The following is a 43,289-nucleotide window of genomic DNA, read 5'->3' as shown; positions in this document are numbered from 1 at the left end:
CGCCATGATCAGGGACAACCGCCGCTGGAACGATAGTTTTTATGCTTTCACTTGACAGAGAACACGGTTGCTCCGCGCAATCCCTTGATTTCCTTGCCAGGACAAAAAATCCCTCCTTTCCGAATCGGAAACCAGCAGTTTCTCATCCGGAGTTTCCGGATGGAAACTAACTACAAATCACCGCTTGTCACCAGAAGGTTTGCACAATTTCAGTCTTTACGGAGACTTGAATGTGCGGGCACCGCGAAGATCCAGAGGAAGATCGCAAAGAGAGAACAGTGCGCCAAAGTACCTGCGCGGATTCCCACAAGTACCTCTGGGCGCCCGTTTCGGAATGGCCACCGATTGTCCTTAAATGGGATATATCTAAAGAGTCGCAACGTTTCTCCAAAGACGGTCTTTCTCCGGAAGAATTTAACAAATGGTATCCCCAGGGGCTTTGCCTGGGATACGTAGCTCTGCCTGAGTTCGATATGAGGTTGTGTTTTTTCAGCCGACGGAAAGACCGGGAACTCTGGAAAATCGGTGATCCATACAAATTGGCTCATCTCATCGGGTATTTAGCGGAAGGAAGACCGATCTCTCCGCCATTGGCAACACCGATGACTTCTCAAGAGATTGTAATCGACGGGGGACATCACCGCTATGCCATAGCCAAAGCAATCGGTGAGTCTGAAGTACCTGTGTACGTTACCCCGAGACATAAGAGCGATCTTGCCTCCTTGCTACGCGTGCAGTGGATCCCCTCCTAATCTTCCCTTATCGAGCCGACTTCATCCTCTTGGAATGATGGCAATGGGCAAGAAGATTCCGGTCAGCAGAGAATTATGACTTGCAGCAGTCTTTTTCTACGGCCGTATCTCAACAAGCGTCCCATTGCGTGCTACCTTGGCTATCTCCTCTATTTCTTCGTCCGTTACCGCAATACACCCCTGCGTCCAGTCAACCTCGGTGTGACCGTCACCAACCCACGATAAACCGTTCTTGATGCCATGGATCATGATGTTGCCGCCAGGGGAAACCCCCAGTTCCCGGGCCCGCTTTTTGTCCTTCTCGTTTGGATACGAGATGTGAAGAGACAGGTGATAACGGCTGTCCTTATTTCGTGCAGCGATTACGTAGGTTCCCTCGGGGGTTTTGTTGTCCCCCTGTCTCTCCTTGGGACCGATCGGGTTGCCCCCCAGAGCTATGCGGTAGCTCTTGAGCACCTCACCCTTTGAGAGCAGCGTCAACCGCCGTTCCTTCTTCTCTATCAGGATTCTGTCTATCGGTCCCTTCTGGGTGGCAAAGGTAAATACCTTCTGTTCAAGCGCCTTGATTCTAGTGTGCAGCGTAACAATCTCGCTCTGCTTGCCATCCAGGTCGTGCCGGAGAGCATCCAGCTGTTGCTGCTGGGCGGCAATCGTCGCGTCCTTGGCAGCCGCATGACCGAGGTAGATAATCATTCTCTCGCTGTCCTGCCGGTACCCGCTGCCGGGGTATTCCTCGACCAGCTTTTGAAAACAGTCCAGGGCCTTCTGGTAATCCTTCAGGCCGTTTTTGGGGTAGGCGTGGATGATGCCCATCTCGAACAGGGCCCTGTCTCCGGCGGAGGGGTCTTTTTCGATGATCTCCCCATACTTGTCCAGGGAGGCGTTGTAGTTTCCCTGGCTGAAGAGAGCATTGGCTTCCTCGAAGGTTGACCTGCTCTGAAATCCGCTGCAACCGTACAGCAGTATGGTCATGATCATGCAGACACAGAAAAGTCCCCGTTCCCTCATCTCCTCGCTCCTTGGCAGGGCAGTCAAGCGGCAGAGGATTCGAATCCCCTGCCGCTCGGCTCGGCTGCTCAGTTCCGTACGTTTTCGTCCGGCTTTCTCATCACGTTTTTCTACAGCCTGTTACAGGTTCGTTTATTTTTTCATGGATTTCTGGAAAACAGCGTCAGCCCGTGCCGCCTTTTCATCGGCGATCCGTTCCCGTTCTGTTGCCCGCTTTTCAGCCTCGTCAGCGCGGGTCTTGGCCGCATCGGCCGCCGCCTTGGCAGACTGCGCATCCTGCAGCGCCTGATCGGCTTTGGCGTCAATCAGTTTCTGCTGCGCCTGCATCTTCTGGAGGTCACCGGATGTTGCACAACCGGACAGGGTAGCGGCCAGAGCCAGCATCATGGAAATTACTGTCATGCGTATCTTCATTGTTATTCTCCTTTTTCATTCGATGTGATTTTGGGACTCAAAGGGCCTTGCCGTTTGTCACCTCCTTTCCGTCATTGATTCAGTGCTATGGACTCTGTCTTGCTGACCGGGCCCATCACCACGCCATTTATCTCCAGATCGATTTTCAGCCGCCTGGCCGCATCGTTGGCCTCACTGGCATTACTGAAAGGGCCGGCGATGACCCGGTGCCTGTCTTGTTTTGACAGCACCCGGGCCGGGATTGGCGGTCCCTGGTGATTGATGATTGCAGCCAGCCGTTCGGCCTCAACCTCATCAGACAGATCGCCGGCCAGGACATACCAGGCCGCCAGCTTCAGTTCCGGGAGTTCCGGCTTGCCGTACAGCTTGTCCGGGTGCTCCACCTGAACAATTTTTTCAGCCGCCTTGCCTGCTCCTTTTTCCAACTCCAGGATTGGAACAGGAATTCCCCGTGCTTCTGCCTGCACCGTCTTCACCTTTTTCCAGTCAAGCGTGCGCCCCGATTGCTTCTCAAGGCTTCTCAAATGTGCATAGACCTTCTCCAGCTCGATGGCACCGGCATCCGGTTTCTCCAGGGGGGTGTGAGCCTCCATGTACAGCACGCCGTCACGCTGGCCTATAAGATAGGGCTGGTTGACGATGAGGACCGATGTGTTGACCGGCGTTTCGTTAAAAAGTGTCTCCACGTTTTCAGGAAGGAGCCTCACGCAGCCGTTGGAGGCCTTGAGGCCGATGCTGGCCGGTTTGTTGGTGCCATGGATCAGATACCCCGCTTTGCTGAGATAGAGCGCGTATTCGCCCAGTGGGTTCTGGGGCCCGGCTGCAATTTTGGCGGGGAGCGGATCACCCTTTCTGCGGTGATCCTCGGCAATTGAAGCAGGCACGTACCAGGTGGGGCGGGCTGCTTTGCGGGTTACTCGCATCTGACCTGTGGGGGTGGGGCGCTCTTTGGTGCCGATACCGACCGGATAGGTGGACACCACCGCTGATGTACGGTCGTCTTTAAACTGGAAGAGCCTCATGGTGGCCAGATTGATCACGATACCCTTGCGGGGAGCGTCAGGCAGGATAAAGCTGAGCGGCAGTGTGAGCCGCTCTCCTGCCGTGGGCACCCATACATCCACCCCCGGATTTGCGGCGCTGAGAGCGTTGATCCCCACGCCGAAATGCCGTGCGATGTCCGGGAGAGTATCCCCATCTTCAAGCCTGATAACGGCCAGGCGGCCAATGACGTCATCACTTTTTTCCAGCGGAAACCGGTTCCGTGCGACTTCCTTTTCCATGGGGCCGGAGGAAAGCCAGGCGCCTTTCGTAACGGCACAGCCGTTGAGGGCCAGGATGAATACGCCCAGAGCCATGAGGCGAAGCCAGGGGGATACGCGTGTCAGGTCGACGTTTTGGAGCATGGGGAGGTAAGCTACCTTTCTGAAGGTTAAAATAAAAAAGCCGGGGCCGAATATCTGGGTGATATTTCGGCAACCCGGCTGTCTCAGAGAGACCCTGTAGGCTTTCCGCCCCATCCTCGCGGATGGTTGAGTATTATCGTGTATCACAATTTTTTTCTGCAGGTCACTGAGGTCAGACATGTCGGACGGACAATTACTGAGCCTGCTCAGGCAACAAAAAAAGCCGGGTTGCCGAATATGTGTAATATTTCGGCAACCCGGCTGTCTCAGTAAGACCCTGTAGGCTTTCCGCCCCACCCTCGCGAATGGTTGAGTATTGTCGTCTATTGGCTCAAAAAAATTTTGGCATGTCTATCAAGTTAATTGAAGTTTGTCAATATTTTCTGCCCTGCGATCTCTGGTTGGAGTTTCTGATCAGGGGTCAGGCTTGACTTTCTGCTGATTGATGGGTAATTTGCGCCGCTGGGCAGGGCGGCGCCCTGACCCCAGATTACTTGAATTCCCCATGAATAAGGAGCGATGTATGTTCAATGATCTGAAACCGGAAGAGACGGAATTAGTCGGCATGTGGCTTGACCTTGGGATAAAGGTGACCGGAGACGCGGTTGCCGATCGGGTGGAATGGCTGACCTCCACGCGGTTGAAAAAGCTGGCGGAGAATCCGGAGGAGCTGGCGGAACTGTATCTCGATTCGAGGGACAATCGCCTGTGGGAGAAGGTGCTCTTATTCGCAGGCGGGCCGCCGACCTTGCGGTGCATCAGCCAGGCTGATGCCGAGACACGGTTTGGTGTCAGCAAGTACGGCAAATAAGGTGATTAACTTTGAAAAATGATATTTCACGACCCATTTCCCGGTTTCCCTGGCAAGCCGGGACAATCCCGCTGATGCTGGCGCCGATGCAGGGGGTGACCAACCGGGCCCTGCGCGCCTATTTCATAACGCAGGTCCGGCCTGACGTTATCTTCACCGAATTCATGCGGGTCAATTCGGCAACTGCGGCAGCGCGGCTCTCGAATGCGGACTTGCGGGAAATCACCACGGCTGAGGAGAGCGTGCCGCTGGTGGTGCAGCTGGTGGGCCATGGCCGGGAGGCGCTGGTCTCGGCGGCCCGGGCCGCCCAGGAGGCGGGCGCGGCACATATCAATCTCAACATGGGGTGCCCCTATGGCCGGATGGGCAGCGGCCCCACCGGTGGGGGCATGCTCCGTTGCACGGACGATCTTGCTGACGTCATCCCCGCTCTGCGGGATGTGATCAACGGCTCCTTTTCCGTCAAGATCCGTGCCGGTTACGACGATCCGGATCAGATCCTGTCGCTGGTGCCGCTCTTCGAGTCGAGCGGAGTGGATTTTCTGGTGCTTCATCCCCGCACCGTTGTCCAGAAGTATGCCGGTTCCGCCGATCACGAGGTGACTGCCAGTGTAGTGCGGGAGACCCGGCTGCCGGTGATTGCCAACGGAGATATCCGCAGCGCCGGCGATGGCGAACGGGTGCTGCGGCAGACCGGCGCTGCCGGGCTGATGCTGGGGCGGGGGGCGATTGCCGATCCGCGGCTGTTCCACCGCCTGCGGGGGCAATCAAGCCCGGAGCCTGGCCGGGAGGAGCGGCGAGCTGAGCTGGGCTGCTATCTGCGGGAGATGCTGGGGCGCTATGGTGAGCTGTTTTGCGGGGATATGCAGGTGCTGAGCAAGCTGAAGGAAATCGTTTGTCACCTTGATGATCCGGAGCTGGCAAAGCCGCTCAAGGAGCTGAAGCGCGCCAAAAGCCTGCGAATGTTTGAAGCTGGACTGCTCGCGTTTGATTGAACTAGAAATTCCAGGGCAGAATTCATGCTTCTACGACTCCGATAAATAGAAGTGTCATCAGGTCTTTGACATCCGCGGAAAACATTAAATACACTTTGAATCAGGAATAAAAAGGGGGCAGGCGACTTTTCAATAAAGTAACCTGCCCCCGTTGTTATTCCGCTATGTATCGATCCAAGCTACCCTGTTTGGGACAGCCGAAGCCGTATTAATCTTCTCCCTCATCTCCTGCCATCAAATCAGTTCTGTGGCTGCCATGGTGCTCGTACATTGAACCGATCCAGGGCGTGATGACGGCTGCAAGCATTACAAGTACCAATATCGTTGTCATTGTTACCATGATATGCCCCCCTTTCTCTGTTGATCTGCTCTTCTGCATTTATTGTAATCTTATGAGGAGAAGATGGAAAGAAATGTAGAAGAGCAATTCACAGCCCTCACGTGGCAACATTCAGAGATGCCAGCCATTCTTCTGCTTCACCTCTGGTACAATTGATCAGAGGATAAAACAGCCCGTGAGAATATTTTCCCTCTTGCCGAAGTTGCGCAAAGCCCATGAGCTGAGTGGATCGGATCACGGGCGGGGGAAGATCGTTATCAAGGTCAGGTGAGCTGACCCGAATCCCGCTATCTCCCTAAGGGGGATTAAAATGGCTCTGAATATTTCGAAGAGATACTCTTTATGGATCGTACTTCTGGTCAGCGGGATGCTGACATTCGGATGCGCCGGGATTTCAGGCAACAAGAATGATTTACATCGCCTGAGCGATGTCAGGGCGCTGCCGAAGGATGCCCGGATCGGCCTGACCGCTTTCACCTCTTGCGGCGGTAGCTATCTGGATAAACTTGATCCGAAGAAATACAAAGAGGATGCCAAAGCGGTCTTCTATCTCGCCTGCACTGACCTGGGCTACCCTCAAATCTTTTCCAAAAGGTTGCAACAACGACTGGAAGAACGTCTGGGCCGCAAGCTTGTAACGGTCAAGGAGAATAAACCCTTCAAACCAAAGCAGGTGCTGCACCAGGCGGATAAACTGGGGCTGGAGTATGTAATTGCAGGCGACCTGCTCTATATGGGTGCAAAAGAGAATAAAGCCATTGTGTCGTCCTTGTTCTATCTGATTCGCGTGATCGACGCAAAAATTGTGGTCGTGGGGCGTGTCCATAAGTCCGGCCCCATCAGGCGATCTCAAAAGGTTATCGACAATGTGGCCGATGAGCTGTTTGCCAGGTCATTTGAAGAGTAAGCTGAAACGACCGATTGAGTGGAAATTCGGGCTCCAGCTGCTGCATGGCTGCCTTAGTCATATACAATACGGACTTTTCTTTTTGATGAAATGATTTATATTATAAAAACTACATCATCCCAGCTACGGAGCGTTAAAACATGAAACTCGATGAGATCAAGGAAATTGCAAAACAGCACAACATCAAGACTGGAAAAATGAAAAAGTCAGACCTGATACGAGCAATCCAGGAAGCTGAGCATAATGATGCCTGCTTCGACACCGGCAGGGTCGAAGAGTGCGGCCAGCATGTCTGTTTGTGGCGGGAAGACTGCAAATAGATTTGATCAGAAAAAGAAGAGGAGAGCAAAGGCATTCCAGAACATGCCTTTGCTCTTTTTTTATTGAAGCTCAGGCTTTGGCAGCCAACAGAAACTGCCCCAGCTTCTTGTCAACCACCGAAATGTGATTGGTCAGCCATTTAAGCAGCATGCTATTTGTCTCCATTACATGATGCACAGCCACTCTCTCTGACCCTATTTCCCCCTGAAGTGCCTTGAGACGCACAACAAAAGATTCATGCTCCCTCTTATGCTCCTCGTACTCCGGGTATTGATGCAGGCGCTGGATTGCTTCTTCATCGTTGAAATGAGTCCGCACGTACCCGCTGAGAAAATCCAGTAATCCCTTAAGCTCGTCGGTCCCCTTCCCTTCCTTGCATGCGCACAACAGATCGTCAAATCGCTGCAGCAATTCCTTATGCTGATTATCGATTGTTTCCACACCGATGGATAATGATTCTCTCCACTTAATTCCCATAAACGCTCCGTACAAGACTATTAATGTTCAAATGTTGCAATCTGCTTTCTGTGTGAACGCGGTAATTTGCGCTCTGTTTTCTCCGCATGCTTCAGGCTTTCACCTATTGCAGCCAACCGCTCCTCCACCAGATAAAAAATGCTTTCTTTCGGATACCTCCTGTTCGTCCCCCTCTGGCCTGCGACAACGCCGGTAAGTATCTCGATGCCCTGTTCAATGGTTTCGACGCTCCATACATGAAACGTACCCGCCTCAACTGCAGCGACGACTTCATCATTCAACATCAGATGTCTCTCGTTAGCCTTGGGGATCATAACCCCTTGCTGCCCGGTCAATCCCTTGGATTTGCATACGGCATAGAAGCCTTCGATCTTGAAATTGACACCGCCGATCGGTTGGATGATGCCGCGCTGGTTGACACTGCCGGTAACGGCAATACCCTGACGGAGGGGGATTCCGGACAGGGCTGACAGCAGGGCGTACAGCTCCGCAGCCGAGGCACTGTCCCCTTCGATGCCGTCATAGGACTGTTCAAAACAGATGGAAGCCGACAGGGAAAGAGGTTGCTCAATGGCAAAGGTCCCACCGAGGTAACCTGTCAATATCAGCACTCCCTTGTCGTGGATCGGACCGGAGAGCTTTACCTCGCGTTCGATATTGACCATGCCTGCCCGGCCTGCATACACCCGGGCAGTGATACGGGAGGGGCGCCCAAAAGTGTGGTCACCGAGGCCGATAACCGACAAGCCGTTGATCTGGCCCGCCACGGCTCCATCAGTATCAACCATGATGACACCTTCTTCATACAACTCATGAAGACGTTCCTCAATGCGGTTGACACGATAAAGCTTTTCTGCGGCTGCGCGCAGCACGTCATCCCCGGTAACCAGGGCTTGCCCGTCCTTGCGCGCCCAGAAACTCGCCTCACGAATGAAGTCGGCGATTTCCATGAAATGAGCGGAAAACTTGTACTGATCTTCCACCATGCGGGCAGTGTACTCCAAGAGTCGGGCGATGCCGCTACGGTCAAAGTGCAGCAGGTTTTCATTGCGGCAGTGGGTAGCCACGAACAGAGCATAGTCACGCATGATTTCGGGGGTACGGCAGACACGACTGTCAAATTCCGCCTTGACCTTAAAAAACTTGCGATAATCCGGGTCCAGATAAAAAAGCAGATAATAGATGTACGGCGTGCCGATCATGATAATCTTGGTCTGCAGCTGGACAGGTTCGGGCTTTAAGGTGACCATCGTCATAAAACGATACTGTTCCAGAACATCTTCAATACGGATCTCACCAGTACGGATACAGCGCTTGAGCGAGTCCCACACGAACGGGTTGATCAGCACTTCCCGGGCATCGATCACCAGGTAGCCGCCATTGGCCCGGTGCAGCGCGCCGGAGCGGATCATGGTGAAATCGGTCACCGCCACGCCCCCATACTGCATGACATGTTCGATGCGGCCGAACAGGTTGTTATAGGTGGGGTTGGGTTCAAACACCACCGGCGCCCCTTCCGATTCAGCGTTATCCACCAGCACGTTGACTTCATAACGTTCAAAAGTGGGCTCCTGGCGGGGGATCCTGATGCCCGGAATCTGCGGCTGGGGGGCCTGGGGCTTGAAATCGTCCAGGTTGAGAAGGATGTCTTCCTGGACCGCCCCCAGGTAGGTAATCACCTTCTCAAGGCCGGAGTATTTTTCCTTGAGCGGATCAAGACGATGCCCCAGACAGGACATTCCCAGATCGCGATCAGCCTGCTGGAGCGCTTCCTTGGTGGCCTTCTCGCTGTCATGCACCTGACGCAAAACATCATTGAGCTTTTCAGTCAGCTCCTTGCCGGTCTTTTCCAATGCCTCCCGCTCGTTATCGGCAAGGGCCTCGTATTCTTCCTGGGTGTAATTTCTCCCTTCCTTCTGGGGAACGATGACCAGCCCGGAAACTGTACGCTGCAGGGCGAATCCGTGAGCGTCGGTCTCTTTTTCCAGCCCTTGGAAGAGTTCATTGTTGATGTGCTGGTACTTCTCGAGAATCTCAGCCCGCCGGATTTCATATTCCTTGCTTTCCAGGGCCTTGGGAATTTCGCTGCGAAAGGACTCGATCAATTCCTTCATGTCCTTGGCCAACTCCCTGCCAAGGCCTGCCGGGAGTGAGAGTGACACCGCAGAATCGCTGTCCTTGAAATTATTTACATAGACCCAGTCATTGGGCCTGGGTTCGCCCTTTGCCCGCCTTTTAAGAGTACTGCGGATGGTCGAAGTGCGGCTGGTACCGGTCTCTCCGGAAATATAGAGGTTGAAGCCGGTAGCCTCCATATCCAGACCGAATTCAATCGAACGAAGAGCCCGTTTCTGGCCGATGGCATCATCAAGATCAGGCAGCTCAGCGGTAGTCTCGAAATCGAATCCAGCCGGATCACAGCTCCAGCGCAATTTTTCAGCCGGCATTCTGCAGTCATTGCATGTCATGGTATGCTCCTGCCAACCTGGATTTGTGGCTCAACGGCATTTTAATAATGGGGCTGAAAATAGTGACTGTCAAGACGATAGTAGCCGGTCTTCAACGGCGCGAACGATCGGCAACAACCGCGGCTGCCCGTGCCACTGCCGGGCCCAGGACGCGGTCTTCTTCCGCCTCTTCCAAATTGATGGTTGCTGCTAGTTCAGGGATATAGCGACGTTCGTCAAGCAAACGGTAGGAGGTAGCAAAGTTAAGATCATAGGCCCATGAAATCTGCAGCAGCTTGAAATCATTGAGCGACCGGACAGTGGCCAGATCCACCACCCGACCGGCAGCAAGAGCACCAACACAGGCGGTAGTAACTTCCGGAAGATCGGGGAATCCAAGGCCGACTGCGGAAGCACGTTCTTCAAGGGGCTGATGAAAGTGATCGAGAAAGACCCGCCAGATATCCAGTTTGTCTGCATCCCGAATCAATCTAAGATAAAAACCGGCATCGTTTTCCAGGCGGCGGGGAATTTCACGCAGATTATGAAACCGCACCGCTTCTTCGATCAGCAGCCGCTCTGCGGCCGGCAGGTCATCCAGCACACCATGCTCACGCATGACTTCAACCGAGAGGCGGGCGTGGTTGTCGGATTTGCGGTCCAGGAACGTACGCCAGCGCCGGTACTGGGGAAAGCGGCCGACGTCATGCAGTAATGCGATGGCAGCGGCAATACGGGCCGCTTCCGGCGCCACACCTTCTCCGGAGGTCAGCAGTGCCATAACCTCGCATACCTTGCGGGTATGAACCACCTTGAGCTGAATGTTTTTGAGTCCTTCGTGATCGATATCCTGAAAGGTGCCGACATAGCTTTCAAACCAGCCATGCAGGGCATCAAGCCTGAATTGGTCCATAGGGTGTCCGTCTGTGGGATTATTTGAAATTACAAGCATAATACTGTACTCTCTTTTGAAGTCAATTACACGCGGTTGAGGATAAAATGCAGCTCTCGCTTCTTGATAACACCCCCTCCCCAGAAGTCGCCCAACAGCGCATCGATGCACTACGCACCATTTTGGAGTACCACAACCGCCTCTATTATCAGCTTGATACCCCGGAGGTTTCCGACGCTGAGTACGACACACTCTTTCGTGAACTGCAGGAACTTGAAGCAGCGTTCCCTGATCTGATCACACCCGACTCTCCAACCCGGCGTGTCGGCAGCGCTCCCCTGGCTCGATTCGCTGCGGTCACCCACCGAATCCCCATGCTCTCCCTTGAAAATGCCACTAATGAGACAGAAATAGGGGAGTTTGATCAGCGGCTCAAGAAACTGCTCGGCTTGCCCGGCGACCAGAATGTAGACTACATCTGCGAGCCAAAAATGGACGGACTGGCGGTGGAACTGATCTACATCGATGGTTGCCTTACCACCGCCTCAACCCGTGGTGACGGCTTCACCGGAGAGGATGTGACGGGGAACGTCCGTACCATCCGCTCACTTCCCCTGCGCCTGACTGGCCGCGACATCCCCAGACTTCTGGAAGTTCGCGGTGAAGTATTCCTCTCCCTGGATGCATTCCAGCGCATCAACCGCGAGAAAGAGGAGAACGGCGAGCCATCTTTTGCCAACCCGCGCAATGCAGCTGCCGGTTCCCTGCGCCAGCTGGACCCGCGCATCAGCGCCCAACGCCCCCTCTCCATCTTCTGCTATGCTCCCGGAATTGTTGAAGGTACAACATTCCGGAACCAGCGTGATTTCTTTGATCGCATTGCCGGCTGGGGATTGCCTGTCAATCCGCTGGTACATTGCGAGAACGGCATAGCCGGGGCGGCAGCATATTACCGGCAGATGATGGAACAGCGTGAATCGCTTCCTTATGAAATCGATGGAACCGTCATCAAGGTAGATTCCTTTTCCATGCAGGCCGAGTTGGGAGAAAAGAGCCGTTCCCCCCGCTGGGCAATAGCATGCAAGTTTCCACCTCGTCAGGCGGTCACCCGGCTGAATGAGATTATCCTTTCCGTCGGTCGCACCGGCGTCATTACGCCGGTGGCCCAGCTGCAGCCGGTCGAGGTATCGGGTGTGACAGTCTCGCGCGCCACCCTGCATAACTGGGACGAACTGACGCTCAAGGACATTCGTGTCGGGGATACCGTTGTGGTTGAACGCGCCGGTGACGTCATCCCGGCTATCGTCAAGGTGCTGCCCGAAATGCGCAACGGAACCGAGCAGCTGCTTTCCCCGCCGACACACTGTCCTGAATGCGGCTCCGAAATAGTCAGAATTGCGGATGAAGTTGCCGTGCGCTGCATGGGACTTTCCTGTCCGCCCCAGACACGACAGTCCATCATCCACTTTGTTTCGCGAAATGCCATGGATATCGAAGGGCTCGGGGAAAGATTTGTAGAGCAGCTGCTTTCCCTGGGACTGGTGCACAACGTAGCCGACATCTACTACCTTACACCCGAAGATTTCAGACGTTTCGAGCGCATGGGAGACAAACTCGCCGGCAACCTGATGACAGCCATCGAAAAGAGCAGACATCGCGATCTTGGCCGCTTCATCTTTGCTCTCGGAATCCGCCATGTGGGTGAACGCACTGCCAAGGCGCTGGCCCAGGCTTTCGGAAGCCTGGAACACCTTGAGCAGGCTACCCTGGAAGAATTGACCAGCATCAGGGATGTGGGATTGACTGTTGCCCAGAGCGTCCGCACCTTCTTCGACAATCCGGAAAACATAGCGGTCATCAGGCGCATGCTGGAAGCTGGCGTCACGCCGGCAATCGAGCGCAAGCGCATTGGAGGCAGGTTTACCGGCAAAAGCTTTGTCTTTACCGGATCACTGGAGCATTTCACCCGGGAAAAAGCCCGTCAGCTGGTGGAGAATCAGGGTGGCAACGTGATTGGCTCCGTATCAAGAAAGACAGACTTTGTAGTTGCCGGTGAAGATGCCGGCAGCAAACTGACCAAGGCGCATGAATTGGGCATAACAGTATTGAGTGAAGATGCGTTTCTTGCCCTGATGGAAAGTGAAACATGACCAGCAGTTGAAGAGGATTGGGTGTGGAAAAAGCTGCGATGATGGTAAAAGCCCGCCGTCTGGTAAGGAATGTAAGTGACCTTCCCACTATTCCTGCCATGGTCTCCAGGATGATTGCACTGCTGGACAGTAACGAGGCAGATCCAGACGAGATTGCCAATCTGATGCTCTCGGAACCGGTCCTTGCTGCCCGAATTATCCGCATTGTAAATTCACCGCTATACCGTTCCAGCAGCGAGATCACCTCCGTGAGACGCGCCCTGCTCTACATGGGCTTCAGGAGCATGCGCGAAATAATCATGACCAGCTATTTTGTTAATGCCTTCCAGGGTAAGCCCCAGGCCTTTGCCGCCAAGATTTTCTGGACCCACTCCTTCAGTGTCGGTGCCATAGCCCAGCGCATTGCGGCCATGGTGAACTACCCCGATCTTGAGAAAGCAGGGCTCGTGGCCATTGTGCATGACATAGGCAAGGTATTCATGGGACACTACCTGCTGGACGATTACGCCAGGATGCTTGCAGATATCACAGAGACTAACTGCAGCACCTATCAGGCTGAACTGGACCATTTCGGCACGACCCACTGCGAAGTCGGGCTCTGCCTGGCCCAGAGCTGGAACTTCCCTCCTGTATATTGCGACATCATTTCCCACCACCACTCATGCCAGATGGCAACAGAGGATCCGCTACTTGCCGCCATCGTCAGCGTGGCTGATTTTGCCTGCCTGCAGCATGCTGGCAATGGAATAGCACAGCCCGGGCCGCTGAGCACATCTGAAAATCATGCCTGGCATGTCATCAGCCAGCAGCCCGTAAAACTGCCGGAGCAGGATTTTTACAAGTTTATTGAATCTCTGGATACCACCTTTGTCGAAATTGATCGTGAAGTGCGTCACGTGTTGATATCCATGATGGGCAGCTAAGGATAATCTTCACTGACGCAACATCCCAGGAGGCACTATGTCCGACGAAACCCCTGTTTCATGTTCCAAATGCAGCTCCGTCTGGCACAACCGTGGTACGACCAACTGCTGGAGCAATGACCCCGAAACTGCTCCCCCCCGTCCGGGCAACTGCCCATCAGGCAATTACGAAGAAGTCATCAAGGAAAGCCTCAGAGACTATGCAGCGGACAGCGAGGAAGCCCGCATCGCGTTTGTGGCGGCACGGGTGGAAGGGCTCTGCTACCAGCCGGTCCCTGGAAGCGATGCAATCAATGCCCGCTGGACCCGGGTGGAAGACACCATTGCCTTTGCCAAGCTGATGGGCTACCGCAAAATCGGCATGGCCACCTGCATCGGGCTGCTCGATGAATCGGAACGACTGGCAACAATCCTGCGAGCCCAGGGGCTGGAGCCGCTCAGCGTCTGTTGCAAGGCAGGCAGCATTGATAAGCTGCAGCTGGGGCTGGACGAGCAGGATAAGGTGAGGCCAGGCACCTTTGAGCCGGCTTGCAACCCAATTGCCCAGGCAGAGATATGCAACCGGCTGAAGACAGACATGAACATCATCGTTGGCTTGTGCGTGGGACATGACATGCTCTTCAACCGGCATTCAAAAGCACCGGTAACGACACTCATCGTCAAGGACCGGGTTACTGGCCACAATCCCATAGCAGTCTTGTATGGCCAGAATTTTTATTACAAACGGCTGCAGAAACAGCCGGTTCTCAAAGATGAATAACCTTGACAGGAGCAATTGAGGTATTATGTTTCAAGAGAATGTGCTCAATCTGAACGACACAAGGAGGATAGGCTGATGGCACTGGTTAAATACAATCCATTACGAGAACTGCGCAGCATGCAGGAGCAGATGAACAAGCTCCTGAATCTTTCCTGGAATCATGATCTCTCCGGAGAAGACCTCAAGGAGGGGATCTGGCAGCCATCTGTGGACATTTACGAGACAGAAGATTCGATTGTCATCAAAGCAGAGCTGCCGGATGTGGATCAGAAGGATATTGAAGTACGCATAGAAGACAGCACCTTGATTCTTAAAGGCGAGCGCAAACATGAAGGGGATGTAAAGAAGGAAAACTACCACCGCATTGAACGGTATTTTGGCACATTCCAGCGCAGTTTCAGCCTGCCGGCCACTGTTCAGCAGGAAAACGTCAGCGCTACCTGCGAAAGAGGAGTGCTCACAATAACTCTTCCTAAAAAAGAAGATACGAGGCCCAAACAGATCAAAGTTGAAGTAAAGTAATTAAACATGGATTTCTGAAACGAGAAAGAGCCGGGAAAACCGGCTCTTTCTCGTTTCAGCACCATGCATTCAGCCGCATCAGGATTTAACTTCTTCCTTTTTAACAACTGGCTCGGAAACCTGTTCCGAAACCTTTACGCTTGCCTCTTCTGTCACTGCGGTGGACACTTGCTGGGGAGGGGCTGCGGTTTTTTCCTCTTCTTTGCGCGCTTCATCCCGCACAGTGCGCTGGAAGTCATCGGTTGCTTTTTTGAATTCAGCCAGTCCTTTTCCCAAAGATTTAGCAAGTTCCGGCAGCTTGTGCGGACCAATCACCAGTAAGGCGATGACAAGAATAATGATTAGCTCCGGCATCCCTATTCCAAACATTAGCAACCCCTTGTTTTATCGTATATTTTATTTCAGACCCCAAACTTCTTTCATCTATTAAAACCTCAAATAACCCTCTTGGCAATACCTTTTTTCCCAACATTTTCAGCTTGCCATTTTCTTCCCCTGTGTTACCATGCACAAAAATTAGGCAATTACTCGCTTTACTTACTTCTCCTTCCCGTCTGATATCAGTGCAAACAATGCTTAAACCTTTGAAAATCGGAAGACTTGTCCTGGCGCACAATGTCGTGCTTGCCCCCCTGGCTGGAATAACCAATCTACCGTTTCGCATCCTTTGCCGCCGTGAAGGCGCAGCCCTTGCTTTTACTGAAATGGTCAGCGTCAATGGCTTGGTTCGTGAAGGTGCAAATACCCTGGCACTGCTGAAGAGCATCCCGGAAGACCGCCCCCTGGGTATCCAGCTCTTTGGCGACACGCCTCACGATCTGGCGGAAGCGGCCCGCAGGGTAGCAGGATACGGTGACCTGCTGGATATCAATATGGGCTGCCCCGTACGAAAGGTTGTTGGTACCGGTGCCGGCAGTGCCCTGCTCAGGGATCCGCTCAAAATTGCCGCCATTATCCGGGCTGTACGGGCAGCAACTCCCTTGCCGCTGACAGTCAAAATCCGCTCAGGTTGGCACTGCGGGGACAATACCTACCCTGAAATTGCCCGCATAGCCCAGGAAGAAGGATGCGATGCCATTACTCTGCATCCACGCAGCCGCAGCCAGATGTTTTCAGGCATTTCCGACTGGAACCATTTAAAGGTTCTGAAAGAAAATCTGACTATCCCCGTTATTGGCAGCGGTGATCTTTTCACTGCCCGGGACTGCCTCCGCATGCTTGAGGAAACCGGCTGCGACGGCATCATGGTGGCCCGCGGTTCTCTGGGAGCCCCCTGGATCTTCCGGCAGATACGTGAGCTGGCCCTTCACGGCACATTGCCTCTGATCAGTAACAGGGAGCGGGCCCAAGCCATCAGCCGGCACCTGGAACTGTACGTTGCCGGGCATGGAGAAGCAGTGGCCACACGGGAAATCAAAAAACATATCGGCTGGTATGCCAAGGGCTTTCCTGGAGCCGCAGATGTCCGCCGTGATGCCAATGGCGCCCGTTGCATTGAAGACATCCACTCCCTCGCCACAAGAATAGGAGAGATTCCGGATCATGCCGATTGACCAGAATTCCCATAGTCGCAGTGGCCCGGCCGACTACTATGCCACTGTCATAGATAGTGTCGGCGACGGCGTCATTGTTGTTGATCAGGAAAGAGTCATTACTCTTTGCAATCCGGCTGCCGAAGAAATCACCGGCTTTTCCCGTAGACAGGTGGTGGGGATTTCCTTTGAAAAACTTTTTGCGCAAGAAACAACACTGCTTGAGATTCTCACCAAAACCATCCGCACAGGCATCACCATATCCGACAATGATAATGTGATGATACGTACCACCGGGAAGGTAATTCCTGTGGGGGTAACATGTTATCCGCTGACATTGCCGAACGGGGAGAACATCGGTGCCATTCTGACGCTCAAGGATATAACCTACATACGCGAACTTGAAGCAACCATTCGCCAGGCTGACAGGCTCTCCACCCTTGGCACGCTGGCAGCCGGTCTTGCCCACGAAGTCAAGAACCCTTTGGGAGGAATCAAGGGGGCTGCTCAACTTCTGGAGCAAGAGCTAGGGGAAGACAGCGACCAGCGCGAATGTACGGGAGTCATTCTCCGCGAAACTGATCGCATCGACCGCATTATCCGCGAACTGCTTGACCTGGCCTCTCCGCGCCGCCTAAAACTGGCACCGGTCAACCTACACAGAGTCCTTGCGGACATTCTGCAGCTCCAGAAACACTCGGTGATGGACCGGGAGATCAGCATTGTTGCCAATTTTGATCCGAGCATTCCACCACTCATGGCTGATGGAGAAATGCTGACACGACTCTTTCTCAACCTGATCCTGAACAGCATGGAAGCACTGGGGGAATCTGGACGACTCACGGTCACCAGTCGCGTCCTTTCCGACTACCGCATGGCCCAGAACGAACGCCAATCGCGCATGGTTGCTGTCGAAATCAGCGATACCGGTCCTGGAATAGCTCCTGAAGACCTTGAAAATATCTGGACCCCCTTTTTCACTAAAAGAAGCGGAGGCACCGGCCTGGGCCTCACCATCTGTCATAAAATAGTTTCAGAACATCGTGGACAGATCAAGGTGGAATCCAGTCTCAACCATGGCACAAAATTCACCGTTTTACTCCCCTTGGTTCAATAAACCAGGATGCGAAAAACCTGGGCTGATCCAGGCCCATTTCCCGCGTCCCGAAATTGAGGTTCACACATGCCGCTGCAAAAAATTCTGGTAGCCGATGATGAAGAGAGCATGCGCTGGGTGCTGTCCAAAGCACTCAAGCGTAAAGGATTCAATGTTGATCTCGCTGTGGATGGCAGACAGGCCATGTCCATGATCCAGGAAAATGATTACGATCTGGCTATTGTGGACATTCGCATGCCGGGCATCAACGGGCTTGATCTGCTGGACCGCATCCGCGAGTTGAAGAACGATCTGCTGGTCGTGATCATGACCGCAGAAGCCAGCATGAAGAATGCCGTTGAAGCGATGAAACGCGGTGCCTATGACTACATCACCAAGCCCTTTGATCTTGACGTGATCGATGCAATCATCGAAAAAGTCGAGCGGGCACGCGATGTAGCGGGTCAGGTAACAGTCCTGAAACAGGAACTGAAAGACCGCTACCAGATCGAGAAGAATATTATCGGCCACTCGCCTGCCATGCAGGATATCTATAAAACAATTGGAAAAGTAGCCGGCAGCGATGTCACCATCCTTATCCAGGGGGAATCAGGCACTGGCAAGGAACTGGTGGCGCGGGCAATACATTACAATTCCGGCCGCCTCGGTAAACCGTTCGTTGCAATCAACTGCGCCGCCATTCCTCGCGATCTGCTCGAAAGCGAGCTTTTCGGCTCTGAAAAAGGTGCCTACACCGGTGCGGGCGAACGAAAGCTCGGTAAATTCGAGCAGGCCAATCATGGCACCATTTTCCTGGATGAAATTGGCGATATGCCACTGGATCTGCAGGCCAAAATCCTGAGGGTTCTGCAGGAACAGGAGGTCACCAGAATTGGGGGCACTCAAAATATTGCGGTTGATGTGCGCATCGTTGCAGCCACCAACCAGGAACTGCTGGAACGAGTCCGGCAGAGGGAGTTCCGGGAAGACCTCTACTATCGCCTCAACGTCGTGCCGATAACCCTGGTACCACTGCGGGACCGTCGCGAAGACATCCCCGACCTGGCCTACTACTTTCTGGATAGAGCCTGCAGTGAACTCTCAACCAGCCCCAAACAGCTCTCCACCAGTGCGTTGGAGGTTCTTGGTGCCCACTCCTGGCCCGGCAATGTCCGCGAATTGGAAAATACCATCAAACGCGCCGTCATACTTTCCAACGATCCGCTGCTTACACCCGCCGATTTTGAAAGTCTGCGTTCCAAAGCAGATGACGTTGCCGTGAGTACCACGGAAACATCTTTGGAGGCTCTGGTGGATGCCAAATTGCGCACCTGCTTTAACGGCATCGAAAAGCTGGACAAAGGTGATATTCACGCCATGGTACTGGAGCAGGTAGAGCGCCCCCTTATTCGTCATATCCTTGAAAAAACGCGCTGGAATCAGGTCAAGGCTGCCGATATTCTCGGTATCAACCGCAATACCTTACGCAAGAAAATCACCGAATTGGGCATAGAACTGAAGCGAACCTGAGATACTAAATCAGAGGAGGAACTACCATGTCGATAAAAGACACTTTTTTTCTGGAGCAGGACAAGGCGCTGCTGGTGGTAATTGACGTGCAGGAAAAACTGTGTGCTGCCATGGATGAGAAAGTGCTCTCCAGATTATCGAAGAACATCACTATCCTTCTGGAAAGCGCAGCAGAATTACAAATTCCGGTGCTGGTAACAGAGCAGTATGTCAAGGGACTTGGCTCCACACTACCGGCCCTGAAAGAAAAAACAGCACATGCTTCCCGCTGCGAGAAGATGACTTTCAGTTGCTGCGGTTGCAGCGAGTTTATTGAAAGCATCAAAGCCACCGGCCGTAACCAGATCATCATCACCGGTATGGAGACCCATGTCTGTGTGTTGCAGACGGTGATCGAACTGCTTGATGCCGGCTTTGTCGTTCATCTGGTAAGAGATGCCGTCATGAGCCGCAGCAAGCAGAACTGGCAGACCGCTCTGGATGCCATGGCCCAGGCAGGTGCAGTTCCAACATGCACTGAATCTGTGGTGTTTCAACTGCTGAAGGTAGCGGGCACAGAGGAGTTCAAGAAACTTTCCAAATTGGTTCGCTAGCAGGTTTCGAAACAACAAGCCACTTCCATTCCCGGAAATTCCCACCACCCCACAAGAGGCAGGATCGTCAAGATTCTGCCTCTTTTTTTGTGCCTAAGCACCGGCTCGCGCCTTTTGACTTCTACTGTTTCCATAGTATTTTTGAATTAAGCTTTTTAAAACTACGTGGAATTCGGCACAAGGAGGAAAAAGATGACGCCAGGAAAATGGATTGCATGGGCTGCGGCGAGCGGTGCGGCATTGATTTTTTCTTTGCCGCTATTTTCTGTAACGGCAACAGGGGCATCATCAACGTCCAACTCTAAAGATGATGGCAGGGGTACCTGCTACAGCTGTCATGAAGAGGTCAAAGCACTCAAGGAAGGTTCGCCCCATGCACAACTGGCCTGCACAACCTGTCACAGCAAGCTGGATGAGCACCTGAAAAGTTATGAGAATAAACCGGTCACCATCATCGACCAGGCCATGTGCGGATCGTGCCACAAAATGGAATTTTCCAGTTCCATGGCTGTGAACTATGAATCCCCGGCCCACAGTGAAAAAGGGATACCCGGCGGGCGTTCACCTGTCATGGACAAATTGCTGGCCCCCTATGGCTTCACCATTGAACACAATGAACCGCGCAGCCACGCCTTCATGGTGACCGATCAGTTCGTGGTGGATCGTTTCGCAGGAGGCCGCTTCCAGTACAAAAACGGCTGGTACGGAGTGGATGCTGTCGGCAAGACCTGGGACATCCTGGCGGACAAGGGACCTGATTTCAAGATGGCGGAAACCGGCAAGGGGGGCAACCCCACCTGTATTCAGTGCAAGACCTCCGACCATATCCTCAAATGGAAGTTTCTCGGCGACAAGGACCCAAAAGCCACCTGGGACCGCACTTCTGATGTCATCGCGGTTGCCAAGGACACTCACAATCCAGTTGGCTGCATCCACTGCCACGATCCCCACGGAACCCAGCCGCGCATTGTCCGTGATGAACTGATCAACCAGATTGAAAAAGGATCCACCATGTTTGCCGGCAAGGATGGCAAAACAGATCTCAAGGTCATTTCTTTCAGGGACGGGTTCCGCAAGATAGGCATCATGCAGAAGCCCAACGCCACGCTGATGTGCGCCCAGTGCCACGTGGAATATGCCTGCGGCAAGGGCTTCGAGTTTGATAGCGGCAAGCCGGTCGGTTTTGATGACCTTCGCACCAACCACATGCCCCTTACCCAGGTCAAGGAACTCCTGGCACACTACAAGAAGCTCAATTTCTACGATTTCAAACATGCAGTGACCGGTGCGCGGCTGGTCAAGTTGCAGCATCCCGAGGCTGAGACCTATTTTGGCAGTGTCCACCAGCAGGCCGGGGTAACCTGTGCCGACTGTCACATGCCACCCATGAAAGATACGGAAGGAAAAACATACCGCACACATATGATGGTCAGACCGAAGCATCATATCCAGGAATCGTGCTCCAGGTGCCACCCCAAGTGGACAACGGAACAGAAGCTCTACCAACTGAATGCGGCACAAAACTACGTCAGGGGCAAAATACGCAAGTCGGAATACTGGCTGAGCCAGTTGATCGACACCTATGCAATAGCAAAACGCTTCGGCGTGGATGAAGCGACCTTGGCCAAAGCGCGTGAAAAGCATGAAGAAGCACATGTATTGTGGGAGTGGTGGACAGCAGAAAATAGCGATGGATTCCACAATCCCCAGCTGGCCAGGGAGAGCCTGGCAGCATCGATCGTCGCATCCAGAGAAGGCGTAGCGCTGCTCAACAAGGCGCTGGACGAGCGGGGCAAGAAATAGCAGGTTGAGGCTCAGATTAAGGCTAAGGCTAAGATTAAGAGGGGCCATTCACTTACCGGTGAATGGCCCTTGTTGTTACTGATGCGAGCCAACTTTCAGAGGTGGTTGAGTATTTCCGCGTGGTGCTGGATGCGGACCTGGCCGGGCAAGAGAGATTTGTAGGCGACAAAAGGTACTCCTGCACCTGCGGCAGCCTCCATGTCAACAGCACTGTCCCCCACAAAGAGCGCTTCACCCGGCTCGATGCCATAATGATCAAGCACCTTGAGCAGCGGTTCCGGGTGCGGCTTCGGATTGGTCACTTTGGAAGCGGTCATGACACAGGAGAAATAACCGCTCAATCCGAAATCCTCGATGATCATCTCCATCGAAATAGCCCGATTGGTACAAACCGCCAACGAGACATGCCCTTTGAGGAGGTCCAGCGTCTCGATCAAGCCCTCTTCTACATTCATGAAGGGAGACAAGTCACGGTAATGAATTGTCTTGGCGAATTCGATCGCTTCGGCGTGACATTCATCGCCCTCAAAAAAGTAGTCCATCACGTTATTGAAGGAATACGCGTGGAGGACCGAGCGGGCTTTGAGGTCGTTCCGGTCCAGCTCCGGCCGACCCAGGTAATTCATCACCCGGTTATAAAAAATATAGTTGGACTCGAGGGTGTCCAGCATGACCCCATCGCAGTCATAGATGACAGCTTTGTAACGGCTCTTGATCTTGTTCACTCTATTGCTGCTCCTCTTTTCCGCATTGATTCAGATACTCTTCCCACTCCATGGGAAGCAGGTATTTCTTCCTGCTATTGCACTCTTTGCAGGAGGGCACCACGTTGTTGCGGGAGGCCTTGCCACCACGCGACAAAGGAATCACATGATCCATGGTCAGCTCTTCGACCTGAAACCTGCCCCCGCACCAATGACACTCCCCCAGAGCCAGCCGATTCTGCCACCAGCGACTGCGGCGCAGTTCCCTGGACTTGTCCCGCTCACGCTTTATCTCCTGCTCGCTGACTTCAACAATAAAATAATCCATAGTGGGTTCCATTAGCTTTCAAAAGAAGTCGGTTTTCTCCGCGCCTTGGCGTCTTAAGCGAAGCGAGCGAGATAGCAGTTGAAAGACATTTTCTCACGCGAAGCCGCAAAGACGCTAAGAGACATAATTCTTTAAGAAAATTGATACTAACCTCGCAGAGTGACAACTGTCGCTCCATCGCGTCCTTCATGCGCCTCTCCCGGCCGGTACTCTTCCACCAGCGGATGCCGCGCAAGATGCTCCCGGACCGCCTGCCTCAATCTGCCGGATCCGAGGCCGTGGATGATGCGGACCTCCCGCAGGCCACTGAGCGAGGAATGATTGAGAAAAGGTTCGAGCATGTCCAGCGCCTCTTCCACCCGCAGACCGATCAACTTGAGTTCCCGTTCCTCGGTTTCTGCAGAGGCGGCACCCCAGCTCTTTCTATCCGGCTGCCGGGCTTTTTTGCCTCCCTTGGCCAGTGGAGCCGCCAGATCGTTGAGGGGCAGCTCCAACTCCATGCTGCCGGCCCGCACGCGTACCTTGCCCTGTTTGGGAATAACCTGCAGCACCACTGCATCGTGCCCCAAAGAGCGCACGTGGACTGCATCTCCCTCGCTTACATCCTGCAGGGGCTTGTGCTCCTCATCACCGTGGTCCTTTGGCTTAAGCTGTTCGGTAATTTCCCGTTCGCTGTTGCGCAGCTTGTCAATGATCTCCGAGCGGCGCTCCCGCTTGTATTCCTCCAGCAACTCATTCATGCGGCGACGACTGGTTGAGATCAGTTCACGCGCCTCACCCCAGGCCTTCTCACGCGCCTCGCGCCTGGCGGTTTCGATACCGGCGGCGCGGCGCTCAAGCTCTTTTTCCGTAATCTTAACCTGCTCCTGCTGCTGTTCCAGCTGGCGACGGGCCTCCACCAGCTCTTCCCGCTTGCGGTGCAGTTCAGCCAGCAGTGAGGTGAAATCTGCGCCGGCCGTACCGAGCATATCCCGGGCAAACTCGATTACCTTTTCCGGCATGCCGAAGCGACGGGCAATCTCGATGGCATGGGAATGGCCCGGCTCGCCACTGATCAGGCGGTAAAGCGGCGTGTACTTTTCAGCATCATACTCCATGCCGGCATTGATCATTCCTGGCGTGCTGTGAACATACCCGATGATCTCTGACAGGTGGGTGGTGGCAATTACCGTTGCCCCGTTTCCCTGAAGGTCACGCAGCACCCCGCAGGCGATGGCAGCCCCTTGCTGCGGCTCGGTCCCGGCACCCAGTTCGTCCAGCAGAACAAGTGTTCTTGGCCCTGCCTGACCAAGGATGGTCGCTATACGAGCAACGTGAGCCGAAAAAGTGGAGAGACTTTCTTCGATTGACTGCTCGTCGCCAATATCGACCAGCAATGTATCAAGAAGAGGAAAGTCGGAACGTGCGCCGTCGGCCGGCACAGGTATGCCGCACAGGGCCATCAGGGTCAGCACGCCGGCTGTTTTCAGGGCGATCGTCTTGCCCCCTGCATTGGGTCCGGTAATCACCATCACCTGGCCATTGCCATCCAGATGCAGGTCAAGCGGCTCTACCCGCTGAAGTACCCCTTGTTGCTGCAGCATCAACAGCATCGGATGGCGCGCCCCGGCCAGTGTAAGCCCCCCGGAACTGTTCATGCGAGCTACTTCCAGCCCGAACTGGTCGGAGAAGAGCGCTATCCCGTTCAAGCGGTCCATCACCACCAGCGTTCCAAAACAGGCGGCCAGGTCTGCCGCGTCTTCTCTGATCCAGGCCGAAAGCTGGCGCAGGATACGGATCTCTTCTGCTTTCTCCTCTGCCGTCAGGTTCTCCAGTTCATTGACAAAGGGGATGATTTCCAGCGGTTCCATGAAGGCTGTCTCGCCTGAAGAAGAAACATCATGCACCACCCCTTTGACCATTCCCTTTGAATCCATGCGCACCGGGATGACCCAGCGGCCGGATCTCTGGGTGATGAAATCATCCTGAAGAAAGATCTCGATGTTGTTGTCACGGACGATTTCCTCGATCTTCTTGCGAATGCGCGCTGCAAGAGATCTTTTGCCCCGACGTATCTCCTTGAGCTGGGGCGAGGCGCTGTCCATGATGCTGCCATCGTAGTCTATCGAAGCTGCCAGCGGCTCCAGAATATCGGCAAACGGTCTCAGGGAAGGCTCAAGCGATTTCAACAGGGGAATATCGCTGCGGGGTGCAAACTGGCGGGCGATATCACTGAAATTACGCAGCACGGGAATGAACAGCAGCAGGTCCTGTGGTGCCAGAAAACTCCCGACCGGCCTGACCGCATCCAGCAGGGGACGGATGTCTTCGAACTGCGAAATATTCAAACTGATGCCGAGACTGGAGAGCCTGCGGATTTCAGCGACACGGCCGGAGATATCCGCTATGCTGCGGGCATCATTCTGGGGCATGACAGCCAGAACCGTGCTGCGTGTCACATCGCTATGGACGCGAGTGGCTATGTCGGCCAGAATCTTGTCAAATTCCAGCCGCTTCATTGTTTCTGATGTGATCATAATTCCTTCTTGACCGTCCGTCTGCGGCGCCGGTCTTTCTGTTTTCGCAATCGTTCAATGCGCTTCATTTCGGGAGTCAGCACACCGTTCAAGGCTGCGAGACGCTCCAGCAGTTCCCGCCGCGCCAGAAAGCGATTGACTGACTGGCTGCGGTCACGGGATGCGCTGACGCTGATGCCGCTTGGTATATGACGCAGCTGCACACAGGTAGAGGTCTTATTGACATGCTGACCACCATTGCCGGAAGAACGGACAAACTGTTCCTCAAGATCCTCCTCCCGCACCTGCAGCTCGGCCATTTTCTCCTTCAGCCAGCGGTTTTTTTCCTCGCTCACCGCAAAATCAGGCATGACTCTCTCTTCCCCGTTGCAGAAGGTCCCAGCGCATCAATGCCGCCAGCGTTTTAGCATCGTTGATACGGCCATCGGCAGCCATCTGCAGTGCCTCATTCAAAGGCAAATGCACTACTTCGATTTCCTCATCTGCTTCCGGTTGTGCTATTCCCTGGGTGATGCCGGTGGCCGCAAACAGATGGATGACTTCATCAAAAACACCCGGAGAAGAATAGATCGATCCCAGTGGAATGATCTCGTCCGCAATCATACCGGTTTCCTCATGCAGTTCACGTATGGCGCAGTGGAAAGGAAGTTCGGCGATATCAAGACGACCGGCAGGAATTTCCAGCAGCATCGCTTCTACAGCCGGCCGGGCCTGCCGGATCAGTGATATGCTGCCATCGCCATGCACCGGCAGTACCCCGGCGCCACCGGGATGGCGAACAATCTGGTACGTGTGACTCCCGCACCCGCCGATCTCAACCTCCATCTGTTCCATATCGACAAACAGTCCCTTAAAGATTCTCTGCCGGCTGTGGATGATCATGACCTTCTCCTCTCCGGTGACGGATATGAACTAGTTACTATAGCAACTGTCAAAGTGTTTTCCAATGCCATAAACCGTTCACTGTTGCCGAAGAGCGATCGACAGTGCTATAAACAATGGTTCAAAAGAACATCAGCCGCTGCCCCGGCTTTCAAGGATGGTCAGTACGTGAAAATTTCCGCTTTAAGGCGCTTCTGGGTCACCTTTTCCGTGTATGTCGTCGGTTTCTACGCCTCCACACTCAACCGTTTCACAACCAAAGGGGCAGAACATATTCCGGCACACGGCGGCGTGCTAATCGCATCAAATCATATCTCTGCCTATGAAACCATTTTCCTTCCCTGGGCCATAATTCGTCATCACCACTTCCAGATGCTCTGGGCGCCGGCCAAAGAAGAGCTGTTCCGCAAGCCGTTCCAGCGAATCATATATTCATCCTGGGGAGCTTTCCCGGTCAGGCGCGGACGAGATGTAAAAGCGACCCATGTGATTGAGGACCTGCTAAAAACCCAGAAAGTCATGCTGTTTCCCGAAGGCACCCGGCATAGGGACGGGCGGCTTGGCAAAGGCAATCGCGGTGTAGGCAAAATCATCTATGAAACCCGGCCTACCGTCATTCCGACTGCGCTGATCGGACTCAATCACTGGAAGTTTCCCGGCATCGGCCAGCAGGCTACCGCTGTCTTCGGAGAACCGCTGGATTTCAGCGATCTTTATGCAAGGGAGAATTGCAAAGAGACCCATCTGCTGATTGTCGAGCGCGTCATGCAAGGAATTGCCGGGTTGCTCAGGAAGGAGGGCGCCTATGTCGGCGAAGCGTAGCGTTCAAGAGGAACAACAGCCAACCTGCAGCAGCGTGGTGCATATTTTCTGTGACGGCGCCTGCAGCGGCAATCCCGGCCCCGGAGGCTATGGGGCCATCCTGCGCTACAACGGGCATGAGAAGGAGATCAGCGGAGCTGCGGCACATACCACCAATAACCGCATGGAACTGACAGCCGCCATTGAGGCACTGAAGCTCCTCACCCGCCCTTGCAAAGTGATAATCACGACCGATTCCCAGTACCTTGTCAAAGGAATAACCGAATGGATCATCGGCTGGCAGCGCAAGGGGTGGCAGAACAGCAAAAAAGAACCGGTGGTCAACCGTGACCTGTGGGAGGAGCTGCTTGCAGCTGCCCGCGCTCACACCATTACGTGGCAATGGGTGCGTGGCCATGACGGACATATTGAAAATGAGCGTTGCGACTGCCTTGCTCGCGCAGCAATAGTAAATTTATGAACTCAGGGATTATCGTTTTGCAGGGATGACGTCAACAAGGGTGAAGCCGTAGCGGGGATGCATGAAAGCATGCGCGTTAGGGAAGAGTGAAAAAAGCCAGCCATTGAAAATTACTGTAGCACCTTCGCTAATCACAACTTTTGCAGCAGGGTTTTTTAAGGTGTTTGATGTTGAGGTCATTTTGGGCCCTTCCTTGACAAAGGCCGGGAGGAAAGTTTCAACGTGAATGACCATGGATGATGGGGGGAGGGATATTTTTCCGCCAACGGGGACAGTGTGGACGCTGGTCTTGCCGGTGGTTTTATCGGTAACTGCTATTCTGACTGCTTTCCATTGCCCTTTTACTGATTCGGGAACAACAATGACTGATTCTCTAGTGGCTGCATGTGACCGACCAATTTCCAGCTTGGGTGGGACTTGCTGTTCATCCTGTTGACATCCCGCCAGCAGCGTGAGCAGAGCAACGAGAACAAGCAGCACTTTTAGAGAACACACCGTCAACCCCAATAGAGATACCCGAACATAAAAGTGGCGGAGAGAGAGGGATTCGAACCCTCGATACCGGTTTCCCAGTATACTCGCTTAGCAGGCGAGCGCCTTCGACCTACTCGGCCATCTCTCCGCATCTGTTTCCCTGACCTGCACAGGAAAAGGATAGATACCATAATTGATTTGCAAAAACAAGTTAAAACCCAATGATATGACCAACATCTAAAACTTCAGCACTATAAAGCCCTGCAGTGGCAGCGGAAAATCTAGCCTTTATCTTCCCTTTTTAAGATCCATCAGAATCAACTTTGCAACTGCCTTAAGTGTTTCAAAAACACCTTCCCCGGTTGTGGCACAAGCTTCGAAATCAAGGACTCCTGTGGGATTCAGCTCCCTGCGCAACTCTTCAACACTCATTACATGCGGCAAATCCCGCTTGTTGTACTGCACCACATAGGGCAGCTTGTCCAGATCGTACCCTTGCTCGTTAAGATTATAGCGTAGATTTTCAAGTGACTCGATATTGGCATCTATTCGTTCTTCCTGGGAATCGGCAACGAACACAACCCCGTCAACGCCTTTAAGGATCAGCTTGCGGGAAGCATCATAAAAAACCTGGCCCGGGACGGTATACAAATGAAACCTGGTCTTAAAGCCACGTATCTCGCCCAAAGCCAGCGGAAGAAAGTCAAAGAACAGTGTGCGCTCTGTTTCGGTGGCCAGGCTGATCATCTTGCCCTTGGCATCCGGAGCAGTCTTTTGGTAAATGTACTGCAGATTGGTCGTCTTGCCGCACAAGCCAGGCCCGTAATAGACAATCTTACAGTTTATTTCACGTGAGGCATAGTTGATGAAAGACATCGTTACCTCATACCATCAGCTAAAAAGATTATCGATATCATCGTCCGTAATTTCAGCAAAGGGGAAATCCGATACCCCGCGCCTTTCCTTGTCTTCGGCCTTTTTTACCAGTTTGTCGAAGATCGCCGAAAGCTCGTCAGAAGATTTCTTGACCCTCAGACGGACAAGCCCGAGTGATGACCGACAGTCAAACAGCACCACCAGTATGACTCTGCCACCAACAATTGAAATATGCAGGTTGTCCTTTTCTCCCTCATGAAAAAGGATCGAGAACTCTTTCTCTCCTATCAGTTTTGCAAGTCCACCCGTGGCAGCAATATTGCCTGCCGTCAGGGAGGCAAGGGATGTCGTGTCAAAACGCTCTGTTTCTCCCACTCCCGATATCAATTGGCCATTTTTATCAACCAAAAAGATTACTTTGGCATTGGCTTCCTTGAGCAATCGCTCAATAACCAGATTAATCTCCTGAAACTCTTCATCATACATGACCATCTGCGGAGTGGACATGCCTCTCTCCTTGCATGCTGTTTAGCGGATGCCTGCGACTTTTGAAATTCGACTACACCGATCGTGTCTATAGCAGAATTGATATAGCCTTTCAAGCTTATTGCGCATTTTGCATATCCCCCAATCACTGGAAATATCCTTGAGTTTATTACGTCTTTCGCGTAAATTTAGTTACCAGAAGTTCACCGTACCATTCTCAACAGGAGCTTTATGACCCCCGAATTCATTCCTAAATGGGTTGCCTGGGAAACTACGCAAAGATGTAATCTTCGCTGTGTCCATTGTCGCTGTTCTTCCGAAATGACCTCTTCTCAGGGAGATTTCACCACCGAAGAAGGCAAAAAACTTCTTCGCGAAATAGCTGATTTTTCAAAACCGGTCGTGGTTCTCTCCGGCGGGGAACCTTTGATGCGTGCTGATATTTTTGAACTTGCCGCCTATGGAACCTCTCTGGGGTTGCGCATGTGCATGGCCTCCAACGGATCTTTGGTAACTGATGAAGTTTGCAAGAAAATGAAAGAAGCAGACATCAAGATGGTTTCCCTCTCCCTGGATGGAAGCTGCGCCGAAGTGCATGATAATTTCCGACAATGTCCCGGCTCTTTTGATGGCGTTGTTCGGGCAGCGGAAATCTTCCGCCGCAATGGCCAGAAATTCCTGATTAACTCCTCCTTCACCAAACGCAATCAGCACGATATTGCCAGCACCTTCAAGACAGCCAAAGGCTTGGGCGCCACTGCATGGTACATGTTCATGATCGTCCCCACCGGCCGCGGTGAAGAGATCATGAGCGAGCTGATTTCAAAGGAGGATTACGAGGAAATCCTGGATTGGCACTATCAGCAGGAAAAACTCGAAGACGATATCCTCATGCGTCCCACATGTGCACCGCACTACTATCGCATAGTCCCCCAGAAGGCAAAGGAAGAAGGGGTAAAATTCGAACGCCGCTCCCTGACATTCTCCACCGGTGGCGGCAAAGGATGCATCGCCGCCCAAACCATCTGTCTGATCGACTGCTTTGGCAATGTCAAACCCTGCTCCTACTTCCACCGCACTGCCGGCAATGTCAAACAAACTCCCTTCCGCGAAATATGGGAAAACTCGGAAATATTCCAGAACCTGCGCAACTTCAAGGCGTACAAAGGGAAATGCGGCCAGTGCGAATACCTTAATGTATGCGGCGGATGTCGAGCACGGGCCGATGCCGTCCATGGCGATTACATGGAAGAGGAACCTTTCTGCAATTACGTCCCGATCCGTGCCCAGCGAGAAAAAGATAAGAAGTAAATTTTATTTTCAACCAACAAGGTTTTATTGTTGACAGCACCAGCAGCAAAAAGGTATAAGAAAAATCCTTTTGCCCAGGTAGCTCAGTCGGTAGAGCAGAGGACTGAAAATCCTCGTGTCGGCGGTTCGATTCCGTCCCTGGGCACCATAAAAATAAGGGTTACGCTGCATGGCATGACCCTTTTTTAACAAAGTGCGCTTGTAGCTCAGCTGGATAGAGCAACGGACTACGAATCCGTAGGTCGGGAGTTCGAATCTCTCCAAGCGCGCCAAAAAAATCAAGGGGTTACAGCTCAAGCTGTAACCCCTTTTTTGTCGTATCTTGCCACTACGGTTCATTCACGGTCCTACATCCCCCCTCTTAGAGGACCTTGCCTCGCCTGCTCGACCAGGAGTAGTACCAGGGGAGAAGCGGTCAAAGCAATCCTTGCTCCACAAATGATACATACTTTCCATCACCCACAATCAGATGGTCCAACACCCTGATGCCGATCAGTTCTCCCGCTTCAGAGAGGCGCTTGGTAATGGCTCTGTCCTCGGCACTTGGAGATGGATCACCTGTCGGATGATTGTGGACCAGAATCAGGGCTGCTGCCGACGACAAGATAGCGGATTTAAAAACCTCTCTTGGATGAACGATACTTTGATTGAGGCTACCTACCGACACTCTATCGAAACAAACGATCTTGTTCTTTCCGTCAAGATGCAAAGCCAGGAAATGTTCTTTTGTCTCACAGATCAAGTCGCGGAACATTTCAAAGACCTGATGTGGTGAAATGAATCGGTCAGTGCTCAGATAAGAGGGCAAATTCTCGCAGACAATTTCCCTGCTAAAAACTGGCTTGATACAGCGCAATCTAAGTGTCTTCGTTTTAATTTTCATGAACCCTCCCTGTCACCGTGTCCAGACGTTTTTTGAACTCATCGGTCAGTATCCATGACCATGTGTCGATTCCATGCAAACCTGAGCGACTACCTTCCCGATAGCATCATCAGCAAGGACAACTGCACATATATTTTCTTCTTGAGCCGTGTGGCCTCCTCCAGCTCTTTTTCTGCTTTTCCGTGTTGTCAATTTGTCGAGATAATCTGGCTTGCATGTGGCTTTGGCTTTCATGACCGTGTCACCTCAAGATTTTTTGAGATCTCCCAAGAATCAAGGCCAATGTCTATAAATTCCCGTTCGTCCAGGTTGTGCCCTATTGAGGCCTGAACTTCTTCGCGGGCAAGCAGTAGATCATTAGGGGTAAGCATAAGAGCCCCCTCTCCTATTCGTCGAACAATGGCAGCCACAAGGTCTTGCATCGTAATTGCAAAAACCACCTCTGAGGGGTCAGGTAGTGTACCCATTAGGGCGGAAACGATTTCATTTGTTTCCATTTTCTCTCCTCCTGAAAAAGGAAAGGCCCATGCCAGAGCATGGGCCTTTCGAGTACTTAGTTTGTTGTGAATTGCCATTGTTTTGCCTTCCGTTTCACCTCGTCAGTGATGTAACCAAGGAAACGAACGGGGCGGTCAAAGTCACTGGGTCATCACTATGGCCAAAAGGCAGGTAATCTGCAATCGCATCAAACGAGCAGATCAAATAGCCTGGTGCAGCGACAATGAACGACCGGGGTACACTCCTCCGACAGCACTACATATAGCAACAGGCCTACTCCAGCAATCGTCCGACCATTTCTCCGACCTTACGAGATAAAGCTTGCTCTGAGAAATGGGAACAAAAGGGTCCCATAATCATGGTCGCTCCTTTCCACAGAGATTCTCCAAGAGATTTACCCGGAAGGCTGGAGATATCCAGGGCATGTCCGGCACGATGATGCTGTGAGCCAGCTGATTATTTAACAGCACCACTGCTAAGAAGGTTCCAGTTTCCCGATCATAGGTGACTGCCTCCAAGGGAGCATTCGACCACATGTGGCCGAATAATAACAGAGCGTCCTCATCAGTAGTGATCTGTTCCACAAGAACAACACTGCCATCATTTGCCGGATCATAGCGGTCACCGTGGACGTCTAGCATGTTCCGCACGGACCGGGTCACTGCTATGCGAAGATTTGCAGGAAGCCGGGCCTGGTCGACCGCTTCCAATGTTACGAAACACTTCATTTTTTCCTCCTGCGAATGAAATATATAATTCACAGAATTAATATGTGGCCGTAGATGGTTTAGATACGGATCGAATGTAATGTGTATTTCTCCGTCAACATCTTGCATAACGGACACTTCGACCAGATCAGATCAATCTGAAAATATTGTCGAGAGAGCGCAGGAAGCCTGAGCGGTTGTGAACTGGCTGATTGCCAGTATTTCCGAGCTGTCAGTTACAGTGGTGGGGTAAGTGGGGTGATGGTACAAACGAGCTGGCAGAAAAGGAGAGGATTCCCGGTTCCCCTTTTCTGTTGGAGGTAATTGGGGCTGTCATAGATGGAAGATGGCTAATTGAATGCTACTGGAACTTTTAAAGGGTGCGGTCGAAATACACGAAGCTCAAACACAGCACCACAAGATGACTCACATTACTCCAAAATAAACTTGACATAGCCAAGGATGACATGCAATACTCCGAACATGATCAATGTGGCCCGAGAAAAAGCCCGTGTGCTTCAACACACGGGCTCACTCGGTAACTTTAACCGGCAGGCGAACCTGGTCGGGGCCAAAGTCACTTCGTCGGCATACTAAGTGTACTCCAGCCTTCCTCGCCAAGTCAAGCCTGCCACAACCCCCAACAGGGAAAGGAACAGGAAAATGGCAGCTGAAGACAAAGTAACAGTAAAGGGGCAGTCAGGCACACAGTACGAGTTCGAAGTTTATCCATGGGGCACAACGTTTAATCCAGTTGGTGGGTTATATATTGTGCTAAAGAAGCAACCGGGTAACTACGGGATACTGTACATCGGTCAGACGGGCAATTTATCGGAACGCTTCGATAATCATCATCAGTCCGATTCTTTTACGAGGTATGGAAAGACCCATATTGCCGTTCGCGCTGAAAGCTCTGAACAGAAGCGATTCACATTTGAAACTGATCTGATTCGCAACTACAACACATGCTGTAACAAGCAGTAGCGGCCAAAAAGGAGCCGGGTACGCAATGACTATAATGAATGTACGCATACAAGATTGTGCCGACGTGCGGCCCGGCTTTTCTGCAAAAAGCGCTATTGTGAATGACCCTGAAGGAAGTCTTCAGGTAATAACCGCGCAACATGTCACCAAGGGTGAGGCTTATCGCTACAATGCTGAGCACTCACTCCTCATAATCCCCCCAAAGTTCTACGATAAATATCTCGTAACATCAGGGGACATCCTTTTTATGTCTCGTGGTGTCAACAATTATGCTGTTCTAGTGGAATCTGTACCAAATCCGGCAATTGCGCCACTTACGTTCTTCATTATACGGCCAAAACAGAATGTCATGTCTGAATATCTGGTTTGGTGCCTCAATCAGGAGATGGTGAAAGCACAATTGAATGAAATACGCAATTCTGCCGGAACGCCAATGATACCAAGTAACGCGTTTAGGGGAATAACCATTCCGCTTCCACCATTGGCGATACAGAAAATGATTGCCGAGTATGGAAATCTGCAGATGCGAGAGAAAAAGTTGCTGCAAGAACTGGTAGATGAAACAGAGCGGATGCAGCAGGCAATTGGAAAGTCAATACTGTTAAATTTAATAATTAACCATAAGGGGCAACCTAACAATGACAAATAAGATCTCACAGCAAGAAATCAACGACGTTCTCTGGAAAGCTTGCGACAGTTTTCGTGGCACCATAGATGCCGCTGACTACAAGGGCTATCTCCTTACCATGCTATTTGTAAAATACATATCTGACGTCTGGCAGGATCATTATGAAAAGTATCAAAAAGAACTCGGCAATGACCCTGATCGCATTAAACGTAAGATGGAACGTGAGCGTTTTGTCCTTCCTGAAGAAGGTTCCTTCTACTACCTATTCGAAAATCGTGAGGCGTCAAACCTTGGGGAATTGATCAATATTGCTCTGGAAAAAATCGAGATGGCCAACAAAGCCAAACTCACAAACGTTTTCCGTAATATCGATTTTAACTCTGAATCGCTTCTTGGTAATACCCGTAAGCGCAACCACATACTCAAGAACCTCTTGGAGGACTTCGGCGATCCGCGCCTGAACCTGCGGCCAAGTCGAATTGGCAGCCTGGATATAATCGGCGGCGCCTATGAGTATCTGATAGGTCGTTTTGCTGCCGATGCTGGTAAGAAAGCTGGTGAGTTCTATACCCCCCCGGAGGTGTCCTTGCTCCTGTCGAAACTGCTTGACCCCAAGCCAGGAGAAAGAATATGTGACCCGGCTGCCGGATCAGGATCACTACTTCTCAAGTGTGCCGCTCATGTCCGTAAAGTTTACAAAAGTGAAGACTGCGCCATATTCGGGCAGGAAGCTATCAGCAGCACCTGGGCGCTCTGCATGATGAATATGTTCCTGCATAACGAGAACAGCCCGCGTATCGAGTGGGGCGACACTCTAATGGAGCCCAAACTGATTGAAAACGACAAGCTGATGCGATTTGAAGTAGTCGTGGCAAATCCCCCCTTCTCACTGGACAAGTGGGGCGCAGATAAAGCCGGTGAGGAAACCAAGCGTTTTAACCGGTGGCATCGTGGTACCCCCCCAAAGAGTAAAGGGGATTATGCCTTTATTTCCCATATGATTGAAACGACAACGCAAGGAACTGGCCGGGTCGGTGTAGTTGTGCCGCATGGTGTTCTTTTTCGTGGTGGTGCAGAGGGTACAATCCGCAAAGCCTTTATTGAGGAGAACCTTCTTGATGCTGTCATCGGCCTGCCTGCCAACCTTTTCTTCGGAACCGGCATCCCGGCAGCAATACTTATATTCCGTCGGGATCGAGGAGAGCGCACGGATGTTTTATTCATCAATGCAAGCCGTGAATTCGACAATGGTAAAAATCAGAACCTGATGCGAGAGGATGTTGAAGTTGCAAAGATCGTAGAGACATACCGTAACCGGCTGACAGTGGACAAGTATTCATACCTCGCCAGTCGGGATGAAATCAGTGAGAACGATTACAACCTCAATATCCCCCGCTATGTGGATACCTTTGAAGAAGAGGCCGAGGTGGATATTGTCGCAGTTCAGGAACGTATTGTCTGCATAGAGCGTGAATTAGTTGAGGTGCGTGGACAGATGGCGGCTTGCCTGAAGGAGCTGGGGCTATGACAAAGGGCGAATTGATTATCTACACAACCGATGATGGCAACGTTGCCATGCAGCTGCGGGTGGAAGATGGAACCGTATGGATGTCACAGATGGAGATGACAGAGCTTTTCCAAAGCAGCAAACAGAACGTCAGCCTGCACATCAAAAATATCCTCGAAGAGGGAGAATTGAAGGAGGAGGCAACTGTCAAGGAATCCTTGACAGTTCAAATTGAAGGCACCCGAGAGGTGAAACGACAAGTTCAACTTTATAATCTTGACATGATTCTAGCAGTCGGCTACCGAGTTCGCTCCCAGCGAGGGACACAGTTCCGTCAATGGGCCACCAGTACTCTACATGAATACCTAGTAAAAGGTTTCGTGATGGATGACAAGCGGCTTAAAGAACCGGGTGGCTGGGACTATTTCGATGAACTGCTTGAACGCATCCGCGACATCCGTGCATCTGAGAAACGTTTCTACCAGAAAGTCCGGGATATTTTCGCCACCAGTATTGACTACAATCCGAAGAGTGATGATGCACAGCTCTTCTTCAAAAAAGTACAGAATAAGATGCTTTGGGCCATCACGGGGCATACCGCTCCTGAGATCATATCTGGGCGCAGCAATCCAGCACTCCCTAATATGGGGGTAATGTCTTGGGAGGGTGGCAGGGTTCGTAAAAAAGACGTTACCATTGCCAAGAATTATCTCAATCATGATGAAATCGAAGAACTGAATCGGATTGTCACCATGTATCTCGATTATGCTGAGGACCAGGCCAAACGTCGTAAACGAATGACAATGCAGGAGTGGAGCGAACGGCTTGACGCTTTCCTGTCATTTAATGAACGTAACGTACTTACACATGCAGGTCACTTGAAGTCAGTGGTGGCAGAAAAGCTTGTATTAGGGCGATATGAAGAATTTGATGCCAAACGCCGCGAATCCGAACGATTAGCTGCAGACGATCAAGATACAGATGAATTGGAGCAATTAAAAAAAATAACTCTGTCAAGAAAAAAGGAGGCAAATAGTGCATTCGCTTCCTAATGGCTGGCATTATAAAAACCTTGAAGATATTGCGCTTATCAATCCCAAAACGGAAAAACCAAGTCCTGATAGTAACGTTAGTTTTCTAACCATGTCGGATGTTTCTGAAAATGGCGCAATTATTGGTGGATCAGTAAAGCAGATGAAGGATGTAGGAAATGGCTATACTATATTTGCAGAAAAGGACGTTCTTGTAGCTAAAATTAATCCCTGCTTTCAGAACGGTAAAGGTGCATTGGCTGTAAACCTCCAGAGCGGTATCGGTTTTGGAAGTACAGAATTTCATGTGATACGTCCAAGCGATAAAATACTTCCAGATTATCTACTATTCGTAACACAAACTCACTATTTCAGAGTTACTGGTGAGGCGAATATGACTGGCAGCGCCGGACAAAAACGTGTGCCAGCAGACTTTCTTAGATATTTTTCTGTTTTACTTCCACTCATCCAGGACCAAAAAAAAATTATCTCAATAATTCAATCTTGGAAGAATTGCATTGATCTCATTGAACGCCTGATTGCCACCAAACAGGAACGTCGAAAATGGCTAATGCAACAACTATTAACCGGAAAAAAACGTTTGCCGGGATTTGATAATCCGTGGGTATCGGTACATCTCGGAGAGGTCTTTACAAACCGGATCGAAACAAACTTTATCGACCTACCTTTAGTGGCCATCACTGGAAATGGCGGCGTAGTAAGTCGAGAAGATTTGGTACGTCGAGATACTTCCAACGAGGATAAAAGTAAATATCTCCGGATTTGCCCCGGCGATATCGGTTACAACACCATGCGGATGTGGCAAGGTGTATGTGGCTTATCTTCACTTGAAGGTATCGTTAGTCCAGCTTATACAATCGCGACTCCAACGGATGAAGTTGATGGGGAGTACATGTCTCTTCTGTTTAAATTTTCTCAAACTGTATATCAATTTCACCGACATTCACAAGGTCTTGTAGACGATACCCTGAATCTCAAGTGGCGGCATTTTGCAGAGATAAAAGTCACCATTCCAGATAAATCTGAACAAAAGGCCATTGCTGCCATTTTCAGAACAGCCGACCACGAAATCAATCTCCTAAAATCACAACTAGATGCCCTAAGAGAACAAAAGAAGGGGCTGATGCAACAGCTATTGACAGGTAAAAGGCGAGTAAAGGTCTCTATCACATGAATCACAGTGAGGTATGCATGTTTAAACGTAAATTCTATAGCTTATACAACACTGCTATGGAGGTAACATTAGGTTTTATGCCAATGTACGTTTTATTTAGGTTCAGTAATGACATGGTAGAATTCAGACAAAAGGTAGAAAACTATTTTCCTAGTGAAGAAATACAGCTACTTTTTGTCTATTATTTCCTTTTTGGATTTATAATTCTACTTTTGAATTCTAAATTTACTTTTTCTAAACATATACTGGTGCCATCAACTGAGTTTATTTCTGCATTTATTTCTCTAGGACAGGCTTTGACAGGTCTTATTATGTTTATTACTGTGCAGCTTTTTTTGCTGAAAGCTTACAAATACGCGATTGCTGCTTCTGTTACTTATTACGTGTTTCATGTAATTATGGCAAATATGTCTATTTTTCTAAATTATTTGAAACATAAATATCGATGGGGTCTTACGCATGAGTAGACAGAATCGGAGTAATCCATGAATCTCTCATACCTAGAAGATTTCGATTCCGTAATTCCGGCGATACAGGTGCTATATGCTCTAGGGTGGCAGTACCTGAGCCGCGAGGAAGCGTTACGGCTGCGTAATGGCAGACAAGATCAGGTCGTACTGATGGAAGTACTGCGGCCGTGGCTTGAAGCCAATAACCATATCGAGGTAAAGGGGGAAACACACCTGTTCAGCGACGCCAACATCGCTGAAGCGATTCGGCGGCTGACCGATGAGCCGTACGACGGACTTGTGCGAACAAATGAGAAAACTTACCACCAGCTGACCCTGGGAACGAGTCTGGACCAGACAATTAACGGTGATCGTAAGGGGCGATCGCTTCAGTATATAAACTGGCAGAATCCTGAAAAAAACATATTTCATGTAAGCAACGAGTATGCAGTGGAGCGCAGTCGTTCCCATGAGACAGCAAGGCCCGACCTGGTGCTGTTCGTAAACGGCATTCCTTTCGTAGTGATAGAGAGCAAACGGCGGGATAAGGATAAACAGGCAGGGCAGAAACAAATTGAGACAGCCATCGAACAGATGATCCGCAACCAGAAGGACGATTATATTCCGTATCTGTTTCAATTTGCCCAACTACTCATCGGTACCAGTGTCAATGAATCCCGCTATGGAACAGTCGGTACACCGCGTAAATATTGGAGTGTATGGAAAGAAGAAGGTGCGTTCGATCAGGCTGTTCATGCGACCGCCAACACTCGACTGCCTGCGGAAGTAGAAGCAAAACTATTTGCTCCATTGGAAGAGAAGGATGCTGAAGCTTATCGCAACGCCCGTCGATATTTCAATGAGCTTTGGGCGGGAGGGGATCGACTGCCAACTGTTCAGGATAAAACTCTATGGGCACTACTTCGTCCGGAACGTCTGCTTGAGCTTACATATGGCTATGTCGTTTTTGATGCTGGAGTGAGAAAGATCGCGCGTTACCAGCAGTATTACGCTGTAAAACGAACCCTAGAACGAGTTCTTCCATTGAGGGAAGGGGTGCGCCAAGGTGGTGTTATCTGGCATACCACCGGTAGCGGCAAGTCGCTAACAATGGTGATGCTTGCAAAGGCACTGACCTTACATCCCATCATCTCTAATCCCCGAGTGATAATTGTTACCGACCGAGTGGATCTGGACGACCAAATCTGGCGTACCTTTGGTGCTTGCGGAAAAACTGCTGAGAAAGCTAACACCGGCGAGCATTTGGTGCGATTGATTACCGAAGGCAAGGCAAGTGTCATAACCACCATTATTAACAAATTCAGTACCGTCAAAGGGAAGTACGGGATTACCGACACTAACCCTAATATTTTCGTGTTGGTAGACGAAAGTCACCGCACTAACTACGGAACTACAGCGGCTCAGATGAGACGCGTATTTAATAATGCCTGTTACTTGGGCTTTACTGGTACGCCGCTCTTGAAAAAAGAAAAAAGTACGGCTAGCAAGTTTGGCGGATTCATTCATTCCTATACAATGCGTCAAGCGGTAGAGGATGAGGCAGTAGCTCCGCTGCTATATGAAGGGAGGATGGCGCTTCTGGAGCAAAATCAGGATGCCATGCAACGCTGGTTTGACCGGGTAACGGCCTATCTCAGCGATGCCCAAAAAACCGACCTGAAACGGAAAATGGCCACCAAAGAGGCGGTACAGGATGCCGAGCAGCGTCTGCGTATGATCGCTTATGACATAAGTGTTCATTATCGCGACAACTTCAAAGGCACTGGCTTTAAAGCACAATTAGCAGCCCACAACCGTACCACGGCTATCCTTTATCGTAAGTTTTTAAAGGAATACGGCATGGTAGAGGCAGAAGTGATCATGTCTCCTCCTGACACCAGAAAGGAGCATGACTCCATTGAGGAAGAGGACGAGTCAATCGTCAATGCCTTCTGGAAAGAGATGATGCAGCGCTTCGGAAGGGAGGATGAATACGTTAAGCAGCTAATCGCCTCCTTTGGTCGCGCCGATGGAGTTGAGATCATTATTGTAGTGGACAAGCTGCTGACTGGATTTGACGAACCGCGCAATACAGTGCTTTATATCGACAAAAATCTCAAAGAGCACAGCATTCTCCAGGCCATAGCCCGTGTGAACCGAATCTGCACCGGCAAGGAGTTTGGATATGTCGTCGATTATCGCGGCGTACTAGGTGAGCTGAATGATGCTATGGACACATACGATGCCTTAGGAGGTTTTGACCCGGCGGATGTTGATATAACCGGCGCCATTATCGACACCCATGCGGAGGTTAAGACTCTTCCCCAAAAGCACACCAACTTGTGGGATGTGTTTAAAGAAGTCGCCAATAAGCTTGACAATGAGGCGCTGGAACAACACCTTGCGCCGGAGGATCGTCGGCAAGCGTTCTATGAATCACTGACGACATTTCAGCAAACCTTGGCAGTAGCGCTTGCGACGGAGCATTTCTACGAAGATACAACAGCAGAACGAATCCAAACCTATAAAGAAGACCTCAAACGCTTTCGTAGCCTACGCGCTTCTATTCAGCAGCGTTTTGCCGAAGCTATCGACTACAGTCAGTATGAGAAGCAAATCCGCAAGATAATGAATAGTCACATTCAGGCCCCGGACGTGGAGGTCGTGACCAACCTGGTTAATATCTTCGACGTGGATGCGTTCGATGAGGAAGTAGAACGACGCATCGGACCGGCAGCAAAGGCAGATACAATTGCTAATCGATTAGCTAAGACTATCAATGAGAAAATGGACGAGGACCCGATATTCTTTAAAAAGTTCGCCGCTCTGGTCCAGAAGGCCATTGACGATTATCGAAATGAGCGAATCAGCCAAGCTGAATATCTCAGTAGAGTGACAGAATATATGACAACTGTCCGGCAAGGACACGATATTGAGCTGCCGGATCAACTCAGCAGTTACCGAGAAGCACCGGCGTATTACGGCGTCGTTGGCGAGGTATTGGAAAATTACGGTCCAGAACAACCGGAGCGGAATCAGATAGCGGCAGATATGGCAATTGCCATCGAAAAAATTATTGATCCGATGAAGGGCCGCGACTGGACAGTGCGAGATGACATCCAAAAGGATATGGCTAATGCCATTGATGATTTCCTGTTTGAGTCGCGTGAGAGGTATTCCGTGAGTATAAACAGCGCTGACATGGACTCCATAATAGAGCGCTGTCTCTCAATAGCGAAAAAGCTGGCAGGTGGTTAATGGGCCAGAAGGATAGCATCACCTGGGGAACGATAGAAATCCCGTACCGATATTCCCATTCGCGGCGAAAAACTCTCGGCATAAGCGTGCATCCTGACTTGTCGGTAACGGTCAGGGCTCCTAATGGCACCAGTATAGAAACCATAAAAGCATTTGTGCATCGTCGCGGCGGATGGATCAGCAAGGCATGGACGGACTTCGAGCAATACCTGCCAAAACAGCCGGAACGTCGATATATCAGTGGGGAATCTCACCGGTACCTTGGAAGACAATTCCGGTTAAAGATCGAGCAAGGTGAGATTGACACAGTTAAATGCCTGCGAGGATATCTTTGGGTTACGGTTAAAGAAGAGCCGACACCCGAACGGGCGAAGGTGATGCTTGAGGATTGGTATCGTCAACATGCTAAGTATATCTTTAAAGAACGATTGACGGTTTGCCACCAAAGGGTACTGCGGGAGGGTATACCGTTACCGGCAATGCTAATAAAGAAGATGGTAAGTCGATGGGGGAGCTATTCGTCTGCCGGACGGATTACGTTAAACTTGGCACTCATAAAAGCACCCAAAGAGTGTATTGACTATGTCATCACCCATGAGCTTTGCCATCACAAAGTGAGGCACCATGGTCCAAAATTCTGGAAGTTATTGCATCGGCTAATGCCAGATTTTGAGGAGCGACGGAAGAAACTGAAGCTGTATGCGGATTGATTTGGAGAAGAGAAGCAACTCCTACTGGCTTGCTTTGCCAGTTGGTTGTGGACGACAGCTTGCAGGTTCCCGTCCTTCTTCAACGCTTCATCTCAAAGATCAGACAAACAGTATCTTGAAGCATAAACCACAATAAAAACCCCGCCTAAAATGACGGGGTTATCAGCAGTCTGGGTTACGGATATTTCGTACCCCTTTTTTTGTCGTCGCTTGTGCCCTGGTTCCAACTACCGTTCCATTGTGTCACTTCGTTTTGCACAACTTCAGGATTTCAACCCGCCATCGCTTGGGCCTGACCGATCGTCTTTGCCACCACCTCGCTTGCGCTACGGAGCGTGCCCTGCTGGAGGTGCGCATAGGAGCGCTGGGTGACCGCCACCGTGGAGTGCCCCAACAGGTCCTTCACCTGATAGAGGTCCACACCGGCGTTAACTGCCAGCGAGGCGAAAGAACGGCGCATGTCATGGGGCCGGAGGTCCGTGATGCCGGCGCGCTCCATGGCCCGCCACAGCGCTTTGCGCACGTCCACCAAATGGCCGCCACCATTTCGGGCCGGGAAGACCCACGGGCAGCCAGGTGCAGCCTCCTCCTTAATTTTGTGCATCAGGTCCAGGGCTAGGCTGTTCAGGACCACCGTCCTGCCGTGGCCCGACTTCGAGTCTAGCAGACGCACGCTCGCCTTGTCCAACTCCACCTCCGACCACCGCAACTTGAACAGCTCCATCCGCCGCAAACCAGTGAGCAGCAGCATCGTGATGGCATTGGCAGCCGTGCCCCCTGCCTCTGCACTCAGGGCCTCCAGGAATCGGCCGAGTTCGTCGCCGTGACCTTACCCCTACATTAAAACCAGGTTTAACTTAGGTTTTTCGGTCTTTTGTTCTTTTTCAATTATTTTTACAAA

44 protein-coding genes, 3 tRNA genes, 2 pseudogenes and 2 riboswitches are annotated in these 43,289 nt (G+C 51.6%); of the genes and pseudogenes, 27 read left to right on the top strand and 22 right to left on the bottom strand.

What is annotated here, in order from left to right:
• Positions 1 to 230 precede the first annotated feature (230 nt).
• Positions 231 to 752: a ParB N-terminal domain-containing protein gene (locus KJB30_RS17205; RefSeq protein WP_214301606.1), complete on the top strand. Its 522-nt coding sequence runs from the start codon at positions 231 to 233 to the stop codon at positions 750 to 752.
• 96 nt (positions 753 to 848) lie between these two features.
• Here the strand turns inward: KJB30_RS17205 and KJB30_RS17200 are convergent, their stop codons facing one another.
• The 3 genes from KJB30_RS17200 to KJB30_RS17190 all read right to left on the bottom strand — a co-directional run bounded on the left by KJB30_RS17200 (position 849) and on the right by KJB30_RS17190 (position 3,580).
• Positions 849 to 1,760, bottom strand: coding sequence for a L,D-transpeptidase family protein (locus tag KJB30_RS17200; RefSeq protein WP_214301605.1), 912 nt, complete (start codon positions 1,758 to 1,760; stop codon positions 849 to 851).
• A 132-nt stretch (positions 1,761 to 1,892) separates the two neighbouring features.
• The gene (locus KJB30_RS17195; RefSeq protein ID WP_214301604.1) at positions 1,893 to 2,174 is read right to left on the bottom strand and encodes an Lpp/OprI family alanine-zipper lipoprotein; all 282 of its coding nucleotides are present in this window, start codon (positions 2,172 to 2,174) and stop codon (positions 1,893 to 1,895) included.
• Between the two features lie 71 nt (positions 2,175 to 2,245).
• Positions 2,246 to 3,580 (bottom strand): L,D-transpeptidase family protein, encoded by a 1,335-nt coding sequence (locus KJB30_RS17190; RefSeq protein ID WP_214301603.1) that lies wholly within the window; start codon positions 3,578 to 3,580, stop codon positions 2,246 to 2,248.
• A 65-nt stretch (positions 3,581 to 3,645) separates the two neighbouring features.
• Positions 3,646 to 3,722, bottom strand: a riboswitch (cyclic di-GMP riboswitch).
• Between the two features lie 106 nt (positions 3,723 to 3,828).
• A riboswitch (cyclic di-GMP riboswitch) is annotated at positions 3,829 to 3,905 on the bottom strand.
• A gap of 198 nt (positions 3,906 to 4,103) precedes the next feature.
• Here KJB30_RS17190 and KJB30_RS17185 point away from each other — a divergent pair.
• Both KJB30_RS17185 and KJB30_RS17180 read left to right on the top strand, forming a co-directional pair.
• Positions 4,104 to 4,391, top strand: a complete 288-nt coding sequence (locus KJB30_RS17185; protein ID WP_214301602.1) for an Imm27 family immunity protein — start codon at positions 4,104 to 4,106, stop codon at positions 4,389 to 4,391.
• Between the two features lie 74 nt (positions 4,392 to 4,465).
• Positions 4,466 to 5,386: a tRNA dihydrouridine synthase gene (locus tag KJB30_RS17180; protein WP_214301609.1), complete on the top strand. Its 921-nt coding sequence runs from the start codon at positions 4,466 to 4,468 to the stop codon at positions 5,384 to 5,386.
• Positions 5,387 to 5,594: 208 nt separating this feature from the next.
• Here the strand turns inward: KJB30_RS17180 and KJB30_RS18310 are convergent, their stop codons facing one another.
• Positions 5,595 to 5,726, bottom strand: coding sequence for a hypothetical protein (locus KJB30_RS18310; protein ID WP_281415742.1), 132 nt, complete (start codon positions 5,724 to 5,726; stop codon positions 5,595 to 5,597).
• A 310-nt stretch (positions 5,727 to 6,036) separates the two neighbouring features.
• On the opposite strand from KJB30_RS18310, the gene KJB30_RS17175 reads away from it, so the two are divergent.
• Together KJB30_RS17175 and KJB30_RS17170 are read left to right on the top strand one after the other, a co-directional pair.
• Positions 6,037 to 6,633 carry a hypothetical protein gene (locus tag KJB30_RS17175; protein ID WP_214301601.1) on the top strand — a complete coding sequence of 199 codons (597 nt, stop codon included), beginning with the start codon at positions 6,037 to 6,039 and terminating at the stop codon, positions 6,631 to 6,633.
• Between the two features lie 140 nt (positions 6,634 to 6,773).
• Entirely contained in the window at positions 6,774 to 6,953 is a 180-nt protein-coding gene (locus tag KJB30_RS17170; RefSeq protein ID WP_214301600.1) for a Rho termination factor N-terminal domain-containing protein, read from the top strand.
• Between the two features lie 70 nt (positions 6,954 to 7,023).
• On the opposite strand, the gene KJB30_RS17165 is transcribed toward KJB30_RS17170, so the two are convergent.
• The 3 genes from KJB30_RS17165 to KJB30_RS17155 form a co-directional block, all read right to left on the bottom strand.
• Positions 7,024 to 7,431 carry a bacteriohemerythrin gene (locus KJB30_RS17165; protein WP_214301599.1) on the bottom strand — a complete coding sequence of 136 codons (408 nt, stop codon included), beginning with the start codon at positions 7,429 to 7,431 and terminating at the stop codon, positions 7,024 to 7,026.
• A gap of 20 nt (positions 7,432 to 7,451) precedes the next feature.
• On the bottom strand, positions 7,452 to 9,899 hold the full coding sequence (locus KJB30_RS17160; protein WP_214301598.1) for a Lon protease family protein: 2,448 nt from the start codon (positions 9,897 to 9,899) through the stop codon (positions 7,452 to 7,454).
• A gap of 91 nt (positions 9,900 to 9,990) precedes the next feature.
• Positions 9,991 to 10,791 carry an HD domain-containing protein gene (locus KJB30_RS17155; protein WP_214301597.1) on the bottom strand — a complete coding sequence of 267 codons (801 nt, stop codon included), beginning with the start codon at positions 10,789 to 10,791 and terminating at the stop codon, positions 9,991 to 9,993.
• A gap of 86 nt (positions 10,792 to 10,877) precedes the next feature.
• On the opposite strand from KJB30_RS17155, the gene ligA reads away from it, so the two are divergent.
• The 4 genes from ligA (at position 10,878) to KJB30_RS17135 (ending at position 15,125) form a co-directional block, all read left to right on the top strand.
• The gene (gene ligA / locus KJB30_RS17150) at positions 10,878 to 12,920 is read left to right on the top strand and encodes an NAD-dependent DNA ligase LigA (RefSeq protein ID WP_214301596.1); all 2,043 of its coding nucleotides are present in this window, start codon (positions 10,878 to 10,880) and stop codon (positions 12,918 to 12,920) included.
• Between the two features lie 23 nt (positions 12,921 to 12,943).
• Positions 12,944 to 13,843 carry an HDOD domain-containing protein gene (locus tag KJB30_RS17145; protein ID WP_214301595.1) on the top strand — a complete coding sequence of 300 codons (900 nt, stop codon included), beginning with the start codon at positions 12,944 to 12,946 and terminating at the stop codon, positions 13,841 to 13,843.
• A 37-nt stretch (positions 13,844 to 13,880) separates the two neighbouring features.
• The gene (locus tag KJB30_RS17140) at positions 13,881 to 14,603 is read left to right on the top strand and encodes a DUF1847 domain-containing protein (RefSeq protein WP_214301594.1); all 723 of its coding nucleotides are present in this window, start codon (positions 13,881 to 13,883) and stop codon (positions 14,601 to 14,603) included.
• A gap of 75 nt (positions 14,604 to 14,678) precedes the next feature.
• Positions 14,679 to 15,125, top strand: coding sequence for an Hsp20/alpha crystallin family protein (locus KJB30_RS17135; RefSeq protein ID WP_214301593.1), 447 nt, complete (start codon positions 14,679 to 14,681; stop codon positions 15,123 to 15,125).
• Between the two features lie 78 nt (positions 15,126 to 15,203).
• Here KJB30_RS17135 and KJB30_RS17130 read toward each other — a convergent pair whose 3' ends face one another.
• A complete protein-coding gene (locus tag KJB30_RS17130) occupies positions 15,204 to 15,494 on the bottom strand; it encodes a TatA/E family twin arginine-targeting protein translocase (protein ID WP_214301592.1) in 291 nt (96 codons plus the stop codon).
• Positions 15,495 to 15,697: 203 nt separating this feature from the next.
• Between KJB30_RS17130 and dusB the strand changes: the two genes are divergently transcribed.
• The 5 genes from dusB to KJB30_RS17105 all read left to right on the top strand — a co-directional run bounded on the left by dusB (position 15,698) and on the right by KJB30_RS17105 (position 21,679).
• Positions 15,698 to 16,678: a tRNA dihydrouridine synthase DusB gene (gene dusB / locus KJB30_RS17125; protein ID WP_214301591.1), complete on the top strand. Its 981-nt coding sequence runs from the start codon at positions 15,698 to 15,700 to the stop codon at positions 16,676 to 16,678.
• Positions 16,668 to 17,774 carry a two-component system sensor histidine kinase NtrB gene (locus KJB30_RS17120; RefSeq protein WP_214301590.1) on the top strand — a complete coding sequence of 369 codons (1,107 nt, stop codon included), beginning with the start codon at positions 16,668 to 16,670 and terminating at the stop codon, positions 17,772 to 17,774. The genes dusB and KJB30_RS17120 overlap by 11 nt, the downstream gene beginning before the upstream one ends.
• A 66-nt stretch (positions 17,775 to 17,840) precedes the next feature.
• Positions 17,841 to 19,283 carry a sigma-54-dependent transcriptional regulator gene (locus KJB30_RS17115; RefSeq protein ID WP_214301589.1) on the top strand — a complete coding sequence of 481 codons (1,443 nt, stop codon included), beginning with the start codon at positions 17,841 to 17,843 and terminating at the stop codon, positions 19,281 to 19,283.
• A gap of 26 nt (positions 19,284 to 19,309) precedes the next feature.
• Positions 19,310 to 19,876 carry a hydrolase gene (locus KJB30_RS17110; protein WP_214301588.1) on the top strand — a complete coding sequence of 189 codons (567 nt, stop codon included), beginning with the start codon at positions 19,310 to 19,312 and terminating at the stop codon, positions 19,874 to 19,876.
• Positions 19,877 to 20,068: 192 nt separating this feature from the next.
• Positions 20,069 to 21,679 carry an ammonia-forming cytochrome c nitrite reductase subunit c552 gene (locus tag KJB30_RS17105; RefSeq protein WP_214301587.1) on the top strand — a complete coding sequence of 537 codons (1,611 nt, stop codon included), beginning with the start codon at positions 20,069 to 20,071 and terminating at the stop codon, positions 21,677 to 21,679.
• 95 nt (positions 21,680 to 21,774) lie between these two features.
• Here the strand turns inward: KJB30_RS17105 and KJB30_RS17100 are convergent, their stop codons facing one another.
• From KJB30_RS17100 to KJB30_RS17080, 5 genes are all read right to left on the bottom strand, one after another.
• Positions 21,775 to 22,404, bottom strand: coding sequence for an HAD family hydrolase (locus KJB30_RS17100; protein ID WP_437179744.1), 630 nt, complete (start codon positions 22,402 to 22,404; stop codon positions 21,775 to 21,777).
• Position 22,405: 1 nt separating this feature from the next.
• Positions 22,406 to 22,711: an HNH endonuclease gene (locus KJB30_RS17095; RefSeq protein WP_214301586.1), complete on the bottom strand. Its 306-nt coding sequence runs from the start codon at positions 22,709 to 22,711 to the stop codon at positions 22,406 to 22,408.
• Between the two features lie 146 nt (positions 22,712 to 22,857).
• Positions 22,858 to 25,227 (bottom strand): endonuclease MutS2, encoded by a 2,370-nt coding sequence (locus KJB30_RS17090; protein ID WP_214301585.1) that lies wholly within the window; start codon positions 25,225 to 25,227, stop codon positions 22,858 to 22,860.
• Positions 25,224 to 25,577 carry a peptide chain release factor family protein gene (locus tag KJB30_RS17085; RefSeq protein ID WP_214301584.1) on the bottom strand — a complete coding sequence of 118 codons (354 nt, stop codon included), beginning with the start codon at positions 25,575 to 25,577 and terminating at the stop codon, positions 25,224 to 25,226. The genes KJB30_RS17090 and KJB30_RS17085 overlap by 4 nt, the downstream gene beginning before the upstream one ends.
• On the bottom strand, positions 25,570 to 26,109 hold the full coding sequence (locus KJB30_RS17080; RefSeq protein ID WP_214301583.1) for an NUDIX hydrolase: 540 nt from the start codon (positions 26,107 to 26,109) through the stop codon (positions 25,570 to 25,572). The genes KJB30_RS17085 and KJB30_RS17080 overlap by 8 nt, the downstream gene beginning before the upstream one ends.
• A 168-nt stretch (positions 26,110 to 26,277) precedes the next feature.
• On the opposite strand from KJB30_RS17080, the gene KJB30_RS17075 reads away from it, so the two are divergent.
• Both KJB30_RS17075 and rnhA read left to right on the top strand, forming a co-directional pair.
• Entirely contained in the window at positions 26,278 to 26,931 is a 654-nt protein-coding gene (locus KJB30_RS17075; RefSeq protein WP_214301607.1) for a lysophospholipid acyltransferase family protein, read from the top strand.
• Positions 26,915 to 27,391, top strand: a complete 477-nt coding sequence (gene rnhA / locus KJB30_RS17070) for a ribonuclease HI (RefSeq protein WP_214301582.1) — start codon at positions 26,915 to 26,917, stop codon at positions 27,389 to 27,391. The genes KJB30_RS17075 and rnhA overlap by 17 nt, the downstream gene beginning before the upstream one ends.
• A 9-nt stretch (positions 27,392 to 27,400) precedes the next feature.
• On the opposite strand, the gene KJB30_RS17065 is transcribed toward rnhA, so the two are convergent.
• The 4 genes from KJB30_RS17065 to KJB30_RS17050 form a co-directional block, all read right to left on the bottom strand.
• Complete coding sequence (locus KJB30_RS17065) at positions 27,401 to 27,886, bottom strand: DUF2155 domain-containing protein (RefSeq protein WP_214301581.1); 486 nt, start codon at positions 27,884 to 27,886, stop codon at positions 27,401 to 27,403.
• Between the two features lie 34 nt (positions 27,887 to 27,920).
• Positions 27,921 to 28,013, bottom strand: a tRNA-Ser gene (locus KJB30_RS17060).
• A 140-nt stretch (positions 28,014 to 28,153) separates the two neighbouring features.
• On the bottom strand, positions 28,154 to 28,741 hold the full coding sequence (locus KJB30_RS17055; protein ID WP_214301580.1) for a GTP-binding protein: 588 nt from the start codon (positions 28,739 to 28,741) through the stop codon (positions 28,154 to 28,156).
• A 15-nt stretch (positions 28,742 to 28,756) separates the two neighbouring features.
• Positions 28,757 to 29,248, bottom strand: coding sequence for a roadblock/LC7 domain-containing protein (locus tag KJB30_RS17050; protein WP_214301579.1), 492 nt, complete (start codon positions 29,246 to 29,248; stop codon positions 28,757 to 28,759).
• Between the two features lie 210 nt (positions 29,249 to 29,458).
• On the opposite strand from KJB30_RS17050, the gene KJB30_RS17045 reads away from it, so the two are divergent.
• The 3 genes from KJB30_RS17045 (at position 29,459) to KJB30_RS17035 (ending at position 30,810) form a co-directional block, all read left to right on the top strand.
• The gene (locus KJB30_RS17045; protein ID WP_214301578.1) at positions 29,459 to 30,538 is read left to right on the top strand and encodes a radical SAM/SPASM domain-containing protein; all 1,080 of its coding nucleotides are present in this window, start codon (positions 29,459 to 29,461) and stop codon (positions 30,536 to 30,538) included.
• Positions 30,539 to 30,610: 72 nt separating this feature from the next.
• Positions 30,611 to 30,686 (top strand) — tRNA-Phe (locus tag KJB30_RS17040).
• Positions 30,687 to 30,733: 47 nt separating this feature from the next.
• A tRNA-Arg gene (locus tag KJB30_RS17035) sits at positions 30,734 to 30,810 on the top strand.
• Between the two features lie 143 nt (positions 30,811 to 30,953).
• On the opposite strand, the pseudogene radC reads toward KJB30_RS17035, so the two are convergent.
• The 4 genes and pseudogenes from radC to KJB30_RS17015 all read right to left on the bottom strand — a co-directional run.
• Positions 30,954 to 31,334: pseudogene (radC, locus tag KJB30_RS17030) on the bottom strand (RadC family protein); the annotation flags it as partial.
• A 132-nt stretch (positions 31,335 to 31,466) separates the two neighbouring features.
• The gene (locus KJB30_RS17025) at positions 31,467 to 31,655 is read right to left on the bottom strand and encodes a hypothetical protein (protein ID WP_214301576.1); all 189 of its coding nucleotides are present in this window, start codon (positions 31,653 to 31,655) and stop codon (positions 31,467 to 31,469) included.
• The gene (locus KJB30_RS17020) at positions 31,652 to 31,918 is read right to left on the bottom strand and encodes a hypothetical protein (RefSeq protein ID WP_214301575.1); all 267 of its coding nucleotides are present in this window, start codon (positions 31,916 to 31,918) and stop codon (positions 31,652 to 31,654) included. The genes KJB30_RS17025 and KJB30_RS17020 overlap by 4 nt, the downstream gene beginning before the upstream one ends.
• Before the next feature lie 357 nt (positions 31,919 to 32,275).
• Positions 32,276 to 32,647 carry a hypothetical protein gene (locus tag KJB30_RS17015; protein ID WP_214301574.1) on the bottom strand — a complete coding sequence of 124 codons (372 nt, stop codon included), beginning with the start codon at positions 32,645 to 32,647 and terminating at the stop codon, positions 32,276 to 32,278.
• 642 nt (positions 32,648 to 33,289) lie between these two features.
• Between KJB30_RS17015 and KJB30_RS17010 the strand changes: the two genes are divergently transcribed.
• From KJB30_RS17010 to KJB30_RS16975, 8 genes are read left to right on the top strand one after another with little or no spacing between them, the layout of a single operon-like run.
• Positions 33,290 to 33,610: a GIY-YIG nuclease family protein gene (locus KJB30_RS17010; RefSeq protein WP_214301573.1), complete on the top strand. Its 321-nt coding sequence runs from the start codon at positions 33,290 to 33,292 to the stop codon at positions 33,608 to 33,610.
• Positions 33,611 to 33,635: 25 nt separating this feature from the next.
• Positions 33,636 to 34,259, top strand: a complete 624-nt coding sequence (locus KJB30_RS17005; RefSeq protein WP_214301572.1) for a restriction endonuclease subunit S — start codon at positions 33,636 to 33,638, stop codon at positions 34,257 to 34,259.
• On the top strand, positions 34,249 to 35,766 hold the full coding sequence (locus tag KJB30_RS17000) for a type I restriction-modification system subunit M (RefSeq protein ID WP_214301571.1): 1,518 nt from the start codon (positions 34,249 to 34,251) through the stop codon (positions 35,764 to 35,766). Before KJB30_RS17005 ends, KJB30_RS17000 begins: the two co-directional genes overlap by 11 nt.
• Positions 35,763 to 36,797, top strand: coding sequence for a virulence RhuM family protein (locus KJB30_RS16995; RefSeq protein ID WP_214301570.1), 1,035 nt, complete (start codon positions 35,763 to 35,765; stop codon positions 36,795 to 36,797). The genes KJB30_RS17000 and KJB30_RS16995 overlap by 4 nt, the downstream gene beginning before the upstream one ends.
• Entirely contained in the window at positions 36,781 to 37,971 is a 1,191-nt protein-coding gene (locus KJB30_RS16990) for a restriction endonuclease subunit S (protein WP_214301569.1), read from the top strand. The genes KJB30_RS16995 and KJB30_RS16990 overlap by 17 nt, the downstream gene beginning before the upstream one ends.
• A gap of 17 nt (positions 37,972 to 37,988) precedes the next feature.
• Positions 37,989 to 38,438 (top strand): hypothetical protein, encoded by a 450-nt coding sequence (locus tag KJB30_RS16985; protein WP_214301568.1) that lies wholly within the window; start codon positions 37,989 to 37,991, stop codon positions 38,436 to 38,438.
• Between the two features lie 18 nt (positions 38,439 to 38,456).
• The gene (locus KJB30_RS16980; RefSeq protein ID WP_214301567.1) at positions 38,457 to 41,678 is read left to right on the top strand and encodes a type I restriction endonuclease subunit R; all 3,222 of its coding nucleotides are present in this window, start codon (positions 38,457 to 38,459) and stop codon (positions 41,676 to 41,678) included.
• Positions 41,678 to 42,388 carry a M48 family metallopeptidase gene (locus KJB30_RS16975; protein ID WP_214301566.1) on the top strand — a complete coding sequence of 237 codons (711 nt, stop codon included), beginning with the start codon at positions 41,678 to 41,680 and terminating at the stop codon, positions 42,386 to 42,388. The genes KJB30_RS16980 and KJB30_RS16975 overlap by 1 nt, the downstream gene beginning before the upstream one ends.
• A gap of 271 nt (positions 42,389 to 42,659) precedes the next feature.
• Here KJB30_RS16975 and KJB30_RS16970 read toward each other — a convergent pair.
• A pseudogene (locus KJB30_RS16970) lies at positions 42,660 to 43,196 on the bottom strand (site-specific integrase); the annotation flags it as partial.
• Between the last annotated feature and the right edge of the window lie 93 nt (positions 43,197 to 43,289).

Origin of the sequence: Pelotalea chapellei, from assembly GCF_018531195.1 — a bacterium.
In the GTDB taxonomy this organism is placed as follows: domain Bacteria; phylum Desulfobacterota; class Desulfuromonadia; order Geobacterales; family Pseudopelobacteraceae; genus Pelotalea; species Pelotalea chapellei.
The sequence above is the reverse complement of the archived record's forward strand: the minus strand, read 5'-3'. Positions and strand labels throughout refer to the sequence as shown.

What these genes read in the sequence shown, in the direction of transcription:
- KJB30_RS17205 (WP_214301606.1), top strand. Translation starts at nt 231, where the DNA reads ATGTGCGGGCACCGCGAAGATCCAGAGGAAGATCGCAAAGAGAGAACA.
- KJB30_RS17200 (WP_214301605.1), bottom strand. Translation starts at nt 1,760, where the DNA reads ATGAGGGAACGGGGACTTTTCTGTGTCTGCATGATCATGACCATACTG.
- KJB30_RS17195 (WP_214301604.1), bottom strand. Translation starts at nt 2,174, where the DNA reads ATGAAGATACGCATGACAGTAATTTCCATGATGCTGGCTCTGGCCGCT.
- KJB30_RS17190 (WP_214301603.1), bottom strand. Translation starts at nt 3,580, where the DNA reads ATGCTCCAAAACGTCGACCTGACACGCGTATCCCCCTGGCTTCGCCTC.
- KJB30_RS17185 (WP_214301602.1), top strand. Translation starts at nt 4,104, where the DNA reads ATGTTCAATGATCTGAAACCGGAAGAGACGGAATTAGTCGGCATGTGG.
- KJB30_RS17180 (WP_214301609.1), top strand. Translation starts at nt 4,466, where the DNA reads ATGCTGGCGCCGATGCAGGGGGTGACCAACCGGGCCCTGCGCGCCTAT.
- KJB30_RS18310 (WP_281415742.1), bottom strand. Translation starts at nt 5,726, where the DNA reads ATGGTAACAATGACAACGATATTGGTACTTGTAATGCTTGCAGCCGTC.
- KJB30_RS17175 (WP_214301601.1), top strand. Translation starts at nt 6,037, where the DNA reads ATGGCTCTGAATATTTCGAAGAGATACTCTTTATGGATCGTACTTCTG.
- KJB30_RS17170 (WP_214301600.1), top strand. Translation starts at nt 6,774, where the DNA reads ATGAAACTCGATGAGATCAAGGAAATTGCAAAACAGCACAACATCAAG.
- KJB30_RS17165 (WP_214301599.1), bottom strand. Translation starts at nt 7,431, where the DNA reads ATGGGAATTAAGTGGAGAGAATCATTATCCATCGGTGTGGAAACAATC.
- KJB30_RS17160 (WP_214301598.1), bottom strand. Translation starts at nt 9,899, where the DNA reads ATGACATGCAATGACTGCAGAATGCCGGCTGAAAAATTGCGCTGGAGC.
- KJB30_RS17155 (WP_214301597.1), bottom strand. Translation starts at nt 10,791, where the DNA reads ATGGACCAATTCAGGCTTGATGCCCTGCATGGCTGGTTTGAAAGCTAT.
- ligA (WP_214301596.1), top strand. Translation starts at nt 10,878, where the DNA reads ATGCAGCTCTCGCTTCTTGATAACACCCCCTCCCCAGAAGTCGCCCAA.
- KJB30_RS17140 (WP_214301594.1), top strand. Translation starts at nt 13,881, where the DNA reads ATGTCCGACGAAACCCCTGTTTCATGTTCCAAATGCAGCTCCGTCTGG.
- KJB30_RS17135 (WP_214301593.1), top strand. Translation starts at nt 14,679, where the DNA reads ATGGCACTGGTTAAATACAATCCATTACGAGAACTGCGCAGCATGCAG.
- KJB30_RS17130 (WP_214301592.1), bottom strand. Translation starts at nt 15,494, where the DNA reads ATGTTTGGAATAGGGATGCCGGAGCTAATCATTATTCTTGTCATCGCC.
- dusB (WP_214301591.1), top strand. Translation starts at nt 15,698, where the DNA reads ATGCTTAAACCTTTGAAAATCGGAAGACTTGTCCTGGCGCACAATGTC.
- KJB30_RS17120 (WP_214301590.1), top strand. Translation starts at nt 16,668, where the DNA reads ATGCCGATTGACCAGAATTCCCATAGTCGCAGTGGCCCGGCCGACTAC.
- KJB30_RS17115 (WP_214301589.1), top strand. Translation starts at nt 17,841, where the DNA reads ATGCCGCTGCAAAAAATTCTGGTAGCCGATGATGAAGAGAGCATGCGC.
- KJB30_RS17110 (WP_214301588.1), top strand. Translation starts at nt 19,310, where the DNA reads ATGTCGATAAAAGACACTTTTTTTCTGGAGCAGGACAAGGCGCTGCTG.
- KJB30_RS17105 (WP_214301587.1), top strand. Translation starts at nt 20,069, where the DNA reads ATGACGCCAGGAAAATGGATTGCATGGGCTGCGGCGAGCGGTGCGGCA.
- KJB30_RS17095 (WP_214301586.1), bottom strand. Translation starts at nt 22,711, where the DNA reads ATGGATTATTTTATTGTTGAAGTCAGCGAGCAGGAGATAAAGCGTGAG.
- KJB30_RS17090 (WP_214301585.1), bottom strand. Translation starts at nt 25,227, where the DNA reads ATGATCACATCAGAAACAATGAAGCGGCTGGAATTTGACAAGATTCTG.
- KJB30_RS17085 (WP_214301584.1), bottom strand. Translation starts at nt 25,577, where the DNA reads ATGCCTGATTTTGCGGTGAGCGAGGAAAAAAACCGCTGGCTGAAGGAG.
- KJB30_RS17080 (WP_214301583.1), bottom strand. Translation starts at nt 26,109, where the DNA reads ATGATCATCCACAGCCGGCAGAGAATCTTTAAGGGACTGTTTGTCGAT.
- rnhA (WP_214301582.1), top strand. Translation starts at nt 26,915, where the DNA reads ATGTCGGCGAAGCGTAGCGTTCAAGAGGAACAACAGCCAACCTGCAGC.
- KJB30_RS17055 (WP_214301580.1), bottom strand. Translation starts at nt 28,741, where the DNA reads ATGTCTTTCATCAACTATGCCTCACGTGAAATAAACTGTAAGATTGTC.
- KJB30_RS17050 (WP_214301579.1), bottom strand. Translation starts at nt 29,248, where the DNA reads ATGTCCACTCCGCAGATGGTCATGTATGATGAAGAGTTTCAGGAGATT.
- KJB30_RS17045 (WP_214301578.1), top strand. Translation starts at nt 29,459, where the DNA reads ATGACCCCCGAATTCATTCCTAAATGGGTTGCCTGGGAAACTACGCAA.
- KJB30_RS17025 (WP_214301576.1), bottom strand. Translation starts at nt 31,655, where the DNA reads ATGAAAGCCAAAGCCACATGCAAGCCAGATTATCTCGACAAATTGACA.
- KJB30_RS17020 (WP_214301575.1), bottom strand. Translation starts at nt 31,918, where the DNA reads ATGGAAACAAATGAAATCGTTTCCGCCCTAATGGGTACACTACCTGAC.
- KJB30_RS17015 (WP_214301574.1), bottom strand. Translation starts at nt 32,647, where the DNA reads ATGAAGTGTTTCGTAACATTGGAAGCGGTCGACCAGGCCCGGCTTCCT.
- KJB30_RS17010 (WP_214301573.1), top strand. Translation starts at nt 33,290, where the DNA reads ATGGCAGCTGAAGACAAAGTAACAGTAAAGGGGCAGTCAGGCACACAG.
- KJB30_RS17005 (WP_214301572.1), top strand. Translation starts at nt 33,636, where the DNA reads ATGACTATAATGAATGTACGCATACAAGATTGTGCCGACGTGCGGCCC.
- KJB30_RS17000 (WP_214301571.1), top strand. Translation starts at nt 34,249, where the DNA reads ATGACAAATAAGATCTCACAGCAAGAAATCAACGACGTTCTCTGGAAA.
- KJB30_RS16995 (WP_214301570.1), top strand. Translation starts at nt 35,763, where the DNA reads ATGACAAAGGGCGAATTGATTATCTACACAACCGATGATGGCAACGTT.
- KJB30_RS16985 (WP_214301568.1), top strand. Translation starts at nt 37,989, where the DNA reads ATGTTTAAACGTAAATTCTATAGCTTATACAACACTGCTATGGAGGTA.
- KJB30_RS16980 (WP_214301567.1), top strand. Translation starts at nt 38,457, where the DNA reads ATGAATCTCTCATACCTAGAAGATTTCGATTCCGTAATTCCGGCGATA.
- KJB30_RS16975 (WP_214301566.1), top strand. Translation starts at nt 41,678, where the DNA reads ATGGGCCAGAAGGATAGCATCACCTGGGGAACGATAGAAATCCCGTAC.